The following is a 54,608-nucleotide window of genomic DNA, read 5'->3' on the forward strand; positions in this document are numbered from 1 at the left end:
GGTGGCGGTGGCAGTCATTGTCTGTCTCTTTCGGTGTGGTCGTTACTTGCCGGATGCCAGGGCATCGGCGCCGCCGACGATCTCGGCGATCTGCTGAGTGATCTCGGCCTGACGCGCGTTGTTGCGCAGGCGGGTGTAGTCGGTGATGAGCTTGTCGGCGTTGTCGCTCGCGCTCTTCATCGCCTTCTGTGTCGCGGCGTGCTTGGCAGCCGACGACTGCAGCAGTGCGTTGAACACGCGGCTCTGCACGTACGTCGGCAGCAGTGCGTCGAGGACGACCTCGGGGCTCGGCTCGAACTCGTACAGGGGGTACACCTGCGTCGCGGCCGTCTCGTCGGTGCCTTCTTCGGCTTCAACGACCTCGAGGGGCAGCAGACGCACGGTCTGCGGCTCCTGGGTCATCATGCTGACGAAGCGGTTGAACACGAGGTGGATCTCGTCGACGCCACCCGCCTCTTCGCCGCCCAGGTCGTAGGCGTCCAGAAGGGCGCCGGCGATCTGCTCGGCCGTGTTGAAGTGCGGCGTGTCGGTGTCGCCGATCCACTCCCCGGCCGACGGCAGGCGCCGGAACTGGAAGTAGCCGACGGCCTTGCGACCGACGAGGTAGTACTGCACGTCCTTGCCCTGCGACCGCAGCAGTTCGCCCAGCTGCATGCCCTCGCGGAGGATCTGCGAGTTGAATGCGCCGGCGAGTCCGCGGTCGGAGGCGAAGATGACCACCGCGCTGCGGCGGATCACTTCACGCTCGGTCGTGAGCGGGTGCTGCGTGTTGGAGTGCGTCGCCACGGCGGAGACGGCGCGCGTCACGGCCCGCGAGAAGGGTGAGGACGCGCGCACGCGCGCCATCGCCTTCTGAATGCGCGAAGCCGCGATGAGTTCCATCGCCTTCGTGATCTTCTTGGTCGTCTGAGCAGAAGAGATCTTCTGCTTGTAGACCCGGAGTTGTGCGCCCATGGCTCAGTCTCAGTCGCCGGGCCTCAGCCGCGGCGGCCCTTGACGATCTGCGCCTGGTTCACGTCCTCCTCGTGCGCGGCAGCGACCTCTTCGTGGCCCGGCTTGTTGATGGCCTGGCCCTTGCCACCCTGGAACTCCAGGATGAAGGCATCCGTCACCTTGTCGAGCTCGGCGAGCGTGGCGTCATCGAGGACGTTGGTCTCGCGCAGCGTGTCGAGGATCGTCGTGTTGCGCTTGAGGTAGTCGAGCAGGTCGCGCTCGAAGCGGAGCACGTCCTCGACCTCGATCGAGTCGAGCTTACCGTTGGTGCCGGCCCAGATCGAGACGACCTGCTCTTCGACGGGGTACGGGTCGTACTGCGGCTGCTTGAGCAGCTCGGTCAGACGCGCACCACGGTCGAGCTGACGACGCGAGGCTGCGTCGAGGTCGGACGCGAACATCGCGAACGCCTCGAGCGAGCGGTACTGGGCAAGCTCGAGCTTGAGCGTTCCCGAGACCTTCTTGATCGACTTGACCTGAGCGTCACCACCGACACGCGAGACCGAGATACCCACGTCGACAGCGGGGCGCTGGTTGGCGTTGAACAGGTCGGACTGCAGGAAGATCTGGCCGTCGGTGATCGAGATCACGTTGGTCGGGATGTACGCCGACACGTCGTTGGCCTTCGTCTCGATGATCGGCAGGCCCGTCATCGAACCCGCGCCCAGCTCGTCCGACAGCTTCGCGCAACGCTCGAGCAGACGCGAGTGCAGGTAGAAGACGTCGCCGGGGTATGCCTCGCGGCCCGGCGGGCGGCGCAGCAGCAGCGACACGGCTCGGTAGGCCTCGGCCTGCTTCGACAGGTCATCGAAGATGATCAGGACGTGCTTGCCGCCGTACATCCAGTGCTGGCCGATGGCCGAACCGGTGTAAGGGGCGAGGTACTTGAAGCCGGCGGGGTCGGATGCGGGAGCGGCGACGATCGTCGTGTACTCCATGGCTCCGGCGTCCTCGAGCGCACCCTTGACGGAGGCGATCGTCGAGCCCTTCTGGCCGATGGCGACGTAGATGCAGCGGACCTGCTTGTTGACATCGCCCGAGTCCCAGTTGGACTTCTGGTTGATGATCGTGTCGATCGCGATGGCCGTCTTGCCGGTCTGGCGGTCGCCGATGATGAGCTGGCGCTGGCCGCGGCCGACGGGGATCATGGCGTCGATAGCCTTGATGCCGGTCTGCATGGGCTCGTGCACGCTCTTGCGCTGCATGACGCCGGGCGCCTGCAGCTCGAGGGCACGACGACCCTCGGTCGCGATGTCGCCGAGACCGTCGATCGGGTTGCCGAGCGGGTCGACGACACGGCCGAGGTAGCCGTCGCCGACGGCGACCGACAGGACCTCACCGGTGCGGGTGACCTTCTGGCCCGCCTCGATGCCGGAGAAGTCGCCGAGAACGACGACACCGATCTCGTTCTCGTCGAGGTTCAGCGCGAGGCCCTCGATGCCGTTCTCGAAGCGGACGAGCTCGTTCGCCATGACGCCGGGAAGACCCTCGACGTGGGCGATGCCGTCGGCCGCGTCGACGACCGTGCCGACCTCGGTCGCACTCGCGGACGCCGGCTCGTAGGCGGCGACGAAGTCCTTCAGCGCATCCCGGATGGCATCGGGGCTGATGGTGAGATCTGCCATGGTGTTCCTTCTGTTTCAGCCAGCGAGGCGCTGGCGCAAGTCGTTGATTCGGGAAGAGACAGTGCCGTCGATGACGTCGTCGCCGATCTCCACACGCATGCCGCCGAGGACCTCGGGGTCCACGATGACGTTGACGGTGACGTCGCTGCCGTAGCGCGTGCTGAGCGCCTGCGCGAGGCGCTGCTGCTGCGCGGCATCCAGCGCCGTGGCGACACGCACCGTCGCGACCGTTCGGCCACGCTCGTCGGCGACGAGGCGCAGCGCACGATTCAGCAGGGCGCGCACACGCCGCTCACGCGGCTGCTGCACGAGCTGCGACGCGATGAGCGTCGTCGCCGCACTCGCCTGACCGGAGAACAGCTTCTCGATGAGTGCACCCTTGGCGGATGCCTCACCGAGGCGGCTGCCGAGGGCGAGCTCGAGCTCGGGGTTCGCCGCGACGGTGCGGGCGACCTGGAACAGCTCCCCCTCGACGTCGGCGTCCGGTGCTCCGATGGCGGCGGCGCGGATCGCGAGTTCCTCGATGCCGGCGATGAGGTCCTCGACCGAGGACCACCGCTGCGACACCGCAGATGCCACGAGCTGCACCGACGTCGCGCCGAAACCGGCGAACACGGTGCGGGCGACCTGAGCGCGCGCCGCTGCCGGCGCGCCCCACGACGAGAGCGCGCCGCTCAGCTGCGCCGACTCGGCGATCTCGCGCGCGGCCGCGAACAGCTCGCGGGCGACCGTGAGGTCGCTCACCTTCGCTGCCTTCAGCTCGGCGGTGGTCGTCGCCAGTGCCTGAGTGGTCGCGCTACCCATTACTTCGTCTTCTCGAGGTCGGCGAGGAAGCGGTCCACGACACCCTTGGCCTTCGCGTCGTCGGAGAGGGACTCACCGATGACGCCGCCGGCCAGGTCGAGCGCGAGCGTACCGACCTCGCTGCGCAGCGAGACGAGCGCCGTCTGACGCTCGGCCTCGATCTGCGAGTGCGCGGCGGCCGTCAGGCGGGATGCCTCGGCAGACGCGTTCTCACGCGCCTCGGTGACGATCTTCTTGCCGTCCTCACGGGCGGCGTCGCGGATCTCACCGGCCTCCTTGCGAGCGTCGGCCAGCTGCGCGGTGTACTCCTCCAGCGCGGCCTCGGCCTTGCGCTGTGCCTCATCGGCCTTCGCGATGTTGCCTTCGATGGCGGCAGCGCGCTGGTCGAGCAGGTCCTTCATCTTGGGCAGAGCGACCCGCCAGAAGATGAAGAGGATGATGACGAAGCAGACCGCCGACCAGAGAATGTCGTACGGAGCCGGCAGAAGCGGGTTGTGCGCTTCGGTCTCGGCGGCGTACGCGACAAGATTCGACATCCTGTCTCCTTAACTGGTGGGAGCGATCAGAAGCCGAAGATGAAGGCGGTCGCGATGCCGATGAAGGCGAGCGCCTCGGTGAAGGCGATACCGATCCACATCAGGACCTGCAGGCGACCGGCCAGCTCGGGCTGACGGGCGACACCCTCGATCGTCTTGCCGACGACGACGCCCACGCCGATGGCGGGGCCGATGGCGGCGAGGCCGTAGCCGACCGTCGCGATCGAGCCGGACAGTCCAGCAGCAACCGTGGTTGCGTCCATGGGGGTTTTCCTTTCGGGGTTGGGTGGGAGAACCGGGAGGTTCGCCCGCTCAGTGCTCTTCTGCCACCGCGAGCTGAATGTAGACCGCGGTGAGGATGGTGAAGACGTATGCCTGGAGGACGGCCACCAGGAGTTCGAACAGGGTGAAGACGAAGCCGAAGGCGAGCGAGCCCGCCGCCAGTGCCGACCACCAGCCGCCCAGCGTGAAGAGGAAGAACTGGGTCGCGGCGAAGAACAGGACCAGCAACAGGTGGCCGACCATCATGTTCATCAGGAGTCGGAGCGTCAGCGTGACGGGACGGATGATGAAGGTCGAGATCAGCTCGATCGGAGTCACGATGATGTAGATCGGCCACGGCACGCCCGAGGGGAACAGCGAGTTCTTGAAGAAGTTCTTCGGGCTCTTCTTGATGCCGGCGTAGATGAAGGTCACGTAGCTGACGACGGCCAGCAGCAACGGCACGGCGATGATCGCGGTGCCGGCGATGTTCAGGCCGGGGATGACACCGGTCAGGTTCATGAACAGGATCATGAAGAAGATCGTCGTCAGGATCGGCAGGAAGCGCTGCCCGTCCTTCTTGCCGAGCAGGTCTTCCGCGATGCCGGTGCGGACGAAGTCGAGGCCCATCTCGACGAGGCTCTGGAAGCGCCCCGGAACGACGCGCATGTTGCGCGTGCCGAGCCAGAAGATCACGACGAGTGCGATCGTCGCGATGAACTGGATCAGGTGGATCCGGGTGACCGGGACGCCGAGGATGTCGAAGAGGACTTCGGGGAAGAACTCATCGATCGACGGTCCGTGGAACTCGCCGCCGTCAGTGGCGGTCTTGGCGATCAGGCTCGCAAGTTGGGTAAACAGCGCTGGCTCCAGCTTCGGGGTACCGGCAGGAACCGGTGCGACGATGGTCGGTGTGAGCGTCACTGCGCACGCGTTGCGCGGGGCGCGACGGGCGCAGAGACAGCCTATCAGTCTCGAGAGGCGTTCTTGTCCGCAGACGGACCCTCCCCTTCTTCCGGCAGGTCGGCTTCTTCCGACACGTCAGCCAGGGTCGGCAGCGGAGTGTCGACGACCGGCACGCGCATCCTCAGCATGACGAGCACGTCGATCACGAGGGAGACGACGACACTGGCCACGAGCGCGACGAAGAACACCGTGTTGTTGAGCCACGGTGCACCCCGCAGGGCGAGCAGGACGACGATGAACACGACGAACTTGACGATCCACCCACCCATTACTGAGCCGAAGAAGATCGGCACGTAGAGCGGATCGCCGTGCCAGCGGTTCGCGATCAGGATCGTCGCGGCGGTGAATCCCAGGAACACCGCAGCCAGCAGGATCGCGACGAGCGCGCTCCACAGGCCCGACGTGCCGGCCACGGCGTAGCCGACGATGGCGCCCACGACGGCGAGCACGCCGGTCGCGACCGCCGACCAGATCAAGGTGCGGCGCAGCAGCGGGTTGCTCGTGACTTCGCGGTCGTTCGGGGCGGATGCCTCGGTCATGGGGTCCTCAGTTCGATGATGCCGGCGCATCGGCGGCGGCGCGGGAGATGACAGGGGTGGCGGGCTTCGACGGCAGCAGGGTCACGGCGACGCAGGCGATGGCACCCAGCAGCAGGTACGTGACGCCGCCCCAGTAGCCGCCCGGCCAGGCCTGGGTCGTGCCGATGTACATCAGCAGCACGCCGATCGAGACGATGGCCGTCCACGAGTAGAAGACGAGGACGGCGGCGCGGTCGCTGTGCCCCATGTCGAGCATGCGGTGGTGCAGGTGCTTGCGGTCGGGTGAGAACGGCGACTGTCCCTTGCCCATCCGGCGCACGATCGCCATGCCGAAGTCGAGCAAGGGCAGCAGGACGACCACGACGGGCAGCAGGATCGGCAGGAACGCGCCGAGCAGCTGTGAGCGACCGAACACGTCGTTGTCGCCGAGCACATGCGGATCGAGCGTCCCGGTGACATAGATGGCCGAGGTCGCCATGAGCAGCCCGATGAGCAGGGCTCCCGAGTCGCCCATGAACAGCTTCGACGGGTTCCAGTTCAGCGGGAGGAACCCGATGCAGATGCCGATGATGACGACGGCGAGCAGTGTGGCGAGGTTCGCGTAGCTGGCGACGCCCTGGTCGCGCGCGACGAGGTACGTGTAGACGAAGAAGACGAGGTTGGCGATCAGCGCGACGCCGGCGACGAGGCCGTCGAGTCCGTCGACGAAGTTGACGGCGTTCATCACGATGACGATCGCGAACACCGACAGCGCGAAGCTCACCCAGCTCGACACGACGATCTGGCCGCCGAAGGGAATCGCGAAGATCTGGATGCCTCCGAGCCCCACGATGATCCCCGCCGCGACGAATTGCGCGCCGAGCTTGATCATCCAGTCGAGGTCCCACAGGTCATCCGCCACCCCGACGATCACGATGAGGGTCGCCGCGCCCAGGATCGACCAGACGGCCGCGGGGTCTGACCAGATGACATCGAAGTACTGGATCTGCGACGAGAGGGCGAAGGCGGCCAGCACGCCGAGGTACATCGCGACCCCGCCGATGCGGGGTTTGGGCGTCGTGTGCACGTCGCGCTCGCGGATTGCCGGATACAGCTTGAAGCGCAATCCGAATCGCCACACCGCCGCGGTGAACCCGAGGGTCGCCACCGCCGTCACGATGGCGACGAGGATGTAGAGCTTCACGCCGGGCCGTCCGCCGGCCGTGCACCGCCGTCGCCGGGCAACGGGGCATCCGGATCGACGGGCTCGAGCAGGTCGCCGAGGATCTCGTGCACCTGCTCGCGACTGATGGCCCCGTCACGCAGCACACGCACGCGCCGGTCGCCGGTGACCAGACCCGTCGCATCGATGATCGTGGATGCCACACCCGTGGTCGACGGGCCGCCGTCGAGGTAGACCGAGACCGAGTCCCCCAGCATGTCGATTGCGCCGTGCACGTCGATCGCGGCGGCGCGGCCGGTCAGGTTGGCGCTCGAGACGGCGAGCGGGCCGCATTCTTCGAGCAGTTCCAGGGCGAAGCGCTCGGCAGGCATCCGCAGCGCGACCGTGCCGCGGGTCTCGCCGAGGTCCCATGACAGCGACGGCTGCGCGGGCAACACGATCGTGAGACCGCCCGGCCAGAACGCCTCAACGAGGCGTTCGACCGGCTCGGGAACCTCGGCGACGAGCGCCCGCATCGTGGCGACGCCGGCCACCAGGACCGGCGGCGGCGACTGGCGCCCGCGGCCCTTCGCGGCCAGCAGCCGCGCAACGGCGTCGGGGCTGAACGCATCGGCGCCGATCCCGTAGACGGTGTCGGTCGGCAGCACGACAAGCTCACCACGACCGATCGCTTGGCGTGCCCGGCGCATCGCGGGCAGCAGCTGCTCGGCATCGCGGCAATCGAAGACCTCAGACATATCCCACCCAGTCTACGTTTCGACGCGTTGCGCGTTCAGCCCAGCGGATGCCCATGTCGCCGTCACCGATGCGGGTCGCGTCACGGCCGCAGCGCCGTCGTCGCGCGATCGCGCAGCGTCAGGTCGGGATGCGTCGCGGCGGCGCGCCACCCTGCGGCGGTCAGCAGCCCGCGGATCGGCGCACCCTGCCACTCGCCGTGCTCGAGGACGAGCGTGCCGCCCGGCCGCAGCAGTCGCAGGCCGACGTCGGAGAGCGTGCGGACGACATCGAGTCCGTCCTCGCCCCCGTACAGAGCCGACGGCGGGTCCCAATGCCGCACTTCGGGCTCGCGCGGAATCGCGGCATCCGGCACGTATGGCGGATTCGAGACGAGCACCGCGACCTGTCCGTCCAACTCGGGGAAGGCCGATGCCAGGTCGATGAACGCCAGGTGCGCCGCCGGGGCGAGGGCGGCGAAGTTCTCCTTCGCCCAGATGAACGCGTCGACGGCGTTCTCGGCGGCGTGCACGCGCGCGTTGGGCACCTCGGTCGCCATCGCGAGCGCCAGCGCGCCCGATCCGGTGCCCAGATCGACGGCGACCGGCTCGGCGTCGGGCACGGCTCGCAATGCGTCGATCGCGAGCTGCGCGACCATCTCGGTCTCGGGCCGCGGCACGAACACACCGGGGCCGACGCGCAGTTCGAGGTGCCGGAAGGGCGCGAGCCCCGTCAGATGCTGCAGCGGCTCGCGGGCGGCGCGGCGCGCGACGAGATCGGCGAAGCCGGCGGTCTCGGCCGGAGCATCCGCCCCGCGCAGCGCCGCGGCGGCCAGCTCGCCCCGACTGAGGCCGAACACGTGCGCCGCGAGCAGCTCGGCGTCGACATCGGGCGTCGGCACACCGGCGGATGCCAGCGTCACGGCAGCGTCGCGCAGCAGGTCGCTCAGCGATGCCGGCTTCCGGTCGCCCAGCGACGCGGGCGCGCCGGATTCTCGCTCGGTATTCATGGGTCATCCCAGCCTATCGGCGCCGTGCGCGGCGTGATGATTCGTCACATTCGACCGCCCGAGAACACGATCCGCCTAGGCTGAAAGTCACCTAGCCCTCGAGTCCACCACCCGAGGTGATCTCTCTCTTTGCCAGAAAGGCAGGCCATGTCCGGCATCCACTCCGACATCACGAGTTCGTTCGGCAACACCCCGCTCGTGAAGCTCAACCGCGTCGCCGAGGGGCTGCCCGGCACCGTGCTCGCGAAGCTCGAGTACTTCAACCCCGGCTCGAGCGTCAAGGACCGCATCGGCATCGCGATCATCGACGCCGCTGAGGCGGCCGGCGCGCTGCAGCCCGGTGGCACGATCGTCGAGGGCACGAGCGGCAACACGGGCATCGCCCTCGCCCTCGTCGGCGCGGCGCGCGGCTACAAGGTCATCCTCACGATGCCCTCCTCGATGTCGATCGAGCGTCGCCAGCTGCTGAAGCGCTTCGGCGCGGAGCTCGTCCTCACCGACCCCGCGGGCGGCATGAAGGCGGCCGTCGCGAAGGCGCAGGAGATCGTCGCCGAGACGCCCGGTGCGATCCTCGCCAGCCAGTTCGAGAACGCCGCCAACCCCGAGATCCACCGCAAGACGACCGCCGAGGAGATCTGGCGCGACACCGACGGTGCCGTCGACGTGTTCGTCGCGGGCATCGGCACGGGCGGCACCATCACGGGTGTCGGTCAGGTGCTCAAGGAGCGCAAGAGCGACGTCACCGTCGTCGCGGTCGAGCCGACCGCCTCGCCGCTGCTGTCGACCGGCACCGCCGGACCGGCGAAGATCCAGGGCATCGGCCCGAACTTCGTGCCGCCGATCCTCGACACGACCGTCTACGACGAGATCGTCACCGCCGAGTTCGACGACGCAATCGCCACCTCGCGTGCCCTCGCCGCTCAGGAAGGCATCCTCGCGGGCATCTCGTCGGGCGCAGCTGTCTGGGCCGCGCTGCAGATCGCCGCACGCCCCGAGTCGGCCGGTAAGAACATCGTCGTGATCGTCCCCGACACCGGTGAGCGCTACCTGTCCACCGCGCTGTTCGACGATCTGCGCGAAGACTGACCCCGACCCGTATCCGGGGCACGTATCATCGGCCACGGGCCTCGGTTGCACCGGGGTCCGTGGCCGTATCCGTCGCCCCACTCCCCTGCTGACCCCGCACTGACTCGAGAGGCTCCCGTGCCCGGCATCCACTCCGACATCACCACCGCGTTCGGTCAGACCCCGCTCGTGCGCCTGAACGCGCTCACCGAGGGGCTGCACGCGGAGGTGCTCGCCAAGCTCGAATTCTACAACCCGGGGTCATCGGTCAAAGACCGCCTCGGGTTCGCGCTCGTCGAGGCCGCGGAAGCCTCAGGAGAGCTGCAGCCCGGCGGCACGATCGTCGAGTCGACGAGCGGCAACACGGGCATCTCGCTCGCGCTGATCGGAGCGGCGCGCGGCTACAAGGTGATCTTGACGATGCCGGCATCGATGTCGAAGGAGCGCCGCACGCTGCTGAAGGCCTACGGCGCCGAACTCGTGCTCACCGACCCGTACAAGGGCATGACCGAGGCCGTCGAGACCGCCCAGCGCATCGCCGCCGAGACGCCGGGAGCCGTGCTCGCGCGCCAGTTCGAAAGTGCCGCGAACGCCGCGATCCACCGCCGCACGACCGCGGAGGAGATCCTGCGCGACACCGACGGGCAGCTCGACTGGTTCGTCGCAGGCTCGGGCACGGGCGGCACCGTGACGGGCGTCGGCCAGGTGCTGCACGAGCGGCTGCCGGGTGTGAAAGTTGCGCTCGTCGAGCCCAAGGACTCCCCCGTGCTCACCGAAGGACGCGCGGGCGGGCACCGCATCCAGGGCATCGGCCCCAACTTCGTCCCCGACGTGCTCGACCGCTCGGTCGTCGACGAGATCTTCGACGTCGAGTTCGACGACGCGATCCGCGTCGCCCGCGAGTTGGCGGCGCGCGAAGGCATCCTCGCCGGAATGTCGGCGGGAGCCGCCGTCTGGGCCGCCCTGCAGATCGCCGCGCGGCCGGAATCGGCCGGGCAGCGCATCGTCGTGATCGTGCCCGACAGCGGCGAACGGTATCTGTCGACCGCCCTGTACGCGCACCTGCAGGAAGAGCCCGCGAAGTGAAGCGCGCGTTCGCACGTGTGCGCGAAGACCTCGCCGCGGCGATGCTGCGCGACCCCGCCGCGCGCAGCAAGGTGGAGATCGCGGTGCTCTACTCGGGGCTGCACGCGATCTGGTCGTACCGCCTCGCGCACGCACTGTGGACGCGGGGCTTCCGCTTCCTCGCGCGGGCCCTGTCGCAGTTGACGCGGTGGCTGACCGGCATCGAGATCCACCCCGGCGCGACGATCGGGCGGCGCTTCTTCATCGACCACGGCATGGGCGTCGTGATCGGCGAGACCGCCGAGATCGGCGACGACGTCATGCTCTACCACGGCGTGACCCTCGGCGGTCAGACGCACGATCGCGGCAAGCGGCATCCGACGCTCGGCGACGGGGTCGCCGTCGGCGCGGGCGCGAAGATCCTCGGCCCGATCACGATCGGCGCGCGTTCCGCCGTCGGCGCGAATGCCGTCGTGACGAAGGATGCCCCGGAGGACTCGGTGCTCGTCGGCGTCCCCGCCAAGCCGCGCAAGCGCGCCGCCGGTGAGGACACCCGCGCCCTGCTCACCGCGCCGGAGTACTTTATCTGAGGTCAGGCCGTCGCGGCGCGAGAACAGGCAACCGCGCATGAACAGGCGAATCCGCGTGGCATCCGCCTGTTTTGGTGCATCTGCCTGTTTTCGGCAGTGGATGCCCCGGGTCAGGCCGTCGCGTCGCGGCGGTCGTCGACCTTCTTCTTGATGAACAGCGCCGGCAGCAGCCAGGTCGCGAGCGCCGTCGCGAGCCACACGATGACGGGTGCGATGAGCCACGTCCACCAGGGCGCGCCGATCGTGAGTCCGGCGCCGGGGATGATCACGGTGATCAGCAGCGCCGCGAAGGTCGAGACGATGCCGATGCCGCCGAGCAGCGCGGGCGCGTTGCGCCGCGCCACCGTGGCGAGCCACGGCGCGAGGATCGACTGCAGCACCGCGAAGATGACGATCGCGAGGATGAATCCGAGCGGGTTGCCCCAGTCGATCGTGAAGCCGTCCAGGACGAGGTCGGCCACGATGAGGCCGATCGCTGCGGACAGCAAGAAGATGAGCGCGCGCAGCAGGAACATGATCATGCGCTCACTGTATCGACCTACGCGTCGCCTCCGCCGAGGGCGGCCAGCCGCGCCTCTTCGTCGGCCGTGATCGCCGACTCGATGATCGGCTCGAGCGCCCCGTCCATCACCTGATCGAGGTTGTACGCCTTGTACCCCGTGCGATGGTCGGCGATGCGGTTCTCGGGGAAGTTGTATGTGCGGATGCGCTCCGAGCGGTCCATGCCGCGGATCTGCGAACGACGGGCGTCGGATGCCGCGGCATCCAACTCCTCCTGCTGCTTGGCGAGCAGGCGCGCACGCAGCACGCGCATGCCGGCCTCGCGGTTCTGCAGCTGGCTCTTCTCGTTCTGCATCGAGACGACGATCCCGGTCGGGATGTGCGTGATGCGCACCGCCGAATCGGTCGTGTTGACCGACTGCCCACCCGGGCCCGACGAGCGGTACACATCAATGCGGAGGTCGTTCTGGTCGATCTGCACCTCTTCGGGCTCGTCGACCTCGGGGAAGACCAGCACGCCCGTCGTCGAGGTGTGGATGCGCCCCTGCGACTCGGTCGCGGGCACCCGCTGCACGCGGTGCACACCGCCCTCGTACTTCAGATGCGCCCACACGCCCTGCGCGGGGTCGGAGCTCGAGCCCTTGATCGCGACCTGCACGTCTTTGTAGCCGCCCAGGTCGGACTCGTTGCGCTCGAGCAGCTCGGTCTTCCAGCCCTTCGAGGCGGCGTACTGCAGGTACATGCGCAGCAGATCGGCGGCGAACAGCGCCGACTCGGCGCCGCCCTCCCCCGCCTTGATCTCCATGATCACGTCGCGCGCGTCGTCGGGATCGCGCGGGATCAGCAGGCGCCGCAGCTTCTCGGCGGATGCCGCGACCTGCTCCTCGAGCCCGGGGACCTCGGCCGCGAAGGCCTCGTCCTCGCCGGCGAGCTCGCGCGCGGCATCCAGATCGTCGGATGCCGCGACCCACGCATCGTGCGCCGCGACGATCCGGCTCAGCTCGGCATAGCGCCGGTTGACCCGCTTCGCGCGTGCGGCGTCAGCGTGCACGGCGGGATCGGAGAGTTCCTCCTGAACCGCCTTGTGCTCCGCGATCAGCCCGGCGACGGACTCGAACACGATCAGCGGATGCTGTTCTCGTGCCCGTGGCTGTGGCCGCCGGCGGCAGGAGCCGGGATCGACTTCTGCATCTGCACGAGGAACTCGACGTTGCTCGAGGTCTCCTTGAGCTTGCCGAGCACGACCTCGAGCGCCTGCTGCGGGTCGAGGCCCGCGAGGGCGCGACGCAGCTTCCAGGTGATCTTGACCTCGTCGGGGCTCAGCAGCATCTCTTCGCGACGCGTGGACGACGCGTTGACGTCGACCGCCGGGAAGATGCGCTTGTCGGCCAGCTGGCGGCTCAGACGCAGCTCGCTGTTGCCGGTGCCCTTGAACTCCTCGAAGATGACATCGTCCATCTTCGAGCCGGTCTCGACGAGCGCCGTCGCGAGGATCGTGAGCGATCCGCCGTTCTCGATGTTGCGCGCGGCACCGAAGAAGCGCTTGGGCGGGTACAGCGCCGACGCGTCGACGCCGCCGGACAGCACGCGGCCGCTCGTCGGGGCCGAGACGTTGTAGGCGCGACCGAGGCGCGTGATCGAGTCGAGCAGCACGACGACGTCGCGGCCCAGCTCGACGAGACGCTTGGCGCGCTCGATCGCGAGCTCGGCGACCGTCGTGTGGTCTTCGGCGGGGCGGTCGAAGGTCGAGGCGATGACCTCGCCCTTGACGGTGCGCTGCATGTCGGTGACCTCTTCGGGCCGTTCGTCGACGAGCACGACCATGAGGTGGACCTCGGGGTTGTTCGTCGCGATCGCGTTCGCGATCTGCTGCAGCACGATCGTCTTGCCGGCCTTGGGCGGCGCGACGATGAGGCCGCGCTGGCCCTTGCCGATGGGGGCGACGAGGTCGATGATGCGCTGGGTCAGCTTTTCGGGCGCGGTCTCCAGGCGCAGGCGGTCCTGCGGGTAGAGCGGCGTCAGCTTGCCGAACTCGACGCGGTTCGCGGCGTCGTCGACCGACAGGCCGTTGATCGCGTCGACCTTGACCAGCGCGTTGTACTTCTGGCGGCTGGACTGCTCACCCTCGCGCGGCTGCTTGATGGCACCGACGACGGCGTCACCCTTGCGCAGGTTGTACTTCTTGACCTGACCGAGCGAGACGTAGACGTCGCTTGTGCCGGGCAGGTACCCGGTAGTGCGGACGAACGCGTAGTTGTCGAGCACGTCGAGGATGCCCGCGATCGGGATGAGGATGTCGTCCTCGCCGATCTCGGTCTCGAACTCGTCGCCGCCCTGGCCCTGCGGACGGCGCTTGTTGCGCTGCCGGCCGCGGCCCTGGGCCTGCTCGTCGTCGGAGTCGGACTTGGCCTCGTCGGCGGCCGGCGCGTTCTGCCCGCCCTGGCCGTTCTGGGTGTTGTTCTGGCCGCCGTCCGTCTTCTGACCGCGGCTGCGGCTGCGGCTGCGCGACCGGCTGCGGCTGCGCGTCGGCGTCTCGCTCTCGGCGGGCGCCTCGGCGCCTTCAGCGGCGGCCTCGGCACTTTCGGCGGGGGTCTCAGCGCCCTCGGCGACGGGCGCGGCGGCGTCACCGTCGACGGGCGCGGCGGCTGCGTCACCCTCAGCTGGCGCGTCGGATGCCTCGACAGCGGATGCCTCGGCGGCCGGTTCCTCGGCGGGAACGGCGGCCTCAGCCTCGGCGGGTGCATCCACGGGAGCAGCGTCGGCCGCGGGAGCCTCGGCGGCGAGCACGTCGGTGCTCTTCGCGCGGCGCGGCGCGCGCTTGCGCGGCGCCTTCACGGGCGGGGCCTCGAGGACCTCCGCGGCGGGCTCGACAGCGGCCTCGGGCGCAGACTCAGCAGCAACCTCGGGCTCGACAACAGCCTCGGGCGCGGCCTCCGCCACGACCTCGGCGGCAGGCTGCTCGGCCGGCGCCTCGACAGCCGCCTCTTCAGCAGCAGCCTCTTCAGCGGCGGGCTCCTCGACGGGTGCCTCCGCCTCGGCGGCGGGCTCGACGACAGCCTCGGCGGCCTCCGTCACGACCTCCGCGACAGGGCTCTCGGTGTTCACGACCTCCTGCGCCGCGGCATCCTCGCGCGGGGCTTCGTCGGTCTCGGACTGGATCTCGGAGAGGGACTCCACGAGTTCTCCTTCAATAGATGTGTGGACAGACAGATCCGCACAGACGCCGTCCACGGCAGGCGCTGACCCGGGACGCATCGACATCCGGCTGGACGTCAGATGGTGCAAGGGTGACTATGCGGGGGTTCGCAGAATTGCGACGGAGGCCAGACTCACGGGTATTCCGTGGAACCCTCCGTATAGTCCCTCACTGTACCACCCCTCACATCGACGGCGAGCATGAGGGGCTCCCACGGTGTGTCCGAGGCGGATGCCGCGACGCGCGCCGCGTCTTGCCGGCGACCCGGCCCGTCGGCGAGCACGAGCACGCTCGGGCCCGCCCCCGAGACGACCGCCGCGAAGCCCTCGGCGCGCAGCGCGCGCACGAGCGCGTCGGTCGCAGGCATCGCCTGCGCGCGGTACGACTGGTGCAGTTTGTCTTCCGTCGCCGCCATCAGCAGCTCGGGGCTCTGCATGAGTGCCGCGATCAGCAGCGCCGAGCGCGAGACGTTGAAGACGGCGTCCTCGCGCGGCACCTGCAGCGGCGCGAGGCCGCGCGCGACCGAGGTCGACATCGTGAACTCGGGCACGAACACGAGCGGCGAGACACCGCGGTGCACGAGCAGCTTCTTGTGCTGCGGGCCGTCCTGGTCCATCCACGCGATCGTGAGCCCGCCGAACAGCGCCGGCGCGACGTTGTCGGGGTGCCCCTCGAGTTCGGTCGCGAGCCGCAGCAGCGTGTCGGCGCTGAACTCGATGTCGCCCGCGAGCAGTCCCTTCGCGGCGAGCAGTCCCGCCACGACGGCGGCGCCCGACGAGCCCATGCCGCGCCCGTGCGGGATCGTGTTGTGCGCGGTCAGATGGATGCCGGGCATCCGCCGCCCGACCGACTCGTACGCGTAGGCCATCGCGCGCACGACCAGGTGCGAGGCATCCGTGGGCACGTCGCCCGCACCCTCGCCGGTGACCTCGATCTGAAGCCCCGGCTGCGGCAGCGCTGACACGACCAGCTCGTCGTACACGCTCAGCGCGAGGCCGAGCGTGTCGAAGCCGGGGCCGAGGTTCGCGCTCGTCGCGGGCACGCGCACCGCGACGGTGCGCGTCGCGTCGGAGGGAACGGAGACCACCTGCGTCATGCCAGGTTCAGGACCGAGGCGACCTCGCTCGTCGTCGCGTCGACGACGGTCGGGGTGACCTCGCTGCCGTCGGCGTTGCGCAGAGCCCACTGGGGGTCCTTCAGGCCGTGGCCGGTGACGGTGAGCACGACCTTGGCACCCGCCGGGATGACCCCCGCCTCAGCGCGGTCGAGCAGGCCCGCGACGCTGATCGCCGAACCGGGCTCGACGAAGACGCCGACGGTGGATGCCAGCAGCTTCTGCGCCGCGAGGATGCGCTCGTCGGTGATCGCGCCGAACCAGCCGTCGGTCGCGTCGCGCGCCTCGAGGGCGAGATCCCACGATGCCGGGTTGCCGATGCGGATGGCGGAGGCCACCGTCTCGGGGTTCTTGACGACCTCACCGCGCACGAGCGGAGCCGAGCCCTCGGCCTGGAAGCCGAACATGCGCGGCACGCGCGTCGCGACGCCGCGGGCGGCCTCTTCGCGGTAGCCGCGCGTGTATGCCGTGTAGTTGCCGGCGTTGCCGACCGGGATGAAGTGGAAGTCGGGGGCATCCCCGAGCTGCGACACGACCTCGTAGGCCGCCGTCTTCTGGCCCTCGATGCGGTCGGGGTTGACCGAGTTGACGAGGTGCACGGGGTAGTTGTCGGCGAGCTCGCGCGCGATCTCGAGGCAGTCGTCGAAGTTGCCGCGGATCTGGATCAGCTGCCCACCGTGGATGACCGCCTGGCTGAGCTTGCCCATCGCGATCTTGCCCTCGGGCACGAGGACGGCCGCGGTGATGCCGGCGTGCGCCGCGTAGGCGGCGGCGGATGCCGAGGTGTTGCCGGTCGAGGCGCAGATGACCGCCTTCGCACCGTGCTCCACCGCGCGCGAGAGCGCGACGGTCATGCCACGGTCCTTGAACGAGCCCGTCGGGTTCATCCCCTCGAACTTCACGTACACATCGGCACCGGTCATCGCCGACAGCGACGCCGCCGGGATCAGGGGCGTGCCACCCTCGCCGAGCGTGACGACGGTCGAGGCGTCGGTGACGCCCAACCGGTCGGCGAACTCGCGCAGGACACCCTGCCACACGTGGACGGTCTTCGTGTTCTCGGCCATCTTCTCGTCTCCTTGGTTCAGCTTGTCCGCGAGGCCGTCGGCCTCAGTCGCCCTCGACCCGCAGCACCGACACGACCCGCGTGACGACGCCGCTCGCGGCGAGCCGCTCGACCGTCTCGCTGAGGTCCTGCTCAAGTGCCCGGTGGGTCCCAATGATGATCCGGGCCAGCCCCGGCTGTCCTGTGGTCCCTGAGCTTGTCGAAGGGCCCTGCGTCAGCACCGTCTGCTCGACCGTCGCGATCGACACGCGTCCGTCGCTGAGGATGCCCGCGACGGTCGCCAGCACACCCGGCGTGTCCGACACCTCGAGGGTGATCTGGTAGCGGGTCGTCACGCGGCCGACCGGCAGCACCGGCAGGTTCGCGCGCGTCGACTCGCCCACGCCGACGCCGCCGGCGATGTGGCGGCGGGCGGCCGACACGACATCGCCGAGCACGGCCGAGGCGGTCTGCACGCCGCCGGCGCCCGCGCCGTAGAACATGAGGTTGCCGGCGGCTTCGGCCTGCACGAAGACGGCGTTGTTGGCGCCGTGCACGCTCGCGAGCGGGTGCTCGCGCGGGATCAGGGCCGGGTACACGCGCACCGAGATCGCCTCACCGCTGGGCGAGGCATCCGTGCCGCTGAGGCGCTCGCACACAGCGAGCAGCTTGATGACGTAGCCGGCCTTGCGCGCGGCATCCATCATCTGCGTGTCGATCTGCGTGATGCCTTCGCGGTGCACGGCATCCAGCGGCACGGCCGTGTGGAAGGCGAGGGATGCCAGGATCGCCGCCTTCTGCGCGGCGTCGAAGCCCTCGACGTCGGCGGTCGGGTCAGCCTCCGCATAGCCCAGGGCCTGCGCATCGGCGAGCACGTCGGCGAAGTCGGAGCCCTCGCGGTCCATGCGGTCGAGGATGTAGTTCGTCGTGCCGTTGACGATGCCCATGATCCGCTGCACGCGGTCACCGGCGAGCGAGTCGCGCAGCGGGCGGATGATCGGGATAGCACCGGCGGCGGCGGCTTCGTAGTAGACCGACGCGCCCACCTGGTCGGCGGCGTCGAAGATCTCGGGGCCGTGCGTGGCCAGCAGCGCCTTGTTGGCAGTGACGACGTCGGCGCCCGAGCTGAGCGCGAGCAGGATGTTGCTGCGCGCGGGCTCGATGCCGCCCATCAGCTCGATGACGATGTCGGCGCCGGTGATGAGCTCGTCGGCATCCGTCGTGAACAGCTCGCGGGGAAGCTCGACGTCGCGCGTCGCGTCGGGGTTGCGGACGGCGATGCCCACCAGATCAAGCGCGGCGCCGGCACGGTCGGCGAGTTCATCGCCGTGCTTGCGCAGCAGCGCGGCAACCTGGGAGCCGACGGCTCCGGCCCCGAGCAGGGCCACACGCAGGCGTCGGTAGTCGGTCACATTTCCTCCTGGGGGCGGGCGGACGCGGCGATGCCGGCGTCACGCGCCAGCAGGTCGTCGATCGTCTCGCCCCTGACGATGACGCGCGCCGCGCCGCTGCTGACAGCGACGACGGGCGGTCGGGGCACGTAGTTGTAGTTGCTCGCGAGCGAGAAGCAGTAGGCGCCCGTCGCGGGCACGGCGACGAGGTCGCCCTCGGTCACGTCGCCGGGCAGATACTCGGCATCCACGACGATGTCGCCCGATTCGCAGTGCCGCCCGACGACGCGCGCGAGCGCGGGTTCGGCATCCGAGACGCGCGAGGCGATGCGTGCCGAGTACTGCGCGCCGTAGAGCGCGGGGCGGGCGTTGTCGCTCATGCCGCCGTCGACGCTGACGTACAGGCGGGTGAGGTCGTCGGCGACGCGGACGGGCTTGACCGTCCCGACCTCGTAGAGGGTGACACCCGCGCGGCCGACGATCGACCGGCCAGGCTCGAACGCGAGGTTCGGCAGCGGCACGCCACGGGCCTCGCACTCGCGCGCGACGGCGTCGACGATGCCGTCGGCGAGCTCTTCGATCGGGGTCGGGGTGTCGGCCGAGGTGTAGGCGATGCCGAAGCCGCCGCCGAGGTTCAGCACGGCGATCTCACCGCCCTGACGAAGGTCGGCGTACAGGTCGACGAGGCGCGCGGCCGACTCGGCGAACCCCGCGGTGCCGAAGATCTGCGAGCCGATGTGGCAGTGCACGCCGACCAGGTGCAGCGACGGCAACTCGCGGATGCGGGCGACGACGGCCGGGGCATCCGCCAGCGCGAAACCGAACTTCTGGTCTTCGTGCGCCGTCGCGAGGAAGTCATGCGTCTCGGCGTGCACGCCCGTGTTCACGCGGATGAGCACGTTCTGCGCCGTCTCGCCCGTGCGTCCGAGCCGCTCGGCGATCGCGGCGAGGCGTTCGACCTCGGTCAGCGAATCTATGACGATCGACCCGACGCCCAGCTGCACAGCGCGCTCGAGTTCTGCGACCGACTTGTTGTTGCCGTGCACGCCGATGCGCGGCGGTTCCGCACCACCCGCGAGCGCGACGGCGAGCTCACCGCCGGTCGCGACGTCGACGGCGAGACCCTCTTCGGTGACCCAGCGGACGACCTCGGTCGACAGGAATGCCTTGCCGGCGTAGTACACGCGCGCCTGGATGCCGTGCCGCGCGGTGGCATCCTCGAACGCCGCACGGACGCGACGGGCGCGCGCGCGGACCTCGTCCTCATCGAGGACGTACAGCGGCGTGCCGAACCGCTCACGCAGCTCGGCGACCGAGACCCCGGCCACCTGCAGCACGCCCGCATCGTCGCGGCCGGCGGAGGGCGGCCAGACGGCGGCGACGAGGTCGTTGGCATCGCTTGGCACGCCGAGCCACTCCGGCACGAGAGGACGGTCGGGAGCGGCTGACACGGAGAGCACCAATCGGGGTGGGAAGCGGGACGCGGGCGGAATGATCACGCCCGATTCGTCGTCGCGGACAGTCCTTGCATTCTAGGGCACCCCGGCATTACGCCCCGCGCATGCGCGACCTCGCTCGGCGCCGGTGCTCGTCGTCGGGGGTCGCCGGCGGGGTCAGGCGCACGTGCCGGGCTCGCGCGCGGCTGGGTCGTGCAGGATCGCGCTGCTGATCTCGAGGTCGGCCACGACGCCGGTGCGCTCGACGGTCACACCGGTCAGGTCGATCGCCGCCGGGTAGTACTGCGCGAGGCACACGTCCCAGTCGCGGATGACGGTCGTCGCGATCGCGCCGAACTGGGCGACGAGCGCATCGGCGGAGATCTCGGCCCCCGCGACTCTCAGCGTCGTCGGCGTCAGCACGAGCTGCCCGTTCTCGGCGCGCGCCGCGAGATCGACGCCGACCGGCACCGTGAGAGCCAGCACCTGCAGGTCCATCGAGATGCCGACCTCGGGCGGGTCGAGCGTGACCGTATCGGCGGGGAACCCGTCGATCGTTCCGAGCAGCGCCTCGAGCTGCGCCTCATCGAGCGTCACCGTCGCGGTCGCGCTGCTCCAGTCGCCGTCGCCGCGGATGTGGACGTCATCGGCGGTCACCACCACGTCCGCGACGAGCGCGGGCGTCGCCGTGTCACCGCCGAGCGGCAGGTCGTCGGACGAGATCGTGACCTTGGCGAAGCTGCCGATGATGAGCTGCGGCAGGATCGGCCCGGGGATATCGATGTCGATCGGCTGATCGGCCGGCACGGCGAGCTCGGTCGTGATCTGGTCGCGAATCGTGCGGTCGACGATGCCGCGGGCGATGTACTCCCCCGCGAACCACGCCGCGACGACCAGGCCCACGATCACAAGGACCGCGATCAGCCACGGCCAGCGGCGAGGCTTGGCGGATGCCGGGGCATCCGTCTGCAGCACCCATCGCGCCGTCGGGTCGGGCAGCGGCTGCGTCGGGTGCTCGTCACTCATCGTCACATGCGCTCGGGGGCGCTGACGCCGAGCAGGTCGAGGCCGTTGCGCAGCACCTGACCAGTCGCGTCGTTGAGCCACAGGCGGGTGCGGTGCAGGTCGGTGACCTCTTCATCGCCGAGCGGTGTGACGCGGCAGTTGTCGTACCAGCGGTGGTAGAGGCTCGCGAGCTCTTCGAGGTAGCGCGCGATGCGGTGCGGCTCGCGCAGCTCGGCGCCGAACGCGACGATGCGCGGGAACTCCTGCAGCGCACCCAGCAGCGCCGACTCGGTCTCGTGATCGAGCAGTTCGGGTGCGAACGCGTCGCGCGTGACTCCGGATGCCTCGGCGTTGCGCGCCACGTTGTGCGTGCGGGCGTGCGCGTACTGCACGTAGAAGACGGGGTTGTCGTTCGTGCGCTTCGTGAGGATCTCGGGGTCGAGCGTCAGCGGCGAGTCGGCGGGGTACCGCGCCAGCGAGTAGCGCAGGGCGTCAGTGCCGAGCCAGTCGCGCAGGTCGTCGAGCTCGATGATGTTGCCGGCGCGCTTCGACAGGCGCGCGCCGTTGACCGACACGAGCTGGCCGATGAGCACCTCGATGTCCTTCTCGGGGTCATCCCCCGCCGACCCCGCGAGTGCCTTGAGGCGGTGGACGTAGCCGTGGTGGTCGGCGCCGAGCAGGTAGATCTTGTGCTGGTAGCCGCGGTCGCCCTTGTTCAGGTAGTACGCGGCATCGGCGGCGAAATAGGTGTACTCACCGTTGGACCGACGGATGACCCGGTCTTTGTCGTCGCCGAAGTCGGTCGTGCGCACCCACACGGCACCCTCGGCGTCGAACACGTGCCCCTGCCGGCGCAAGCGGTCGACAGCCTCGTCGACGAGGCTCGGCTCGCCGTTCGCGCCCTTCGCGTGCAGGATGCGCTCGCTGAAGAACACGTCGAAGTGCACGTTGAACTTGACGAGCGACTCCTGCAGATCAGCGAGCTGCAGTTCGTAGGCCAGGTCGCGCGCGACGGTGACCTGCTCGTCGGCGTCCAGGGCCAGCAGGTCGGGTCGGCGCGCGAGCACGCGCTGGGCGAGGTCGTCGATGTAGGAGCCGGGGTAGCCGTCTTCAGGGGTCGGCTCGCCCTTGGCCGCCGCGAGCACCGAGCGGCCGAAGCGCTCCATCTGGGCGCCGGCGTCGTTGATGTAGAACTCACGCACGAGCGTCGCGCCACTCGCGAGCAGTACACGCGCCATCGAGTCGCCGAGTGCTGCCCACCGCGTGTGGCCGATGTGCATCGGGCCGGTGGGGTTCGCGCTGACGAACTCGAGGTTGATGCTCTGGCCGCGCTGGGTCTCGTTCGTGCCGAACGCGGCGCCCGCCTCGACGATCGCCTTGGCGAGTGCGCCGGCGGCCGCGGCATCCAACCGGATGTTGATGAACCCGGGGCCGGCCACCTCGACACTCGCGACGCCGTCCACCTCGGCGAGTCCCGCCGCGATCTCGGCGGCGAACTCGCGCGGGTTCGCGCCGACGGCCTTGCCGAGCTTGAGCGCGGCGTTGGATGCCCAGTCGCCGTGGTCGCGGTTGCGCGGACGCTCCAGCGGCAGGTCGGCCGCCGTCAGGCCCGCGCTCGCGCCGGGGCGTCGCGCCTCGGCGAGGGGCACGATGACGGCGAGCAGGGCTTCAGCGAGGGCATCAGGATTCATAGCCCATCAATTCTACGGGCGCCCGCCGCCCCGGCCTGTGCGCGCGGTGCGCGCGGGCGGTGCGCGGCGTGCGCGCGGGCGGTGCGCGCTCCCCCTACCCTGACCGCGAGACTTCAGTGGTGCACCGAGACTGCAGCGCACGGGTGCTGTCTCGGTGCACCAGTGCTGTCTCGCGGGTGGGGCGGGTGCGCGGGTGACGCGGGGCGCGCCGCTCTCCCCCGCCCGCCCCGGGGTCCCACCCATCCGCGAGACTGCGACTGTGCGACGAGACTGCGCGCGCGGCGCGCTGTCTCGTCGCGAGAACGCAGTCTCGCCGGGCGAGCGGGCGACGCGCGGCGGGCGCGCGACGGTCAGGCGAGCTGGATGGGGTCGGCGAAGTCGTCGAGAGCGGGGTCGGATGCCGCGGCGACGGCAGCGGCGACGTCCACGTCGGCGGTGTCGTCGGGCACGACGCAGGCATCCACCCGCATGCGCTGCAGCCCGACGTAGCCGCCGTGGTAGCTGAGGAACGCGCAATCCGCGGCATCCCGGCCGGTGGCGATGCGCACGAGCGAGCGGCGATTCGCGAGCCGCGTGGCGTCGATGACGTACCAGCTGCCGTCGAGGTAGGCCTCGGCGACGGCGTGGAAGTCCATCGGGTCAAGTCCCGGGGCGTAACAGGCGGCGTAGCGGGCGGGCATGTCCATCGCGCGCAGCAGCGCGATGACGACGTGCGCGTAGTCACGGCAGACGCCCTGGCCGGTCATCAGCGTCGTGACGGCCGAGTCGGTGCCCTGGCTCAGACCCGGCGTGTATGTCGTGCTCGTCGCGACGAACTCGCTGACGGCCGTGATGAGGTCCATGCCGGAAAGACCCCGGAACTGACGGCGCGCCTGCGTGAACACCTCGTCGGACTGGCAGTACCTGCTCGGGCGCAGGTAGGTGATGGCTTCGAGGTCGCTCGTCGAGCGCTGCGCGACGTGCCCGTCGATGAGGGCTTCGTAGCGGACCTCGAGGCGGCCGGAGTCGCCCTGCAGGCGGTGCAGACGGCTGCCCGACTGGTCGATGATCTCGGTCGGCGTGTACACGCGGTCGCCCTGCGTGAAGGTGAGTTCCTCGCGCAGAACGGGCGCCGGCTGGGCCGCCGCGATCTGGAAGATGAGGTCGACGGACGCCCCCAACTGCAGGTCGAGTTCGGCGGTCACAATGCGTTGCACCGGGATATCCTCGCATGCCCACGGGGGTGGTTTGTACACCCCTTGAACGGATTGCTTTCGCGATCGTCCGCACCGTGTTCTAACCTCGTCGCATGCACGCCTCCAGCCCCCTGCCCCGGCGGGGTCGCGCCTGGGTCCTGCCGTTGCTCGCGCTGGCCGTCGCGGGGGTTGTCGGCCTCGCCGTCTGGCGGCCCTGGTCGACACCGGAAGCAATCGTCGCGGCGGGCGACGGAACCGTCGCCGTCCCCACCGAACCCGAGGCGCTCGAGCTTCCCGAAGACCCCACGGTGCTCGTGTTCGGCGACTCGTGGACGTACGGCTCCGCCGCCTCGACGCCCACGCTCGGCTACGCGTACGTCATCGCCGAGATCGCGGGCTGGACGACGATCGTCGATGGCATCCGCGGATCCGGCTACCTCAAGGCGGGCATCGACGGCCCGGACTACGGCACCCGCATCGCCGAACTCGATCCCACGCTCGATCCCGATCTCATCATCGTGCAGGGTTCGATCAACGATCGGCGTCTGCCCGCGGCGGGGTACCGTGCCGCCGTGGATGCCGCATGGGATGCCCTCAGCCAGACCTACCCGCGCGCGCAGATCGTGATCCTCGGACCCGCGCCGCAGGTGCTGCCCGTCGAGTCGGCGACGGCGCGCATCGACCGCGACCTCGCCGCCGCAGCCGCGGAGCGCGGCTGGTGGTACATCTCCCCGCTCAAGGAGGAGTGGATCACCTCGGACAACTACCTCGACATCATCGACACCGGGGCCGGCAACAACCACCCCTCCACCGCGGGTCATCGCTACCTCGCCGAGCGGCTCACAGAGGCGGTCGCAGCCATCACGCGGTGATACCCTCGATCGGTACGCCTCCGTAGCTCAGGGGATAGAGCGTTGGTTTCCGGTACCAAAGGTCGCAGGTTCGATTCCTGTCGGGGGCACAGTCGCGAAAGGGCCGTCCGCAAGGGCGGCCCTTTCGCATGAATGCGGCCGGATCATCCTCGCGGCTGATGCGGAGTCAACCTGCGGACCGATGTCGCCGGACGCGGGCATCCGTAGCGTCGAAGCATGGTCACCGCGAGCATCTCGTTTCCCGCTGCAGCACGCCCGACTGCGCGGCGCACTCCGCTGCGTGAGCGCGTGTCGGCGGGCGGTGCGGCGGTGCTGTCGATCGGCGGGACGATCGTCGCGATCGGGATCGCATTGCTCGGCCTGCTGGTCGTACCGATCGCGGCGGCGATCGTGTTCGGCCCGGCGCTGCTCGCGCAGTTCTGACCGATGGGGTGCTCCGACCCGGCTGGGGGCGTCAGTGCTCGCCGACGAGCTTGAGCCCCACGACGCAGCCGACGAGGCCTAGGATCAGCAGCATCTTCACGATCGAGAACTGCTCGTCGCCGGTGATCATCGCGTAGGCGACCGTCAGCGCCGCGCCGATGCCGACCCAGACCGCGTAGGCGGTGCCGGTGGAGATGTCGCGCATCGCCCAGGCGAGACCGCCCATGCTGGCGACGAGCGCGACACCGAACACGATCGTCGGCGCGACCTTCGTGAAGCCCTCGGAACGACCGAGCGCGGTGGCCCACACAGCTTCGAGCATGCCGGAAATGATGAGGATGACCCACGACATGGCGTGACCTTTCGGCCAGTCTTGTCGCTCACCGGGTACTGAACCGTCGTCCGGGGACCGGTTGGGGTCCGAGCGCAAGTGTAGCCGGGGTAGCTGGTCACCGGCTGGGTAGGCGGCGGCGAGGCTGGCGGCCCCTCGACAAGCTCGGGGGCCAGGGGCGCGTCAGCGGGCGGCGCGGCGGTAGGTGAGATCGCGGATGTCGCGGCCCTTCGCGAGACCCTTCCGCTCGAACGCCGTCATCGTGCGCCCCGTGAAGCGCGGCGCCCACTCGCCGTCGAAGGCGGGTGCGAAGTCCGCGGCATCCGCCATCACGTCACGCATCTGGAGGGCGTAGTCCTCCCAGTCGGTCGCAAGCCGCAGGACTCCGCCGTCGCGCAGCGCACGCGCCGCGAGCGGCGGGAACGCCGGTGCGACGAGCCGGCGCTTGTTGTGCTTCGCCTTGTGCCACGGGTCGGGGAAGAACACCCACAGCTCGTCGACGCTGGCCTCAGGCAGCAGGTGCTCGAGCACCTCGGGCGCGTTCGCCTCGACGAGGCGCAGGTTCCGGATGCCGGCACGATCGGCGTCGAGCATCGTGCGGGCCAGACCCGCGCGGAACACCTCGACGGCGAGGAAGTCGGTGTCGGGGGCCTCCCCCGCCGCGTGCACGATCGCGTGACCCTGGCCCGACCCGATCTCGACGACGAGCGGCGCTTCGCGTCCGTAGACGGCGACCGGGTCGATTGCTGTGCCGGGCAGGATGCTCGTGGCCGCGGCATCCCGCTCGACCTCGATCGCGTAGGACGGCGCGAGTTCGGTCCAGGCGCGCTCTTGCGCGTCGCTCATGCGGCCACTGCGCCGGACGAACGAGACCGGCTCGGTGCGAAAGCGCTTCTCGGCCGGGACGTCGGCGGGTTCGGCGGCGTCGGAGTGAGGCATCCCTCCAGGGTAGCGGCGCATAACTCAGGCAGAATCGCGCCGGCGGGTGGTATCGGGGCCTGGACGCCCGTTCTGCCTGAGTTATGCGCCGGCGGGGGCCAGGGTGGGCGCTGCGGCCCCTCGACAAGCTCGGCGGCCAGGGGCCAGGCCGGGGCCGGTGGCCAGCGCGGGCCAGGGCGGGGGTCAGTCGACGGTGACGAAGTCGATGAGCTCTTCGACGCGGCCGAGCAGGGCCGGGTCGAGGTCGCGATAGCTGTGCACGGCGCCGAGGATGCGCTGCCACGTGCGGGCGAGGTCGGCCTGGTCGCGCGCCGGCCAACCCAGCGCCCGGCTGACGCCGACCTTCCATTCGATGCCGCGCGGCACGTCGGGCCACGCCGCGATCCCGAGCGACGAGGGCAGCACGCACTGCCAGACATCGATGTGCGGATGCCCGACGATGCGCAGATGCGGCCCGTGCGGTCCGCGCAGCACCGCCTCGGCGATGCGCGACTCCTTCGACCCCGGCACGAGGTGGTCGACCAGCACGCCGTAGCGGCGGCCCGGCCCGGGCGGCTCATCGCGCAGCATGTCATCCAGAAGGTCGACACCCTGCAGGTACTCGACGACGACGCCCTCGGCGCGCAAGTCGTCGCCCCACACCTTCTCGACGAGCTCGGCGTCGTGCCGCCCCTCGACGAGGATGCGCGAGGCCCGCGCGACGCGAGCGCGCGCCTGCGGCGCGGCGAACGAGCCGGATGCCGTGCGCGCGGGCGCCGCCGCGGCGGCCTTCGGCGCGACAAGCTGCACGGCCCCGCCGTCGATCAGGAACCCGCCGCCGAGCGGGAACACGCGCCGCTTGCCGACGCGGTCTTCGAGTTCGACGGTGCCCGACTGCACGCGGGTCACGGCGCCACAGAAACTGTCGCCCGCGACCTCGACCACCAGGTCGCGCTCCGCCGCGACCTCGGGCACCGGGCGGCGCCCGGCGTCACGCCATCCCGCCGCCAGCACATCCCCGCCGTAGCGGTCGAATCCGTCGTTCATCGTCCCTCCGAAGCCGCGAGCCTAACCGGACGACCCCCGCAAGCCCCGCAGCGACGCTCGCTGCGACCGGACTCGGCAGATCCACAGGGCATGCCTTCCCCCTCGCCTATCGCCGCATACGCCGCGGGGCATAGACTCGCGAAGGGGGCGGATCGGCACCCCGAACGAGGAGGATCCACCGATGCGATTGCGATGGGCGCTGGCGCTCACGGCCACCGTTTCTCTCGTGCTCGCGCCGGTGTTGCCCGCCACCGCGTCGCTCCCCGCAACAGCGCCGGTGCCGCTCGGCAGCTCACGTGTCGTCGACCAGTCCGGAGTCCTCAGCACCGCCGACGAGCAGACGGTGCAGGATCGCTCCGTAGCGCTGTCGTCGTCGTCGAACGTCGACCTGTGGGTCGTCTACGTCGACGATTTCACCGATCCGGCCAGCGCCGCGGACTGGGCCAACGAGACGGCGACCGTCAACAACCTCGGCCCCAATCAGTACCTCCTCGCGATCGCGACCGAGGGGCGCGCGTACTACCTGTCCGGCGACTCGTCCGGCCCCGTCAGCGACGACCAGCTCACGGCGATCGAACAGCAGCGGATCGCACCGCAGCTGTCCGAGGAGAACTGGGTGGGCGCCGCCACCGCGGCCGCGGACGGGCTCGCGAGCGCCGTCGGCGGCGGCACCGGCGGTACCAGCGACGGTGGCGGCGGATTCGGAGGCATCCTGATCGTCGTCCTGATCCTCGCGGTCATCGGCGTCGTCATCTGGCTCATCATCCGCGCCCGCCGCAAGAAGGCGACGACGGCCGGCGGCACGACCACCCCGGTCGAGCAGATCCCGACCGCCGAACTCGCCCGCCGCGCGGCATCGGCGCTCGTCGCGACCGACGACGCCATCAAGACGAGCGAGCAGGAACTCGGCTTCGCGAAGGCGCAGTTCGGCGACGCCGCGGCGGCCGAGTTCGAGGCGACGCTTACGCAGGCCAAGGCCGATCTCGACAAGGCGTTCTCGCTGCAGCAGCAGCTCGACGACTCGACGCCCGACACCGAGCAGGACGTCCGCGCCTGGAACACCCAGATCCTCGAGCTGTGCACGCACGCCAACGAAGAGCTCGACGCGAAGGCCGCCGCATTCGACGAGCTGCGCAAGCTCGAGCAGAACGCCCCCGAGGCGCTCGCCCGCGTGCAAGAGCTCGCGACCACGGTCACCGCGGCGCAGGATGCCTCCGTGGCGAGGTTGACCACCCTGCAGTCGGGCTACGCGCCCGAGGCGCTCGTGACGGTCGCCGACAATCCACGCCAGGCGCAGGAGTTGCTCTCCTTCGCCGCCGAGCACCTGACCTCGGCCCAGCAGGCGATCGGCGCCGGTGACGGTTCGACGGCCGCCGTCGAGATCCGTGCGGGCGAAGACGCGGTGGGTCAGGCGAAGCTGTTGCAGGAGGCGATAGGGCGGCTCGCCGGCGAGCTCTCCGCCGCCGAGCAGCAGGCCGCCGCCCTCGTCGCCGACATCGAGAGCGACATCGCCGGCGCCAGCGCGCTGCCCGACAGTGACGGGCGGCTGGCGGGCGTCGTCGCGTCGACGCGTCAGCAGGTGGATGCCGCGAAGGCGCTGCTCGGCGCGACCGGCAAGCGCCCCGTCGTCGCCCTGCAGACGCTCGAGAAGGCCAACCACGAGATCGACACGCTCGTCGCGGGCGTCCGTGACGCACAGCAGCAGGCGGCGCGCGCAGCGCAGCAGCTGAACGCCGTCATCGTACAGGCGCAGGGCCAGGTCTCCGCCGCGGAGGACTTCATCACGTCGCGCCGCGGCGCGATCGGCGCCGACGCCCGCACCCGGCTCGCCGAGGCGGGATCCGCACTCGTGCAGGCAAGGCAGCTCGCCGCGGCCGATCCGGCGCAGGCACTGCACTACGCGCAGCGCGCCAACCAACTGGCATCCCAAGCCATCCAGTACGCCCAGAACGACGTCGGCGCCTTCACCGGCGGCGGCCTGTTCGGCGGCGGGAGTAACAGCGGCGGAGGCGGCAACGTCATGGGCGCCGTGCTCGGCGGCATCGTCATCAACTCGCTGCTGAACGGCGGCGGAGGTCGTGGCGGCGGCAGCCGCGGCGGTGGGTTCGGTGGCGGGTTCGGTGGCGGCGGCCGGTCCAGCGGCGGCGGCTTCGGCGGCGGTTCCCGTCCCGGCCCCGGCAGCTTCGGCGGAGGCGGCACCCGTTCTCGACGCGGCGGCGGCCGGTTCTGACTCCCGGGCATCCCTTCATCTTCAACTCATACGACGCAGAAACCTCCCGCTAGGAAAGGAAAGACCGATGGCAAAGCAGTCCATCTTCGGCCGTATCTCGACGCTCATGAAGGCGAACATCAACGCACTTCTGGACTCTGCCGAAGACCCGCAGAAGATGCTCGACCAGCTCGTCCGCGACTTCACCAACAACATCGCCGACGCCGAGTCGGCCGTCGCCGAGACGATCGGCAACCTGCGCCTGCTCGAGCGCGACCACGAGGAGGACGTGAAGGCTGCGGCCGAGTGGGGCAACAAGGCCCTCGCGGCGAGCCGCAAGGCCGACGAGCTGCGCACGGCCGGCAACACGACGGATGCCGACAAGTTCGACAACCTCGCCAAGATCGCGCTGCAGCGTCAGATCGGCGAAGAGAACGAGGCGAAGGCCATCGCTCCGTCGATCGAGGCGCAGACCGAGGTCGTCGACAAGCTCAAGGACGGCCTCAACGGCATGAAGCAGAAGCTCGAGCAGCTGAAGTCGAAGCGCGCCGAGCTGCTTGCCCGTTCGAAGTCGGCCGAGGCGCAGAACAAGGTGCACGACGCCGTCAAGTCGATCGACGTGCTCGACCCGACGAGCGAGCTCGGCCGGTTCGAGGACAAGGTCCGCCGCCAGGAGGCCCTTGCCGCCGGCAAGGCCGAGATCGCCGCTTCGTCGCTGGACGCGCAGTTCAACCAGCTCGAGGACGTCGGTGAGCTCACCGAGGTCGAGGCGCGTCTGGCTGCGCTGAAGACCGGCGGCATGCCCGCCGCCCCCGCCCTGGAGCAGTAACCCGCCCGGTTGCGACGTTTCGTCTCGCTTCGCTCGCTCAACGGCCGGGGGTCTCTTCTCCCCCCGGTCGTTGAGCGAGGGCGCGCCGCGCCCGAGACGAAACGCGCCGGCGCGACGCACCCCTGGTCGCCCCGCCCCGCAGGGCGCGCAAGGCCCGAGACGAAACGCGCCGCGCCGCGCGGTGAGAGAATGAACCATGACGCGCTTTTTCGTGGTGCCGCAGTGGCAGGGATCCCCCGCCGCGCGGGCGATGCACCTGATCGACGGCGCCGAGGCGATCGCGGGAGACCTCCCGCGCGCCGCGACGGTCCGCATCGACGTTCCCGTGGAGGCGGGTGAATCGCTCGACACGGGCATCCGTCGCTTCAGCGCCCTCACCCGCGTGCGCGATGCGCTGACGGATGCCCTGCAGGCAGGCGTCGCGGCGCACGGCACCGATGACCATTCGGTCGTGATCGGCGGCGACTGCGGCGTGGCCGTGCCCGCGATCGCGCACGCGGCAACCCATCACGAGACGCTCGCCGTCGTCTGGTTCGACGCGCACGGCGACCTCAACACTCCCGGCGGCTCGCCGTCCGGCGCGTTCTCGGGCATGGCGCTGCGCGCGGTGTTCGACGATCTGCCCCTCGCCGGCAGCGGCGCCGTGCCCGCAGAGCGCGTCGTCCTCGCCGGCGTGCGCGAGCTCGACACCCCCGAGCAGCAGCTCATCGACGAGGCAGAGCTCACGACCGTCGACGTCGACGTGCTGGCAGATCCCGCGGCGCTCGTCGAGGCCGTCGCCGCAACGGGCGCGACCGCCGTCTACCTGCACGTCGACCTCGACGTGCTCGACCCCGCCGCGATCACCGGCGTCGCCCTGCCCGTGCCGTTCGGGCTGTCGCTGGACGAACTGATCGCCGCGGTCAAGGCGGTGCGGGCACAGTTCCCGTTGGCGGGCGCCTCGATCGCGGGCTTCGCGCCGGCATCCCCTGTCGCCGCCGTCGATGACCTCGGAACGATCCTGCGCATCGTCGGGGCGCTCGCGTGATCGCACGCCCACCCGCCGGATGGCGGACGCGGGCGCAGCGCGCCGTCGCGCGCGGCGCGCAGCTCGACGCGTGGATCCCGGGCATCCTGCTCGATTCGCCCATCAGCCTCGTCGGGTACTGGTGGGGCACGACGATCGGCTGGGTCTGGGGCGGCCTGATGTCGACGGGGCGCGTGCAGCGCCGCGAGGGCCTGTGGGTGTTCACCGGCATGCCCGAGTGGGCCTTCGGCCGCGGCGGCGTGTGCGTGGGTGGTTGCTACCTGACCGGAACGGCCCTCGTCACCGCGGCGGTGCTGCGCCACGAAGCCGTGCACGCGCGCCAGTGGCGGCGCTACGGCTTCCTCATGCCGGTGCTGTACCTGCTCGCGGGGCGCAATCCGCTCACGAACCGGTTCGAGATCCTCGCCGGGCTCGAAGACGGCAACTACGTGCCGCGCCGCAGCTGACGCCGCGCGTTCGTGCTCAGGCAGCGGCCTCAGGCGGTGGCGAGTCCGAACCGCTCGGGCGTGTGCACGGCGGCCCCGTCGATGCCCAGCTTCTCGGTCAGGTGGTCGAAGATGTCGGCCGTGCCGAGGTAGCCGCCGAGCAGGTGGATGCGCGTCGCGCACGCCGCCGTGCCGTCGGTGCAGAGCATCTCGTCCGCCCACGCCGTGACGGCACGCGTGAGGGCCAGGCCCGGCGTGCAGGCGCGGCCGGTGCCGGGGTCACCGGTGCGCTGCGAGCGGTCGAGCCACGTGACGACCATGCGCGCGGGAACGCGCAGGTCGAAGACCCACGAGGCATCCGGCACTTCGATGAACACGCGACCGGTCGAGCAGATCGGCAGCGTCGCGACGAGCGTCTCGAGGTCGATCATCGAGGTCTCGTCGGCGGTGATGAGCTGCTGCACCCGCGCGTGCCGCGACGCCTTGCAGGCGATCGCGTCGTGTGCAACGGTGTGCTCGGTCAGCGCGGTCATGATGCGTCCAGTATACGCACCCATTAGGGGAGCCTTACCTACGTACTGCCTGACAGAACCCTCAGAAGGGTCACGGGCCGACGATCACGCGGCGCAGTTCGGTGAGCTCGTCGTCGGCGATGCCGTGGGCGCGCAGGTAGTCGGCGGGCGACCCGAACCGCGTCGCGAGGTCATCCAGCAGTCCCGTCATCACCGGTGCGGGCGAGCGCGTCGCGAGCTCTTCGAGATGCCGCGCCTCAGGGTGCAGGTGCCGCAGCCCCGCGACGACGCGGGCGGTGTGCGCGGCCGGCAGCAGCGTCTCGGTGCGGGCATAGTCGGCGACGACGGCCGAGCGGTCGACACCCGCCGCGGCGAGCATGATCGCCACCGTGACCCCCGTGCGGTCCTTGCCGACCGTGCAGTGCACGAGCACAGGCTGGTCGCCCAGCACGGCCCGCACGACCTCGGTGATCCGCGCCGACGAGTCGTCGACGAGGGCCCGATACATGGCCTCGAGCGAGATGTCCTCGGTGAAGAACGACGCGACCGAACCGAGGAACAGCGGAGCGCGCCGCACCTCGATGTCGAGGCCCTCGATCAGGCTCGGCTCGCGGACGACCTCGTCGTCGTCGCGCAGATCGACGATGCGACGGATGCCGAGCTCACGCAGGCCAGCCCTGCCCTCGTCGCCGAGGCGGGCGAGATTTCCCGAGCGGAACAGCACGCCGCTGCGCGTCACGCGGTCACCGGCGGGCAGTCCCCCGATGTCGCGGAAGTTCATCGCGCCGGGAACACCCGGCATCCCACTCATGCCTGATCGCCGGCGGCGCGCTCTCCGCGCCGCGGCAGCACAGGGTACCTCCCCGCGATCGTGATGCGGTTGAAGGCGTTGATCGAGACGAGCAACCAGCTCAGGGCGACATACTCCTGTTCAGTGAGGATGCCACCGACGTGGTCGTACACCTCGTCGGAGATGCCCTCTTCGTGGATGAAGACGTAGCTCTCGGCGAGTTCCAGCGCCGCGCGCTCGCGCGCCGTGAAGACGCCCGACTCACGCCACGTCGCGATCTGGGCGATCTCGTCGGCGGTCAGCCCGGCCGTGACCGCCCGGTCGACGTGGACGCGCACGCAGTACGCGCAGCCGTTGAGCTGCGAGGCGTGGATGAGGGCGATCTCCTTGAGACGGTCATCGATGCCGGCTTCGGCCGCGATTGTGCCGACGATCTGCGAGAAGTTCTCGAGCGCGTCGTAGGCCGGGCGAGCCGAGCGGGACAGGTGGACACGACGTTCGGCAGTCATGCCCTCAGCCTACGGCCGCGGGGCGCGGGTGGGCCTCCCCGCGCGGCGTGGGTGGGCCGCCCCGCGCGGCGCGGGTGGGCCGCGCGCGAAGTTGGCGCGAGTCGCGGGTATGGCGGCGGGGTAACCGCGTGTCGCGCCAACTTCAGGCATCCGCTCGCTCGCGCCCGCGCGCACCAGGGAAGCCCGCGCGCACCAGGGAAGAAGTGGGCGCGAGTCGCGGGTATCGCGGCGGGGTAGCCGCGTGTCGCGCCAACTTCAGGCATCCACCCGGGAGCGCTCGGTAGCGCACCGGTGCGAAGTTGGCGCGAGTCGCGGGTATGCCCGCGGGGTAACCGCGTGTTGCGCCAACTTCGCGACAGCGGGCAGCGCACCCGCGAGCCTGCGCGCCCGCACACGCCCGCGCAGCGCTCACTCCATGGGTGACAATGGCGGGATGGATGAGTTCTCCTTCCTCGCCGCGCAGGCCGCCGAGATCGGCGTTGCCGTGCCGCCCGTCCGCCGCCTGAACCACACGCTCGCGGATGGCCGCGTCGTCAGCGCGCTCGAGTACGGTGACGCCGCAACGGGTGCGTTCGGCGCGCCGGTCGTGACGCTCCTGCACGGTGCGGGCCTGAACGCCCACACGTGGGACACGACGATCCTCGCGCTCGGGCTGCCCGCGCTCAGCCTCGACCTGCCCGGCCACGGCGACTCGTCCTGGCGCGACGACGCGGCCTACGTCGGGCGCACCCTCGCCGCCGACATCGCAGACCCGATCACCGCATGGACGGATGCCTCACAGGTGCTCGTCGGGCAGTCGCTGGGCGGACTCACCGCGGCCGCGCTCGCGGCATCCCACCCCGAACTCGTGCGGGCACTGGTCATCGTCGACATCACTCCCGGGATCGACCCCGACGGCGACGCCGCGCAGATCGGCGCCTTCTTCGCGGGGCCCACCGACTGGGCATCCCGCGACGAACTCGTCGACCGTGCGCTGGCCTTCGGCCTCGGCGGAACGCGCGAGGCCGCGACCCGCGGCGTCTTCCTCAACTCGCGCGTGCGCGAGGACGGTCGCGTCGAGTGGAAGCACCATTTCGCTCACCTCGCGAACGCGCTCGCTGCGGATCCCGCCGCGGCGGGTGCCGCCCAGCAGCAGCGCAGCGCGGTGCGCGGCGCGCTGTCCGCGTCGGGATGGGACGACCTGGCTGCTGTCACCGCGCCGATCACCCTCGTCCGCGGCGATCGCGGCTTCGTCACCACCGCAGATGCGGATCTCTTCCGCGATCGCGTTCCCGACGCCACCCTCGTCGAGGTCTCGTCCGGGCACAACGTGCAGGAGGAGCAACCGGTCGCCCTCGCCGCGCTCGTCGCCGACATCGCCCGCTGACAGCCGCCCGACAGCCCGCTGATCGCCCGCTGATCGCCCGCTGACAGCCCACTGACAGTCCGCCCGACAGCCCGCCCGACGCCCGCCGACGCCCCGTAGCAGCCGTAACAATGATGACCGCCACATGACACAGGATGCCCGCCGCCGCACGGGGTGCACCTAGGCTGTTACGCGCACCCGAGTTCGCGGACGTGCGCGACAGCAACGATGCACGCCCGCCCTTGCGAGAGGACCATCCCCATATGCTTCGCCGCTCCACAGCTGTCGCCGCGATCCTCGCGGCCGGCGCTCTTCTGCTCAGCGCCTGCGGCAGCAGCGCTACGCCGTCGCCGACATCGACGGGCGGCGCAGCCGACCCCGACGCCTCGGTCGCCGTACGCCTCGTGCTCGAGCCGGGCAACCTCGACATCCGAGAGACGGCCGGCGCCTCGCTCGACCAGATCCTGATCGACAACATCTACCAGGGCCTCGTCTCGCGCACGCCCCAGCAAGACATCGTCGACGAGCTCGCCTCGAGCCACGAGATCTCCTCCGACGGCCTCACCTATACCTTCACCTTGCGCGAGGGCGTCACCTTCCACGACGGGCAGGAGCTCACGCCGGAAGACGTCGTCTGGTCGCTGACCCAGCTGAAGGAGAACGCCGGCTACGCCGAGTCGAACCGGCTCGCGAACGTCTCGTCCATCACCGCCGATGGCCAAGACATCATCCTGACGCTCAGCGCACCCGACTCGACGCTGCTGTGGAACCTGACCGGCCGCGCCGGACTCGTCTTCAAGGAAGGCGACACGATCGACCGCAAGACCGCCGCCAACGGCACGGGCCCCTTCCGTCTCACCGACTGGAAGAAGGGCGCCTCGATCACGTTCGAGCGCAACGACGATTACTGGGGCGATGCCCCCAAGGTCGCCGAGGTCGTCTTCGATTACATCCCCGAGACCCAGGCCGCCCTCAACGGCGCGCTGGCCGGTGAGCTCGATGTCGTCACCGGCTTCGACGCGAACCTGAAGGACCAGCTGGAGGCGAACGGCGACTTCGCGCTCGTGCTCGGCCAGTCCACCGACAAGGGCACGCTCGCGATGAACTCCACGAAGGGCGCGCTGGCCGACAAGCGCGTGCGCCAGGCGATCCGCCAGGCGATCGACAAGCAGTCGATCGTCGAGGCGCTCGGCGCCGGTCAGACCCAGTTCGGCCCGATCCCCGAGCTCGACCCCGGATACGAAGACCTCGAGTCGACGGCTCCGTATGATCCGGATGCCGCCAAGCAGCTCCTCGCCGACGCGGGCGTCAGCGACCTGACGCTCACGCTGACGCTCTACAGCGGCTACGGCACGACGGTTTCGCAGATCCTCGTCTCCAATCTCAACGACGTCGGCATCACACTGAAGGTCAACGCGGTGGAGTTCCCGACCTGGCTCAGCGACGTCTACACGAACAAGAACCCGGACGAGAACCCGACGGTCTACATGAACGACGGCTGGGACCTCAGCTTCGTGCTGCACACTGAGGCGCGCGACTTCGAGAACTGGGCGAACCCCAACTACTACTTCACGTACAACAATGCCGAAGTGCAGGACCTGTACGCGCAGTCGGTCGCCGCGACCGACCCGAGCACCGCAGCCGACCTGCTGGCTCAGGCGGCCCGCATCGTCGCCGAGGATCAGGCTGCCGACTGGCTGTACAACGGGGCATCCGTCGTCGGCGTCGCCACGAACGTCACCGGATTCCCGTCGATCAACGTGAACGAGCGCATCAACCTCGCCGATCTGGCCAAGAGCCAGTAGCCCGGTGCTCCGCTACGCACTGACCCGACTCGCCCTGCTGGTGCTGGGCCTGTTCGTCGCCAGTGCGCTCATCTTCCTCACCCTGCGGGTTCTTCCCGGCGATGTGGCACAGCTCATCGCCGGGATGAACTCGACCCCCGCACAGCTCGCGGCGATCCGCGAACGGCTGGGTCTGAACGAGCCGCTGCTCGTGCAGTACGGTGCGTGGCTCGGAGGCATCCTGCACGGCGACCTCGGCACCTCGCTGCTGACCGGAGCGCCTGTCGTCGACGAGCTCGTGCAGAAGGGCGAGGTCACGATCCCGCTCGGGATCATGGCGATGATCGTCGCGATGCTCATCGCCCTGCCGTTCGGCGTGATCTCGGCCATGCGCCGCGGGCGCGCCGACGGCACGGCGCTCAACGTCGGCGCCCAGGCGATCGCCGCCGTGCCCGTCGTGTGGGCGGGCATGATGCTCGTGCTCGTGTTCGCCGTGTGGCTCGGCTGGCTGCCCGCGCAGGGCTTCCCGCGCGGCGGGTGGTCTGACCCGGGCGCCGCCGTGCGCGCCCTGCTGCTGCCCGCCATCACGATCGGCGTGATCGAGGGTGCCATGCTGATGCGTTTCGTGCGATCGGCGACGCTGCAGGCGACCGGCGAGGACTTCGTCCGCACGGCCGCCGCGAAGGGGCTGACGCGCGATCAGGCGCTCGTGCGGCACGGGCTGCCGACCGTGGGACTGTCGATCATCACCGTGCTGGGCCTGCAGGTGGCAGGCATCATCGTCGGCGCCGTCGTCATCGAGCAGCTGTTCAGCCTGCCCGGCATCGGGCGCATGCTCGTCGCCGACGTCGGCAACCGCGACCTGCCGAAGGTGCAGGGCGAGCTGCTTGTGCTCACCGGCTTCGTGCTGCTGGTCGGCTTCGTCGTCGACCTCGTGCACCGGGCGATCGACCCGCGGCTGAGGGAGGCGGAATGACCCACCCCGAGCAGGCCCCGACCCCGTCACGGCTCGCCTGGCTGCACCGACTGTGGAGCCTGTCGACCGGCCGCTTCGGCGTCATCGTCGTCCTCGCCGTCGGCGTGACCGCGCTCATCGCCCGGTTCTGGACGCCGTTCGACCCGCAGCGCGTCGACGTCGCGAACCGGTGGGCGAGCCCCGGCATCCCACATCTGCTGGGTACCGACGGGTCGGGTCGCGACATCCTGAGCCTGCTGATGGCGGGCGCCCGCACGACCGTCTGGGTGGCGCTCGGCGCGGGCCTGGTCGCGACGCTGCTCGGACTCGCACTCGCGGCGCTTGGTGCGCTGACGGCGCGGTGGGTGCGCGAGAGCGTCGCGGTGCTCGTCGACATCCTGGTCGCCTTCCCCGTGCTGCTGATCGCCATGATGATCTCGTCGGTGTGGGGCGGGTCGCTGTGGGTCGTCATCGTGTCGGTCGGCATCGGCTTCGGCGTCAACATCGCCCGGGTGACCAGGCCTGAACTGCGCCGTGTGCTGCGCAGCGATTTCGTGCTGGCGGGCCGGGCGGCGGGCCTCACGACCTTCCAAAACCTGTGGCGGCATCTGCTGCCCAACGTCGCGCCGGTGTTCATCGTGCAGCTGTCGTGGGGCATGGCCGTCGCCGTGCTCGCCGAGGCGGGCCTGAGCTACCTCGGCTTCGGTGCGCCGCTGACCGAACCCAGCTGGGGACTGCTGCTGAAAGACCTGCAGACCTACATCTCGGTGCATCCGCTCACCGTCATCTGGCCGGGGCTCGCGATCACCTTCACCGTACTGGGACTGAACCTGCTCGGTGACGCCCTGCGTGAAGCGACCGACCCGACCCTCGCGCGGCGGCGCAGCGGCGCCGAATCGCACACGCCGGCGGTGATCGCATGAGCCTCGACGTCCAGGGCCTCGAAGTCCAAGATCTCAGGGTGCTGCTCGATGGCCGCCCCGTCGTCGACGGTGTGTCGTTCGATGTTCCGGACGGCGCACGCGTAGGCCTGATCGGCGAGTCGGGCTCGGGAAAGTCGCTGACCGCGCTGGCTCTGCTGGGACTGTTGCCCGAAGGCGCGACGGTCAGCGGTAGCGTGCGCTGGCACGGGCAGGAACTGATCGGGATGCCCGACCGTGCGCTCGCCGAGCTGCGCGGTGACGAGATCGGGATCGTGTTCCAAGAGCCCCGCACGGCCCTCAACCCGATCCGAACCGTCGGGCGGCAGATTGCCGAGTCGATCCGGATCCACGAGCGCATCGGTCGCCGCGAGGCCGCCGCCCGCGCGATCGAGGAGGCGGCTCGCGTGCACCTGCCCGACCCCGAGCAGATCGTGCGGCGCTACCCGCACCAACTCTCCGGCGGGCAGCGCCAGCGCGTCGCGATCGCGATGGCGCTCGCGTGCCGCCCGCGGCTGCTGATCGCCGACGAGCCGACGACGGCCCTCGACGTGACGATCCAGGCCGACATCCTCGAGCTGCTGAACGGCCTCGTCGAGCGCGACGGGATGTCACTCATCTTCATCACGCACGACCTCGCCGTGCTGTCGCAGGTTGCGACCGACGCCGTCGTGCTCGAGGACGGTCACGTCGTCGAGCAGGGGCCGCTGTCGCGTCTGCTCACGGCACCGGCATCCCCTGTCACACGGGGTCTGCTGCGTGACGCGACCGCGACGCTGTGGAAGCCGGGAGGACGCGCATGACGGATCACCCGGTCGGTGTCGACGACACGCTGCTGCGCGGCCGCGGGCTGACCCGGCGCTTTCCGCAGGCGGCGCGGGCGGCGTTCCAGCGGACGCGCTGGACGACCGCGCTCGACGACGCCGACGTCGACATCCGCGCCGGTTCCGCCGTCGGGATCATCGGCGAGTCGGGCTCGGGCAAGTCGACGCTCATCCGCATCCTGTTGGGGCTGGATGCCCCGACCGCCGGCACCGTCGAGTTCGACGGACACCCGGTCGACGCCCGCGCGGGCGCACGGTCGCTGCACTGGTTGCGGCGGGCGACGGGCATCGTCTTCCAGGACCCGTACGCCTCGCTCGACCCCCGGATGAGCGTCGGCCGAATCGTCGCCGAGCCGCTCTGGGCGCTCGGCATCGCGGGCGACCGCCGCGCACGCGTCCGCGAGGTGCTCGAAGATGTCGGCCTCGAGGCCGAGATGGCGAGCCGCTACCCGCACGAGTTCTCGGGCGGGCAGCGCCAGCGCATCGCCCTGGCGCGCGCGATCGCGCACCGGCCGCGCCTGCTCGTCGGCGACGAGCCGCTGTCGGCGCTCGATGTCACCGTCCGCGCGCAGATCCTCGAGCTGCTGCGCGAGCTGCGGGTCACGCAGAGCCTCACCCTCGTGATGGTCTCGCACGACATCGGCGTCGTGCAGAGCCTGTGCGACGAGGTCATCGTCATGAAGGACGGCCGCATCGTCGAAGAGGGGCCGACCGAGAAGGTGCTGCTGGCGCCGCAGGTCGCCTACACGCGCCGACTGCTGGCCTCGATCCCCGTCATCGCGACGCCGCACGGCTGAACCACGCTGCGGCTCTGCTGGGCTTCATCGCGGGTTCACCGGGTCGTCCCAGGCCCGGAGTAGGGTGACCGGCATGCACGCGATCATCCCGCCGTACCTGCTCGCGCGGCTCGCCAGCACCGAGGCTCCGCACCTCGCGCGCGCCGCCGAGGCAGCCCGCGCGACGCTCGCGCTCCCCCGCGTGCACCACGAGGCGCGCGCGAACCTCGACGTGTCGGTCGAGGGCGACGCGCTCGTCGTGACGGGCTCTCCCGCGCCGGACCGGGTGATCTCCGACGCGCAGCACCACGAGCGACTGCCGGGTGTGCGCGTGCGCGGCGAGGACGACGCAGCGACGGGCGATGTCGCCGCCGACGAGGCGTTCGACGGCCTCGGCGAGACGTTCGACTTCCTGTGGGGCGCCTTCCACCGGGCATCCCTCGATGGCTCCGGCGGCACGCTTGCGGCCACGGTCCACTACGGCGACCGGTACGACAACGCGTTCTGGAACGGCGAGCGCATGGTGTTCGGCGACGGCGACGGTGAGGTGTTCACGGGGTTCACCGGGTCGATCAGCGTCATCGCGCACGAGCTCGGGCACGGCGTCGTCGAGTTCTCCGGCGGCCTCGAGTACAGCGGCCAGCCCGGCGCCCTCAACGAGTCGATCGCCGACGTGTTCGGCGCGCTCACCGAGCAGCACCTGCACGGGCAGACCGCGGCCGAGGCATCCTGGCTGATCGGTGCGGGCATCTTCACGGATGCCGTGCAGGGTGTCGCCCTGCGATCGATGAGCGCACCGGGCACCGCGTACGACGATGACGTGCTCGGCCGCGACCCGCAGCCGTCGCACATGCGTGATTTCGTCGTCACGACGAGCGACAACGGCGGCGTGCACATCAACTCGGGCATCCCCAACAAGGCGTTCCACCTGGTCGCGACCGCTCTCGGCGGTCACGCGTGGGAGCGCGCCGGGCGCATCTGGTACCTCACCGCGACGGGCGGATCACTCAGCCACACCGCCGATTTCGCCGCGTTCGCGTCCGCGACGGCGGCGACCGCCGCGGCGGAGTACGGTGAGGACTCGGAGGAGGCCGCCGCCGTCCGCACCGCGTGGGACGCGGTCGGCGTGATCACGAGTGACGCACGATCCTGAGTCCGAGAACGACGAGCAGCTCGTCGCGGTGACCGTCGTGCGCTCGGGCGGGTTCGCCGGGGTCACGCGGCGGTGGGCCGTCACGGCGGCGCCGCCCGAGGCCGAGCACTGGGTCATCCTCGTCGAGGACTGCCCGTGGGACGACTGCGGGCGCGCCGCGACGGCGCCCGGGGCTGAGGCCGCGCGCACGGCCGGGGCCGACAGGTTCTCGTGGGAGCTGCACGCCGTGCTGCCCGATGTCGACCGGCGCGCCGAGCTGAGCGAGACCGAGGCATCCGGCCCCTGGCGCACGCTCATCGACGCCGTGCGCGAAGCGTCCGCGGCCACGCCTGCGCCTGGCACCACGGCGCCGCCCGCCGCTCCACCGGCCGCGCCCGCCCCCGAAGCCACAGCCCACCCGCAGTCGGAGAAGTAGCGCGTCAGCCGCGCGAGAAGAGCGAGCGCTTCTTCTTGACCGGCTTGAGCTGCTTCTGCAGGTAGATCGTGCCGAGCCATCGGCCGAACTTGAAGCCGACGCGCCCCATGCGCCCGACCTCGACGAAGCCGAGCTTCTCGTGCAGGGCGACGGATGCCTCGGCCCCCTTGTCGCTGATGACGGCGACCATCTGGTGGATGCCGGCCTGCTCGCTCGCCTCGATCAGCGCCACCAGCAGCGCACGCCCGAGACCCTTGCCGGTCGCGGCGTGCCCGAGGTAGATCGAGTTCTCCACGCTGTAGCGGTACGCCGACTTCGCCGACATCGGCTGCACGAGCGCGTACCCGAGCACCTGCCCGGTCGGCGAGACCGCCACCAAGAACGGCATCTGCAGCTGTTGCAGATGCGCGGCCTTCTGCCGCCACTGCGCGAGCGACCACTTCTTCTCATCGAAGGTGACGACCGAATTGGTGACGTAGTAGTTGTAGATCTCGCGGATGTCGGGGATGTCCTCGTTCTGCACGGGACGGATCTCGTACGAGAACGGTCGCTCGACCTCGACGCGCCGCAGATGCGCAGGCAGCCGCCGACGCGACTTCTCGTACTCCTCCTCCAGCATGCGCGACAGCCTACGCGCCTGCTGTTACGCGGGCATCACCGCGGGAAGACGCCAGTCCACCGGCGTGGCGCCCTGCTGCGCGAGCAGGTCGTTCGCGCGTGAGAACGGTCGCGAGCCGAAGAACCCCCGCGACGCCGACAGCGGCGACGGGTGCGCCGACTCGATGACGGGGGTCGCTCCCAGCAGCGGTGTGAGGTTCGCGGCGTCGCGCCCCCACAGGATCGCGACCAGCGGCGCGTCACGGTCGGCGAGCGTGCGGATCGCGTGCTCGGTGACTCTCTCCCAGCCCCAGCCGCGGTGCGACGCGGGCGCGCCCGGCGCGACCGTCAGCACTCTGTTCAGCAGCATGACGCCCTGATCGCTCCACGCGGACAGGTCGCCGTGCGCCGCGGGCTCGATGCCCAGATCGCTCTGCAGCTCTTTGTAGATGTTGCCGAGGCTGCGCGGCAACGGTCGCACGTGCGCGTCGACGGCGAACGACAGGCCGATCGGGTGCCCCGGTGTCGGGTACGGGTCCTGCCCGACGATGAGCACCTTGACCTCTGCCAAGGGTCGCGCGAACGCGCGCAGCACCCGGTCGCCCGCCGGCAGGTAGTGGCGGCCCGCCGCCGTCTCGGCCCGCAGCCGCTCGCCGAGGGCGGCGATGTCAGGCGCGACAGGCGCGAGGGCTGCGGCCCAGCCCGAGTCGAGGAGCCCCGCGGCGGCGAGCTCGTCGAGGCTCATCGCCATCAGGCGCTCGCGGCGTCGCCCGTCGCGCCGGCATCCTCTTCGGTGACCGTGCCGCGCGCCGACCAGGGGAAATCGATCCAACGGTCGGTCTTGCGCCACGAGTAGTCGGGCGTCGCGACCGAGCCGGGCTTCGTGTAGATGCACACGGAGCGCACGTCCGCCCCGGCATCCTTCAGCATCTGCACGGCGAGCGCGAGCGTGCGGCCGCTGTCGGCGACGTCGTCGACGAGCAGCACGCGCTTGCCGGGCAGGTACCCCATGTCGAGGTCGGGCGGCAGCAGCGCGGGCGCGTCGAGCACCGTGCCGATGCCGGTGTAGAACTCGACGTTCAGGGCGCCGCAGCTCTTGACGCCGAGGCCGTACGCGACGGCTCCGGCGGGCAACAGTCCGCCGCGGGCGATCGCGACGACGACTTCGGGGATGAATCCGTCGGCGACGATCGCGCGAGACAGCGCGCGGGTCGCCTCACCGAAGCCTTCCCAGGTCAGGATTTCGCGGGCTGTGGCGGTGTCGTCGTGAGTCACGCTTCCAACCTAGACTGATCGCCGTGCCCCCGACTCCGACACCGAGCACCCCAGATACCGCGACTGCGCGCCTGAAGTCATCGGCGGTGGGCGTCACGGCGGGGCTCATCGGGTGGTTCATCCTCGTCGAGCTGGTCTCCGGCATCCTGCAGGGGTACTACGTGCCGCTGTTCAGCGACATCGTCGTGAGCCTGGGCATCCACGACTCCGACGTCAACTGGTTCGAGGCCGCGCAGCTGCTGCTGTCAGCGCTCGTCGTCCCCGTCATGGCCAAGCTCGGCGACATGTACGGGCACAAGCGCATCCTGCTGATCGCAGCGGTTCTCACCGCGGGGGCCTCGTGGTGGGTCGCCTTCGCCGGAACGTTCTGGTCATTCCTCGCCGCGTGGGCCCTGCAGGGCTTCTACGTCGTGTGGTTGCCGCTCGAGATCGCGCTCATCTTCGAGCGCGGCCGGCGCCAGCAGCGCGGCGTCTCGACGACCCGGCGCGCGGCGGGTCTGCTCGTCGTGGGTCTGCAGGCCGGTGCGATCATCGGCGCGCTCGCGGCGGGTCGCATCTTCGCGGCGACCGCCGATCTGACCACGACGCTGATCGTCCCCGCCGTCGCGGTGACCCTCATCGCGCTCGTCATCTGGATCGCCGTGCCCGAGTCGACGCCCGAACCGGGTCGCAGCCTCGACACGTGGGGCTTCGTGATCCTCGCGTGGGGCCTGCTGCTGGTCACCGGCGGACTCGCGTGGATGCGCATGATCGGCGAACTGAGCCTCGGTGCGGATGCCTGGGGGTGGGTCATCGGCCTCGTTGTGGCCGGGATCGCGGTCTTCGTGTGGTTCGTCTTCTACGAGCTGCGCCAGACAGACCCCGCTATCGACATCCGCGTGCTGCGCCGTCCCGAGATGTGGCCCGTGCAGGCGACGGCATTCCTCGTCGGCATCAGCCTGCTCGGCGCGCAGGGCCCGCTGTCGACGTACGCCGGCACCGACAGTGCGCTCGGCTACGGACTGGGGCTGGATGCCACGGAGCGCTCGAACCTCATCGGCGTGTACCTCGTCTCGCTCATCATCGGCGCCGTGCTGTTCGCCGTGACCTCACGCAAGGCGAGCCCGCGCATCGTGCTGATCGTCGCGGCGCTGCTGGTCGGCGTCGGGTACGCCCTGTTCCTGCCGTTCCACCTGGAGCTGTGGCAGGTGCTGCTGAACCTGTCGATCGCGGGCCTCGGCTGTGGCGCGCTCGTGGGCGCGATGCCCGCGGCGGCCGCAGCGGCGGCACCCGCCGGACAGACCGGCATCGCCTCGGCGCTGACGAACACGACCAAGACCATCGGCGGGACGTTCTCGTCGGCCGTGTTCGGCGTCGTGCTGGCGGCGGGCGTCGGTGTGGCGGCGAGTCAGACCGCGGCATCCCTCGGCGGATACATGACGGTGTGGGCGATCTGCGCCGCCGGCGGATTCCTCGCCGCAGCCCTGCTGCTGTTCGTCCCCAAGGTCGCCTTCGCCGACGCTCCCCCCGCCTGACCATGTCCCACTTGCGGTAGACCATGTCCCAAAAATGGTTGCTTCAGGCGCGCGCAGACAGCATTTATTGGGACATGGTTCTGCAGGGTGCTACAGCCGCGGGCGCAGGTATCTACAGCCGCGGGCGCAAGGGCCCACGCGCGAGCAGGTGCTGCGCCGACTGCGCGACGGGGCGCATCGTGACGAGGTCGAGGTTGACGTGCCCGGGAGCGTTCAGCGCGTATGCGATGACGCCGGCGACGTCGGATGCCACGAGCGGCTCCGCCACGCCGTCATAGACCTTCTCGGCGGCAGACTGGTCGCCGCCCAGACGGTTGAGGGTGAACTCGGGCGTGTAGACCATGCCGGGCGCGATCTCGGTGACGCGGATCGGCTCGCCGTTCAGCTCGAGCCGCAGCGCGTGCGCGAGCATCGCCTCGCCGGCCTTGGCCGCGTTGTACCCGCCACCGCCCGGGTAGGCCACCTGCGCCGCTGTCGAGGTGACGTACAGCGTGTCGGCGTACGCGTCGGATGCCGCGGCCTGCCGCAGCAGCGGCAGCAGCGCCGCCGTCACGAGCTGGGCCGACAAGACGTTGACCTCGAACATCCAGCGCCAGTCGGCCGGGTCGCCGTCCTCGATCCGGTCGGTGCCGCGCGCACCACCCGCGATGTGCACGAGCGCGTGCACCGGGCCGGATGCCTGAAGGTGCGCGACCAGCGCGTCGACGTCGGCTTCCTGCGTGAGGTCAGCCGCGAACGAGACCGAGCCCACCTCGGCATCCAACTCGGCCAGTCGTTCGGCGCGGCGCGCGACGCCCACGACATCCCACCCGGTCGCGCGCAGCGCGCGCACCGTCGCCTCGCCGATTCCCGAGCTGGCACCGGTCACCACTGCACGTCTGGTCGTCATGGCTCCACGCTACCTCCCCTTCATTACGTCACATTTCCCGGTCGTTGTTGACAAGACGGCCGATCCGTAGTGTCGGTCTGGTCGACGGCATCCGTCGCACCACTTCCCGAAACCGATCTTCCTTCAGGAGCACGACATGTCCGCTGCCGAGCACTGGCGCTTCGAGACCAAGCAGATTCACTCCGGCGCAGCCCCCGACCCGGTCACGAAGGCGCGCGCGACGCCGATCTACCAGACGACCTCGTACGTCTTCGACAACGCCGACCACGCCGCGAACCTGTTCGCGCTGGCCGAGTTCGGCAACATCTACACGCGCATCCAGAACCCGACGCAGGATGTCCTCGAGCAGCGTCTCGCGGCCCTCGAAGGCGGCACGGGCGCGCTCGTGCTCTCGAGCGGCCAGGCCGCGTCGACGTTCTCGGTGCTCAACATCGCCGAGGCGGGCGACCACATCGTCTCGTCCAGCTCGATCTACGGCGGCACGTACAACCTGTTCAAGTACACGCTCGCCAAGCTCGGCATCGAGGTCACGTTCGTCGAGAACCAGGACGACCTCGACGAGTGGCGCCGCGCCGTGCGCCCGAACACGAAGCTGTTCTTCGCCGAGACGATCGGCAACCCGAAGATCAACATCCTCGACATCCGCGCCGTCGCCGACGCCGCGCACGAGGCGGGCGTTCCGCTCATCGTCGACAACACGATCGCGACGCCGTACCTGATCCGTCCGTTCGAGCACGGCGCCGACATCGTCGTGCACTCGGTGACGAAGTTCCTCGGCGGCCACGGCACCACGATCGGCGGCGTCATCATCGACGGCGGCAAGTTCGCCTGGTCGCAGAACGTCGAGAAGTTCCCGGGGCTGACCGTGCCCGACCCGTCGTACCACGGCGCGTCATACACGGCCGCCGTCGGCGACGGCCTGGCCTACATCATCAAGGCGCGCGTGCAGCTGCTGCGCGACCTGGGTTCGGCCATCGCGCCGCAGAGCGCGTGGAACCTCATCCAGGGTGTCGAGACGCTGTCGCTGCGCGTCGAGCGTCACGTGCAGAACGCGCAGGAGATCGCCGAGTGGCTCGAGAACCACGACGACGTCGCCTCGGTCAACTACTCGGGTCTGCCTACGTCGCCCTGGTACTCGGCCGCGAACACCTACGCACCGAAGGGCGTCGGAGCCGTGCTGTCGTTCGAGCTCAAGGGTGGCGTCGACGCGGGCCGCGAGTTCGTCAACTCGCTGAGCCTGTTCAGCCACCTCGCCAACATCGGCGACGTGCGCTCGCTGGTCATCCACCCCGCCTCCACGACGCACTCGCAGCTCACCCCCGAGCAGCAGCTGACCTCCGGCGTCACGCCGGGTCTCGTGCGCCTGTCGGTGGGCCTCGAGAACATCGACGACCTCAAGGCCGACCTCGAGCAGGCACTCGCCGCCGCGCGCAAGGTCTCGGAAGCCGCCCGCGCCTGACCTCGCCTGGTCTGGGGCCCGCGACTGATCTTGCGTGACCCGGCCTGCCCCAAAAGCAGGCTGAACCGTACTCAACCGGCCCGTGGCACCCGCCACGGGCCGGTTGAGCCTGTTTTCGGGCAGTCGCGCGCCCGTAACACGGTCCGGCCGCGCGCCGCGAACGGCCAGAATGGATGCCATGGACTGGCAGGCCTCCGCAGACACGGTGCCGTCGGCGCCGATCTCCGAGGCCGACGCCCGGTTGCTGCGCGCGCGGCCGCCCTCCAGCGGCGCGTGGCGTGACGGCGACCCGGCCGGCGGGCGCCGGTTCGCGGCGCTGGGCGCTTTCCAGACCGAGAACGGCGAGCTACTGCCGGGCGCCCGCCTCGCTTACGAATCCTGGGGGCAGCTGAACCCCGCGGCCGACAACGCGGTGCTCGTCCTCCACGCGCTCACAGGCGACAGCCACGTCCGCGGACCGGCGGGTCCGGGGCATCCGACCGCCGGCTGGTGGGAGGAGATCGTCGGTCCCGGAGCGGCGATCGACACCGACCGCTGGTTCGTCGTGGCCCCGAATATGCTCGGCGGATGCCAGGGGTCAACCGGACCGGCATCCATCGGCCCCGACGGCGCGGAATGGGGCCCGCGCTTTCCGTACCTGACGATCCGCGACCAGGTCGCCGCGCAGGTCGCGCTCGCCGATGCCCTCGGTATCGGCCGCTGGGCCGCCGTCGTCGGCGGATCGATGGGCGGCATGCAGGCGCTGGAGTGGGGCGTCGGGCACCCCGATCGTGTCGAGCGCCTCGCGGTCATCGCGGCGCCGCCGACGACGACCGCCGACCAGATCGCCCTCAACTCGGCGCAGCTGGAGGCCATCCGCATCGACCCCGGGTTCGACGCCGGCGAGTACTACGACGCCGCCGACGGCGAAGGGCCGCACCGCGGCCTCGCCCTCGCGCGGCGCATGGCGCTGCTGAACTACCGCAGCCCGATGGAGCTCAATCTGCGCTTCCAGCGGTCGTGGCAGTCCGATGTCAGCCCGCTCGGCGGCGGCGGCCGCTTCGCGGTCGAGAGCTACCTCGATTTCCACGGCAACAAGTTCACGCGCCGTTTCGACGCGAACAGCTACCTGACCCTCGTCGAGGCGATGAACTCGCACGACGTCGGCCGGGGCCGCGGCGGCGTCGAGGATGCCCTGCGCCTCGTCACCGCGCGCACGCTCGTGCTCGGCATCGACAGCGACCGCCTGTTCCCCGTTGACGGGCAGGAGCGCATCTTCCGCGGCATCCGCCCGACGATCGACGACGCGACGGTCGTGCTCTCGAGCGACTTCGGCCACGACGGCTTCCTCATCGAGATCGAGGCGGTCACCCCGCACCTGCGGCGCCTGCTCGCGTCCTGACGGGGTTGCGCGCACCCCCGCGGCTCAGGAGACGATGACGACCCGGCGCTGGTCCTCGATCGCGTAGCTCACGAGCGCGAGGATGAAGCCGGCGACCGCGAGCACGAGGCCCACCCAGATGGGGGCGACGAAGCCGAAGCCGTGGGCGATGACGAGGCCGCCGAGGAACGCTCCGAGGGCGTTGCCGATGTTGAGCGCCGAATGGTTCAGGGCCGCCGCGATCGACTGGTTGTCACCCGCGACGCTCATCAGGCGCGACTGGATCGTCGGCCCGAGCGCCGAGGTGACGGCGCCGACCGCGAAGATGAAGACGGCGAGCGTGATGATCCACCCGGCGGTCAGCGCCAACAGAAGCTGGATGACGATGAAGACGACGAACCCGCCCAGCAGCGTGCGCTTGAGGTCGATGTCGGCGAGATGCCCACCGATCAGGTTGCCGACGGTCATGCCGACGCCCATCACGACGAGCACGATCGGCACGGCCCACTCCGGTGCACCGGCGACGTGGGTGACGATCGGCGCGATGTAGCTGTACGCGGCGAAGAACCCGCCGAACCCGACCGCGCCGATACCGATCGCGAACCAGACCTGCGGAATGCGGAACGCGCTCAACTCGGCCCGCAGCGTGCGGGCGGGGTCTCCCGCGTGCGCGGGCACGAACAGCGCCACCAGGACGGTCGTCAGCGCGAAGATGCCGGCGACGATCGCGAATGCGATGCGCCAGCCCAGCTGCTGGCCGAGGAAGGTCCCCAGCGGCACCCCAACGATGTTGGCGACGGTCAGGCCGCTGAGGATGAACGCAGCGCCGCGGGCACGCGAACCGGGGCCGAGGACGTCCGAGGCGACGAGCGCGCCGATGCCGAAGTAGGCGCCGTGCGGCAGCCCGGCGAGGAACCGCGAGACCGCGATGAGCTCGAAGTTCGGCATGAGGAACGTCAGCGCGTTGAACAGCGTCAGCGCGGCGGCGAGCGCGAGCATGACGCGATGACGGGGGTACTTGGCGACGGATGCCGCGATCGTCGGCGCCCCGACGACGACGCCCAGCGCATACAGCGAGATGAGCCAGCCGGCCTGGGCGATGGCTGCTTCAGCGTCGGTGGCCGACAGCCCGGGCAGCACGTCAGCGGCGATCTGCGGCAGCAGTCCCATGACGACGAACTCGGTCATGCCGATGCCGAATGAGCCTATGGCGAGGGAAAGGAGCGCCCTCGTCGCCGCCCCCCTCGTGATTGTCGAGGAGGTCACCCGGCAATGCTACCGGCCGTCAGAGGCACCGGGCTCCGATCTCTGAATCGATTCGACAGCCGCTTCGAGGCGCTCGATCTTCCCGTCGATCTCGCCCGTGTGGCCGGGCCGGATGTCGGCCTTGAGCACGAGCGACACGCGCGATCCGAACGGCAGCACCGCGTCGGTCGCCGCCTTCACGACGGCGAAGACCTCGTCCCACTCCCCCTCGACCTCGGTGAACATCGAGGTCGTGCGGTGCGGCAGACCCGATGCGCGCACGACGGCGACGGCCGCCGCGACGGCGTCATGCACCGAGCCGTCGGGGTTGACGGCACCGTTGGCAGGTGCGCCGCTCGGGGCAACGGAGAAGGCGATCAACATGGGTCCTCCAAGGGGCAAAAAACGGGCGAATGACCGAAGAAGCGGGTGAGACGTGATCAGGCGGATGCCACGGCGGCGCCCACCTCGGCATCCTGCCGGGGCGCGACAGGCAGTCGCACGAGGCGCACGACCATCCAGACGAACATCGCGACGAGCGCGAGGTTGCGCAGCGTCAGGACCGTGACGGCGATTGATTCCGGATACAGGATGCCGTTGTAGAGCACCGGGTACACGAGCTGGGTGAGCAGTGCCATGGCCAGGGCAGCGGCCGCGGGCAGCGCCCACGCACCCCGCGAGATGACGAGCCCCAGCACGATCGAGGGGATGAGCCACGCGAGGTACTGCGGCGAGCCGACCTTGTTGAAGACGATGAACCCGAGCACGAACGCGAGCGACAGTGCCGGGAACAGCGAGGCGAATCGCGCGCCGCGCCACGCCTGAACCGCACCCAGCACGGCGACGCCGACCATCGCGACAGCGAGGATCGGCGTCATGGCCGCGATGACGGGGTCGATGTCGGCGCCGGTGATCTGGAACGTGCGGATCTCGGGCGAGTAGTAGACCTGGAACCCCGGGATGCCCAGCAGCGCGCCCCACAGGTACCAGGTCGCCACCGGCGCTTCGACCTGCAGTCCGCGCGTGGTCTGCTCGCCGACGAAGCCGAGCAGGTGAGATCCCCCGCCGGCTGCGACGACGACGATCACCGTGCACGCTGTGACGGCGAGGGCGCCGCCGATGATCGCGCCGCGTCGGCGCACGGCGAAGACGGCCGCGGCCAGCAGCGCCGCAGGCCACACCTTGATCCACGTCGCGACGGCCAGCACGACCGACGCGGCCCACGGGCGGCCGACGAGCCACAGGCATCCGATGATGCCCAGCGGCACGGTGAAGCCGTCCAGGCGGTAGAGACCGACCGGCCCGAGCAGAGCGATGTATGCGAGCCAGAACCAGGCGGCGGTGCAGCGCCCCGTCGAGCGGGCGCGGCCGACGAGCATGGCGAACGCGACGGCATCCATCAGGCTGACCAGGATCGCCCACCCGATCGTGTACCCGGCGATCGGCGAGAACGCGTGGGCGAGCACGATCGGGATGATCGCGAGCTGCGGGTAGACCCAGTCCGAGTCGATGCCGACGATGCCGTCGCCGACGAGGGCTTGCGACGACCACGGCTCGTAGACGCCGTACACGTCACCCATCGGCTGATTCGGCAGCAGGAACCCGAGCCAGCCGACGCCGAGATGCACGATCACGAACGCGATCCACAACACAGCACGTCTCGACACCCTCCCCATCCTAGGGAGCGGGCGCGAGAGGATGCCTGAGAGGGTGTGCCGCCGCCGGATGCCGCCGCGTGCGGGCGAGCGCGGGCGCCCGCGGCGCCCGAGGCCGCAGATGGGCGATTCAGCGCGCGGCGACCCGGGCGTCGTACGCGTCGCGGGCCGCGGCGATGTCGGCCTGCGTGTCCACCGCCCAGTTCGCGAGGGCGGCAGCGGGCCCGATGAGCGTCCGCCCGAGCGGGGTCAGCTCGTACTCCACGCGCGGGGGGACCTCGGCGTGCAGCGTGCGGGTGACCAGCCCGTCGCGCTCGAGATTGCGCAGCGTCTGCGTCAGCATCCGCTGCGAGATGCCGGGGATGTGGCGCTGAAGTTCGCTGAAGCGGAGTACTCCCGAGCTCAGCGTCCCGATCACCAGCAGTGTCCACTTGTCGCCGACGCGGTCGAGCAGTTCGCGGATCGCGCGGCCCTGATCGGTCTGGAGGCACTGGTCCTCATATCCACTGCGCGGCACCCAGGCCAGGCCCTCGATGTCCTGCATTGTTCCTCCCGCCTGAGGCACTCGAAAGTGCCTTTTGTATCGCGTTTCGACTTGACGCACGATGGGGCGATTACCCATCGTAACCAAGTTCCTCTTTGTAAGGGAGTAACCATGCCCAGCATCGCCATCGTCGGAGCCGGCCCAGGTCTCGGCCGCTCGCTCGCCCACCTGTTCGGCAGCCACGGCTTCGACGTCGCACTCGTCTCGCGCAACCCCGACAAGCTCGCCGCCCTGCAGGGCGAGCTCGTCGCCGCGGGCATCAGGGCTGAGTCCTTCCCCGCCGATGCGGCGGATCCGAACGCGCTCGCCACAGCCCTCGCCGCTGCAGCCGAACGGTTCGGCGGCATCGACGTGCTCGAGTTCTCGCCCTACGCGGGGCTCGAGGTCGTCGCGCCCACAGACGCCACGGTCGAGAACCTCACCCCCGCGCTCGAGGTCACCCTGCTCGGCGGCGTCGCGGCGATCCACGCCGTACTGCCCGGGATGCTCGAGCGTGGTGCCGGCACGATCCTCGTGACGACCGGCGGCGGGGCGATCACCCCCTACCCGATGCTTGCGACGGTCAACGCGGCGCAGGCGGGCCTGCGCAACTACGTGCACAACCTGCACCAGACCGTCGCCGACCGGGGCATCCATGCCGCGACCGTCGCCATCAATGTGTTCATCGGCGCCGAGGCCCCTGAGGGCGTGCCGCACCTGCACCCCGACGAGATCGCGAAGGTCTACTGGGACCTGCACACCCGTCGCGACCGCGTCGAGCAGCTCGTCACGAGCCACCCCGACGGGGTCTGACGGGGGGCGGTCGGTCAGGCGGCCGGGGGTTAGCCCGCGGCGCCGGGCCCGGCCGGGCCGCTGGGTGCGTCCAGCCCGAGCAGCCCGCCCACGACGGATGCCACGGCATCAGCGACATCGAGCGCCGTGATCGGGCCGCCGCCGCGCGCCGCCGAAGCGGCCGCGGCGGCGTGCCCGTGCAGCAGCGCCGCCGTCGCCGCGAGGGGCCCGAGCGCATCGACGGCATCCGGCCCGGTCTGTCCCGAAAGCGGGTCGGATGCCGCGGCCACGAGCGCCCCGAGGATGCCACCCAGCACGTCGCCCGTCCCCGCGGTCGCGAGCCAGGTCGTGGGCGAGGCCACGACGAGAGTCTGTCCGCGCCGCGTCGCCACGATCGTGCGGGAACCCTTCAGAAGCACCGTCGCCCCGAGGGCGGCAGCCGTCTCGAGCGCCGCCGCGGCACGGGCCTCGTCGCCGACGAGCGCGTCTGCCGGCGCAAGCCCCGCCGCCGCGCGCAGGCGGGCGTGCTCACGATCGTGCGGCGTGACGACGACGGGCGCGCCACCGTGGCGACCCACGACCAGTTCGATCGCACCCGCGTCGACGACGACCGGCACGGGGCCACCCAGCACGGCGCGCAGCGCATCAGCATCCACCCCGGCATCCGCCGCCTCGACCCCGCCGTGCTGGGCCGACATCGCGGGCATCCCCGAGCCGATGAGCCACGCTTGCACCCGCCCGTCCTCGGTCACGGTCTCGGGACGGCGGGCCAGAACCAGCGCGGTCGGGCGTTCGGGCCCGAGGTAGCGCACCATGCCGACGCCCGTCCGGTGCGCGGCCTCGACGCCGAGGACGGCCGCACCGGGGTAGCGCTGCGAACCCGTGCGGACGCCGAGCACGCCTCGGGAATACTTGTCTTCGGTGGCGGTTGGCCTTCTCAGTACCCGTGCCGCGTCGCGCATCGTCCACTCGAGCGTCATGGCGTCACCCTACCCGCGTCACCGATCTGGAGCGTCTCCCGCATGAGCCTGCTGTTCTCCCCGATGGATCTCGCCGGCCGCACCGTGCGCAACCGCCTGTGGGTCGCGCCGATGTGCCAGTACTCGGCGACCGACGGTGTGCCCAACGACTGGCACCACGTGCACCTCGCGCAGTTCGCCTCGGGCGGCGCCGGCGTCGTGATCGCCGAAGCGACGGCCGTCGTGCCCGAGGGGCGCATCTCGCCCGAAGACGTCGGTCTGTGGAACGACGCGCAGCGGGATGCCTGGGCGCCCATCGTCGCCGCCATCCGGGCGCGCGGCGCGATGCCGGGCGTGCAGCTCGCGCACGCCGGACGCAAGGCATCCACCTGG

Annotated in this window: 57 protein-coding genes, 1 tRNA gene and 1 riboswitch (1 of these 59 running past the window's edge); of the genes, 23 read left to right on the plus strand and 35 right to left on the minus strand. The window is 70.3% G+C overall.

Annotated elements, in window-relative coordinates; genetic code table 11:
* Window positions 1–42: 42 nt before the first annotated feature.
* The 10 genes from BGO46_RS00520 to prmC all read right to left on the minus strand — a co-directional run bounded on the left by BGO46_RS00520 (window position 43) and on the right by prmC (window position 8,609).
* Window positions 43–954: a F0F1 ATP synthase subunit gamma gene (locus BGO46_RS00520; RefSeq protein ID WP_292897125.1), complete on the minus strand. Its 912-nt coding sequence runs from the start codon at window positions 952–954 to the stop codon at window positions 43–45.
* Window positions 955–977: 23 nt separating this feature from the next.
* On the minus strand, window positions 978–2,618 hold the full coding sequence (atpA, locus tag BGO46_RS00525; protein ID WP_292897123.1) for a F0F1 ATP synthase subunit alpha: 1,641 nt from the start codon (window positions 2,616–2,618) through the stop codon (window positions 978–980).
* Between the two features lie 15 nt (window positions 2,619–2,633).
* Window positions 2,634–3,422 (minus strand): F0F1 ATP synthase subunit delta, encoded by a 789-nt coding sequence (locus BGO46_RS00530; RefSeq protein ID WP_292674801.1) that lies wholly within the window; start codon window positions 3,420–3,422, stop codon window positions 2,634–2,636.
* Window positions 3,422–3,958, minus strand: a complete 537-nt coding sequence (locus tag BGO46_RS00535; protein WP_292674799.1) for a F0F1 ATP synthase subunit B — start codon at window positions 3,956–3,958, stop codon at window positions 3,422–3,424. The genes BGO46_RS00530 and BGO46_RS00535 overlap by 1 nt, the downstream gene beginning before the upstream one ends.
* Before the next feature lie 26 nt (window positions 3,959–3,984).
* Window positions 3,985–4,221 (minus strand): ATP synthase F0 subunit C, encoded by a 237-nt coding sequence (atpE, locus tag BGO46_RS00540; RefSeq protein WP_292674796.1) that lies wholly within the window; start codon window positions 4,219–4,221, stop codon window positions 3,985–3,987.
* Between the two features lie 49 nt (window positions 4,222–4,270).
* Entirely contained in the window at window positions 4,271–5,143 is an 873-nt protein-coding gene (atpB, locus tag BGO46_RS00545) for a F0F1 ATP synthase subunit A (RefSeq protein ID WP_292674794.1), read from the minus strand.
* A gap of 44 nt (window positions 5,144–5,187) precedes the next feature.
* Window positions 5,188–5,724, minus strand: a complete 537-nt coding sequence (locus tag BGO46_RS00550) for a hypothetical protein (RefSeq protein WP_292674791.1) — start codon at window positions 5,722–5,724, stop codon at window positions 5,188–5,190.
* 7 nt (window positions 5,725–5,731) lie between these two features.
* A complete protein-coding gene (locus BGO46_RS00555; RefSeq protein WP_292674789.1) occupies window positions 5,732–6,907 on the minus strand; it encodes an MraY family glycosyltransferase in 1,176 nt (391 codons plus the stop codon).
* Complete coding sequence (locus BGO46_RS00560) at window positions 6,904–7,623, minus strand: L-threonylcarbamoyladenylate synthase (RefSeq protein ID WP_292674786.1); 720 nt, start codon at window positions 7,621–7,623, stop codon at window positions 6,904–6,906. Before BGO46_RS00560 ends, BGO46_RS00555 begins: the two co-directional genes overlap by 4 nt.
* An 80-nt stretch (window positions 7,624–7,703) precedes the next feature.
* A complete protein-coding gene (gene prmC, locus BGO46_RS00565; protein WP_292674785.1) occupies window positions 7,704–8,609 on the minus strand; it encodes a peptide chain release factor N(5)-glutamine methyltransferase in 906 nt (301 codons plus the stop codon).
* Window positions 8,610–8,756: 147 nt separating this feature from the next.
* On the opposite strand from prmC, the gene cysK (BGO46_RS00570) reads away from it, so the two are divergent.
* The 3 genes from cysK (BGO46_RS00570) to epsC all read left to right on the plus strand — a co-directional run bounded on the left by cysK (BGO46_RS00570) (window position 8,757) and on the right by epsC (window position 11,329).
* Window positions 8,757–9,695, plus strand: a complete 939-nt coding sequence (gene cysK, locus BGO46_RS00570) for a cysteine synthase A (protein ID WP_292674782.1) — start codon at window positions 8,757–8,759, stop codon at window positions 9,693–9,695.
* 117 nt (window positions 9,696–9,812) lie between these two features.
* A complete protein-coding gene (gene cysK, locus BGO46_RS00575; protein ID WP_292674779.1) occupies window positions 9,813–10,760 on the plus strand; it encodes a cysteine synthase A in 948 nt (315 codons plus the stop codon).
* Window positions 10,757–11,329, plus strand: coding sequence for a serine O-acetyltransferase EpsC (epsC, locus tag BGO46_RS00580; RefSeq protein ID WP_292674776.1), 573 nt, complete (start codon window positions 10,757–10,759; stop codon window positions 11,327–11,329). The genes cysK (BGO46_RS00575) and epsC overlap by 4 nt, the downstream gene beginning before the upstream one ends.
* Before the next feature lie 110 nt (window positions 11,330–11,439).
* On the opposite strand, the gene BGO46_RS00585 is transcribed toward epsC, so the two are convergent.
* From BGO46_RS00585 to BGO46_RS00630, 10 genes are all read right to left on the minus strand, one after another.
* The gene (locus BGO46_RS00585) at window positions 11,440–11,850 is read right to left on the minus strand and encodes a hypothetical protein (protein ID WP_292674774.1); all 411 of its coding nucleotides are present in this window, start codon (window positions 11,848–11,850) and stop codon (window positions 11,440–11,442) included.
* A gap of 17 nt (window positions 11,851–11,867) precedes the next feature.
* Window positions 11,868–12,950 (minus strand): peptide chain release factor 1, encoded by a 1,083-nt coding sequence (gene prfA, locus BGO46_RS00590; protein ID WP_292674772.1) that lies wholly within the window; start codon window positions 12,948–12,950, stop codon window positions 11,868–11,870.
* Window positions 12,951–12,952: 2 nt separating this feature from the next.
* Entirely contained in the window at window positions 12,953–14,905 is a 1,953-nt protein-coding gene (gene rho / locus BGO46_RS00595; RefSeq protein WP_292674827.1) for a transcription termination factor Rho, read from the minus strand.
* Window positions 14,906–15,159: 254 nt separating this feature from the next.
* A complete protein-coding gene (gene thrB / locus BGO46_RS00600) occupies window positions 15,160–16,122 on the minus strand; it encodes a homoserine kinase (RefSeq protein WP_292674769.1) in 963 nt (320 codons plus the stop codon).
* The gene (gene thrC / locus BGO46_RS00605; protein WP_292674766.1) at window positions 16,119–17,207 is read right to left on the minus strand and encodes a threonine synthase; all 1,089 of its coding nucleotides are present in this window, start codon (window positions 17,205–17,207) and stop codon (window positions 16,119–16,121) included. Before thrC ends, thrB begins: the two co-directional genes overlap by 4 nt.
* 43 nt (window positions 17,208–17,250) lie before the next feature.
* Window positions 17,251–18,597 carry a homoserine dehydrogenase gene (locus BGO46_RS00610; protein WP_292674763.1) on the minus strand — a complete coding sequence of 449 codons (1,347 nt, stop codon included), beginning with the start codon at window positions 18,595–18,597 and terminating at the stop codon, window positions 17,251–17,253.
* On the minus strand, window positions 18,594–20,027 hold the full coding sequence (gene lysA / locus BGO46_RS00615) for a diaminopimelate decarboxylase (RefSeq protein ID WP_292674761.1): 1,434 nt from the start codon (window positions 20,025–20,027) through the stop codon (window positions 18,594–18,596). Before lysA ends, BGO46_RS00610 begins: the two co-directional genes overlap by 4 nt.
* 162 nt (window positions 20,028–20,189) lie before the next feature.
* Window positions 20,190–21,038, minus strand: a complete 849-nt coding sequence (locus BGO46_RS00620; RefSeq protein WP_292674759.1) for a DUF2993 domain-containing protein — start codon at window positions 21,036–21,038, stop codon at window positions 20,190–20,192.
* 2 nt (window positions 21,039–21,040) lie between these two features.
* The gene (locus BGO46_RS00625) at window positions 21,041–22,708 is read right to left on the minus strand and encodes an arginine--tRNA ligase (protein ID WP_292674756.1); all 1,668 of its coding nucleotides are present in this window, start codon (window positions 22,706–22,708) and stop codon (window positions 21,041–21,043) included.
* A 350-nt stretch (window positions 22,709–23,058) separates the two neighbouring features.
* A complete protein-coding gene (locus BGO46_RS00630) occupies window positions 23,059–23,904 on the minus strand; it encodes a transglutaminase family protein (protein ID WP_292674753.1) in 846 nt (281 codons plus the stop codon).
* 92 nt (window positions 23,905–23,996) lie between these two features.
* On the opposite strand from BGO46_RS00630, the gene BGO46_RS00635 reads away from it, so the two are divergent.
* From BGO46_RS00635 to BGO46_RS00645, 3 genes are all read left to right on the plus strand, one after another.
* Window positions 23,997–24,755, plus strand: a complete 759-nt coding sequence (locus BGO46_RS00635) for an SGNH/GDSL hydrolase family protein (RefSeq protein ID WP_292674750.1) — start codon at window positions 23,997–23,999, stop codon at window positions 24,753–24,755.
* Window positions 24,756–24,771: 16 nt separating this feature from the next.
* Window positions 24,772–24,844, plus strand: a tRNA-Arg gene (locus BGO46_RS00640).
* Between the two features lie 127 nt (window positions 24,845–24,971).
* The gene (locus BGO46_RS00645) at window positions 24,972–25,178 is read left to right on the plus strand and encodes a hypothetical protein (protein WP_292674748.1); all 207 of its coding nucleotides are present in this window, start codon (window positions 24,972–24,974) and stop codon (window positions 25,176–25,178) included.
* Window positions 25,179–25,209: 31 nt separating this feature from the next.
* On the opposite strand, the gene BGO46_RS00650 is transcribed toward BGO46_RS00645, so the two are convergent.
* The 3 genes from BGO46_RS00650 to BGO46_RS00660 form a co-directional block, all read right to left on the minus strand.
* Window positions 25,210–25,530 (minus strand): multidrug efflux SMR transporter, encoded by a 321-nt coding sequence (locus tag BGO46_RS00650; protein WP_292674745.1) that lies wholly within the window; start codon window positions 25,528–25,530, stop codon window positions 25,210–25,212.
* 10 nt (window positions 25,531–25,540) lie between these two features.
* Window positions 25,541–25,604, minus strand: a riboswitch (guanidine-III (ykkC-III) riboswitch).
* Between the two features lie 88 nt (window positions 25,605–25,692).
* Window positions 25,693–26,448, minus strand: coding sequence for a tRNA (guanosine(46)-N7)-methyltransferase TrmB (trmB, locus tag BGO46_RS00655; RefSeq protein ID WP_292674742.1), 756 nt, complete (start codon window positions 26,446–26,448; stop codon window positions 25,693–25,695).
* 183 nt (window positions 26,449–26,631) lie between these two features.
* Window positions 26,632–27,474 (minus strand): DUF3097 family protein, encoded by an 843-nt coding sequence (locus BGO46_RS00660; protein WP_292674741.1) that lies wholly within the window; start codon window positions 27,472–27,474, stop codon window positions 26,632–26,634.
* Between the two features lie 181 nt (window positions 27,475–27,655).
* On the opposite strand from BGO46_RS00660, the gene BGO46_RS00665 reads away from it, so the two are divergent.
* The 4 genes from BGO46_RS00665 (at window position 27,656) to BGO46_RS00680 (ending at window position 31,985) form a co-directional block, all read left to right on the plus strand.
* Window positions 27,656–29,704: a TPM domain-containing protein gene (locus BGO46_RS00665; RefSeq protein WP_292674738.1), complete on the plus strand. Its 2,049-nt coding sequence runs from the start codon at window positions 27,656–27,658 to the stop codon at window positions 29,702–29,704.
* 67 nt (window positions 29,705–29,771) lie between these two features.
* The gene (locus BGO46_RS00670; RefSeq protein ID WP_292674735.1) at window positions 29,772–30,512 is read left to right on the plus strand and encodes a PspA/IM30 family protein; all 741 of its coding nucleotides are present in this window, start codon (window positions 29,772–29,774) and stop codon (window positions 30,510–30,512) included.
* A 196-nt stretch (window positions 30,513–30,708) separates the two neighbouring features.
* Window positions 30,709–31,539: an arginase family protein gene (locus BGO46_RS00675; RefSeq protein WP_292674732.1), complete on the plus strand. Its 831-nt coding sequence runs from the start codon at window positions 30,709–30,711 to the stop codon at window positions 31,537–31,539.
* Window positions 31,536–31,985, plus strand: coding sequence for a Fe-S oxidoreductase (locus BGO46_RS00680; protein WP_292674729.1), 450 nt, complete (start codon window positions 31,536–31,538; stop codon window positions 31,983–31,985). Before BGO46_RS00675 ends, BGO46_RS00680 begins: the two co-directional genes overlap by 4 nt.
* A 29-nt stretch (window positions 31,986–32,014) precedes the next feature.
* Here the strand turns inward: BGO46_RS00680 and BGO46_RS00685 are convergent, their stop codons facing one another.
* The 3 genes from BGO46_RS00685 to BGO46_RS00695 all read right to left on the minus strand — a co-directional run bounded on the left by BGO46_RS00685 (window position 32,015) and on the right by BGO46_RS00695 (window position 33,775).
* Window positions 32,015–32,497, minus strand: a complete 483-nt coding sequence (locus BGO46_RS00685; protein WP_292674726.1) for an SIP domain-containing protein — start codon at window positions 32,495–32,497, stop codon at window positions 32,015–32,017.
* Between the two features lie 70 nt (window positions 32,498–32,567).
* On the minus strand, window positions 32,568–33,287 hold the full coding sequence (locus BGO46_RS00690) for a tyrosine-protein phosphatase (protein WP_366246771.1): 720 nt from the start codon (window positions 33,285–33,287) through the stop codon (window positions 32,568–32,570).
* Window positions 33,284–33,775 (minus strand): carboxymuconolactone decarboxylase family protein, encoded by a 492-nt coding sequence (locus BGO46_RS00695; RefSeq protein WP_292674724.1) that lies wholly within the window; start codon window positions 33,773–33,775, stop codon window positions 33,284–33,286. Before BGO46_RS00695 ends, BGO46_RS00690 begins: the two co-directional genes overlap by 4 nt.
* Window positions 33,776–34,208: 433 nt before the next feature.
* Here BGO46_RS00695 and BGO46_RS00700 point away from each other — a divergent pair, with 433 nt between their 5' ends.
* The 8 genes from BGO46_RS00700 to BGO46_RS00735 all read left to right on the plus strand — a co-directional run bounded on the left by BGO46_RS00700 (window position 34,209) and on the right by BGO46_RS00735 (window position 41,947).
* Complete coding sequence (locus BGO46_RS00700; RefSeq protein WP_292674721.1) at window positions 34,209–35,141, plus strand: alpha/beta hydrolase; 933 nt, start codon at window positions 34,209–34,211, stop codon at window positions 35,139–35,141.
* A 242-nt stretch (window positions 35,142–35,383) separates the two neighbouring features.
* Window positions 35,384–36,925, plus strand: a complete 1,542-nt coding sequence (locus BGO46_RS00705) for an ABC transporter substrate-binding protein (RefSeq protein WP_292674719.1) — start codon at window positions 35,384–35,386, stop codon at window positions 36,923–36,925.
* A 4-nt stretch (window positions 36,926–36,929) separates the two neighbouring features.
* Window positions 36,930–37,880 carry an ABC transporter permease gene (locus tag BGO46_RS00710; protein ID WP_292674716.1) on the plus strand — a complete coding sequence of 317 codons (951 nt, stop codon included), beginning with the start codon at window positions 36,930–36,932 and terminating at the stop codon, window positions 37,878–37,880.
* Window positions 37,877–38,782, plus strand: coding sequence for an ABC transporter permease (locus tag BGO46_RS00715; protein WP_292674713.1), 906 nt, complete (start codon window positions 37,877–37,879; stop codon window positions 38,780–38,782). Before BGO46_RS00710 ends, BGO46_RS00715 begins: the two co-directional genes overlap by 4 nt.
* The gene (locus tag BGO46_RS00720; protein WP_292674711.1) at window positions 38,779–39,582 is read left to right on the plus strand and encodes an ABC transporter ATP-binding protein; all 804 of its coding nucleotides are present in this window, start codon (window positions 38,779–38,781) and stop codon (window positions 39,580–39,582) included. The genes BGO46_RS00715 and BGO46_RS00720 overlap by 4 nt, the downstream gene beginning before the upstream one ends.
* Complete coding sequence (locus BGO46_RS00725; RefSeq protein ID WP_292674708.1) at window positions 39,579–40,400, plus strand: ATP-binding cassette domain-containing protein; 822 nt, start codon at window positions 39,579–39,581, stop codon at window positions 40,398–40,400. Before BGO46_RS00720 ends, BGO46_RS00725 begins: the two co-directional genes overlap by 4 nt.
* Window positions 40,401–40,473: 73 nt before the next feature.
* Window positions 40,474–41,532: a M4 family metallopeptidase gene (locus BGO46_RS00730; protein WP_292674704.1), complete on the plus strand. Its 1,059-nt coding sequence runs from the start codon at window positions 40,474–40,476 to the stop codon at window positions 41,530–41,532.
* Complete coding sequence (locus tag BGO46_RS00735) at window positions 41,516–41,947, plus strand: protealysin inhibitor emfourin (protein ID WP_292674702.1); 432 nt, start codon at window positions 41,516–41,518, stop codon at window positions 41,945–41,947. The genes BGO46_RS00730 and BGO46_RS00735 overlap by 17 nt, the downstream gene beginning before the upstream one ends.
* A gap of 4 nt (window positions 41,948–41,951) precedes the next feature.
* Here the strand turns inward: BGO46_RS00735 and BGO46_RS00740 are convergent, their stop codons facing one another.
* From BGO46_RS00740 to BGO46_RS00750, 3 genes are read right to left on the minus strand one after another with little or no spacing between them, the layout of a single operon-like run.
* The gene (locus tag BGO46_RS00740) at window positions 41,952–42,566 is read right to left on the minus strand and encodes a GNAT family N-acetyltransferase (RefSeq protein WP_292674699.1); all 615 of its coding nucleotides are present in this window, start codon (window positions 42,564–42,566) and stop codon (window positions 41,952–41,954) included.
* 24 nt (window positions 42,567–42,590) lie between these two features.
* Window positions 42,591–43,295, minus strand: a complete 705-nt coding sequence (locus BGO46_RS00745; RefSeq protein ID WP_292674696.1) for a uracil-DNA glycosylase — start codon at window positions 43,293–43,295, stop codon at window positions 42,591–42,593.
* Window positions 43,295–43,819 (minus strand): phosphoribosyltransferase, encoded by a 525-nt coding sequence (locus BGO46_RS00750; protein ID WP_292674693.1) that lies wholly within the window; start codon window positions 43,817–43,819, stop codon window positions 43,295–43,297. Before BGO46_RS00750 ends, BGO46_RS00745 begins: the two co-directional genes overlap by 1 nt.
* A gap of 71 nt (window positions 43,820–43,890) precedes the next feature.
* On the opposite strand from BGO46_RS00750, the gene BGO46_RS00755 reads away from it, so the two are divergent.
* A complete protein-coding gene (locus tag BGO46_RS00755) occupies window positions 43,891–45,333 on the plus strand; it encodes an MFS transporter (protein ID WP_292674820.1) in 1,443 nt (480 codons plus the stop codon).
* A 112-nt stretch (window positions 45,334–45,445) separates the two neighbouring features.
* Here the strand turns inward: BGO46_RS00755 and BGO46_RS00760 are convergent, their stop codons facing one another.
* Complete coding sequence (locus BGO46_RS00760; protein WP_292674690.1) at window positions 45,446–46,222, minus strand: SDR family oxidoreductase; 777 nt, start codon at window positions 46,220–46,222, stop codon at window positions 45,446–45,448.
* A gap of 136 nt (window positions 46,223–46,358) precedes the next feature.
* Here BGO46_RS00760 and BGO46_RS00765 point away from each other — a divergent pair, with 136 nt between their 5' ends.
* Window positions 46,359–47,681, plus strand: a complete 1,323-nt coding sequence (locus BGO46_RS00765) for a bifunctional o-acetylhomoserine/o-acetylserine sulfhydrylase (protein WP_292674687.1) — start codon at window positions 46,359–46,361, stop codon at window positions 47,679–47,681.
* Between the two features lie 178 nt (window positions 47,682–47,859).
* On the plus strand, window positions 47,860–49,062 hold the full coding sequence (locus BGO46_RS00770; RefSeq protein ID WP_292674685.1) for a homoserine O-acetyltransferase: 1,203 nt from the start codon (window positions 47,860–47,862) through the stop codon (window positions 49,060–49,062).
* 24 nt (window positions 49,063–49,086) lie between these two features.
* On the opposite strand, the gene BGO46_RS00775 is transcribed toward BGO46_RS00770, so the two are convergent.
* From BGO46_RS00775 to BGO46_RS00790, 4 genes are all read right to left on the minus strand, one after another.
* Entirely contained in the window at window positions 49,087–50,307 is a 1,221-nt protein-coding gene (locus BGO46_RS00775; RefSeq protein ID WP_292674682.1) for an MFS transporter, read from the minus strand.
* Window positions 50,308–50,316: 9 nt separating this feature from the next.
* Complete coding sequence (locus BGO46_RS00780) at window positions 50,317–50,670, minus strand: thiamine-binding protein (RefSeq protein ID WP_292674680.1); 354 nt, start codon at window positions 50,668–50,670, stop codon at window positions 50,317–50,319.
* A 56-nt stretch (window positions 50,671–50,726) separates the two neighbouring features.
* Window positions 50,727–51,953, minus strand: coding sequence for a hypothetical protein (locus tag BGO46_RS00785; RefSeq protein ID WP_292674677.1), 1,227 nt, complete (start codon window positions 51,951–51,953; stop codon window positions 50,727–50,729).
* A gap of 118 nt (window positions 51,954–52,071) precedes the next feature.
* Window positions 52,072–52,485: a helix-turn-helix domain-containing protein gene (locus tag BGO46_RS00790; protein WP_292674674.1), complete on the minus strand. Its 414-nt coding sequence runs from the start codon at window positions 52,483–52,485 to the stop codon at window positions 52,072–52,074.
* Between the two features lie 111 nt (window positions 52,486–52,596).
* Between BGO46_RS00790 and BGO46_RS00795 the strand changes: the two genes are divergently transcribed.
* Entirely contained in the window at window positions 52,597–53,277 is a 681-nt protein-coding gene (locus tag BGO46_RS00795) for an SDR family NAD(P)-dependent oxidoreductase (RefSeq protein ID WP_292674671.1), read from the plus strand.
* Between the two features lie 29 nt (window positions 53,278–53,306).
* Here the strand turns inward: BGO46_RS00795 and BGO46_RS00800 are convergent, their stop codons facing one another.
* Window positions 53,307–54,236 (minus strand): ADP/ATP-dependent (S)-NAD(P)H-hydrate dehydratase, encoded by a 930-nt coding sequence (locus tag BGO46_RS00800; RefSeq protein WP_292674668.1) that lies wholly within the window; start codon window positions 54,234–54,236, stop codon window positions 53,307–53,309.
* A gap of 42 nt (window positions 54,237–54,278) precedes the next feature.
* Here BGO46_RS00800 and BGO46_RS00805 point away from each other — a divergent pair, with 42 nt between their 5' ends.
* A protein-coding gene (locus tag BGO46_RS00805) for an NADH:flavin oxidoreductase/NADH oxidase (RefSeq protein ID WP_292674665.1) crosses the window boundary here: on the plus strand, window positions 54,279–54,608 show its beginning. Its footprint extends 744 nt past the window's final position; only the first 330 of its 1,074 coding nucleotides appear in the window; its start codon is at window positions 54,279–54,281; its stop codon lies off the right edge, out of view.

Source organism: Microbacterium sp. 70-16 (genome assembly GCF_001898315.1).
GTDB lineage: Bacteria > Actinomycetota > Actinomycetes > Actinomycetales > Microbacteriaceae > Microbacterium.

What these genes read in the sequence shown, in the direction of transcription:
- BGO46_RS00795 (WP_292674671.1), top strand. Translation starts at nt 52,597, where the DNA reads ATGCCCAGCATCGCCATCGTCGGAGCCGGCCCAGGTCTCGGCCGCTCG.
- thrB (WP_292674769.1), bottom strand. Translation starts at nt 16,122, where the DNA reads ATGACGCAGGTGGTCTCCGTTCCCTCCGACGCGACGCGCACCGTCGCG.
- BGO46_RS00770 (WP_292674685.1), top strand. Translation starts at nt 47,860, where the DNA reads ATGGACTGGCAGGCCTCCGCAGACACGGTGCCGTCGGCGCCGATCTCC.
- BGO46_RS00645 (WP_292674748.1), top strand. Translation starts at nt 24,972, where the DNA reads ATGGTCACCGCGAGCATCTCGTTTCCCGCTGCAGCACGCCCGACTGCG.
- BGO46_RS00720 (WP_292674711.1), top strand. Translation starts at nt 38,779, where the DNA reads ATGAGCCTCGACGTCCAGGGCCTCGAAGTCCAAGATCTCAGGGTGCTG.
- BGO46_RS00635 (WP_292674750.1), top strand. Translation starts at nt 23,997, where the DNA reads ATGCACGCCTCCAGCCCCCTGCCCCGGCGGGGTCGCGCCTGGGTCCTG.
- BGO46_RS00675 (WP_292674732.1), top strand. Translation starts at nt 30,709, where the DNA reads ATGACGCGCTTTTTCGTGGTGCCGCAGTGGCAGGGATCCCCCGCCGCG.
- BGO46_RS00520 (WP_292897125.1), bottom strand. Translation starts at nt 954, where the DNA reads ATGGGCGCACAACTCCGGGTCTACAAGCAGAAGATCTCTTCTGCTCAG.
- BGO46_RS00745 (WP_292674696.1), bottom strand. Translation starts at nt 43,295, where the DNA reads ATGGCGATGAGCCTCGACGAGCTCGCCGCCGCGGGGCTCCTCGACTCG.
- BGO46_RS00665 (WP_292674738.1), top strand. Translation starts at nt 27,656, where the DNA reads ATGCGATTGCGATGGGCGCTGGCGCTCACGGCCACCGTTTCTCTCGTG.
- BGO46_RS00695 (WP_292674724.1), bottom strand. Translation starts at nt 33,775, where the DNA reads ATGACTGCCGAACGTCGTGTCCACCTGTCCCGCTCGGCTCGCCCGGCC.
- BGO46_RS00715 (WP_292674713.1), top strand. Translation starts at nt 37,877, where the DNA reads ATGACCCACCCCGAGCAGGCCCCGACCCCGTCACGGCTCGCCTGGCTG.
- BGO46_RS00730 (WP_292674704.1), top strand. Translation starts at nt 40,474, where the DNA reads ATGCACGCGATCATCCCGCCGTACCTGCTCGCGCGGCTCGCCAGCACC.
- BGO46_RS00670 (WP_292674735.1), top strand. Translation starts at nt 29,772, where the DNA reads ATGGCAAAGCAGTCCATCTTCGGCCGTATCTCGACGCTCATGAAGGCG.
- BGO46_RS00700 (WP_292674721.1), top strand. Translation starts at nt 34,209, where the DNA reads ATGGATGAGTTCTCCTTCCTCGCCGCGCAGGCCGCCGAGATCGGCGTT.
- BGO46_RS00725 (WP_292674708.1), top strand. Translation starts at nt 39,579, where the DNA reads ATGACGGATCACCCGGTCGGTGTCGACGACACGCTGCTGCGCGGCCGC.
- BGO46_RS00550 (WP_292674791.1), bottom strand. Translation starts at nt 5,724, where the DNA reads ATGACCGAGGCATCCGCCCCGAACGACCGCGAAGTCACGAGCAACCCG.
- BGO46_RS00535 (WP_292674799.1), bottom strand. Translation starts at nt 3,958, where the DNA reads ATGTCGAATCTTGTCGCGTACGCCGCCGAGACCGAAGCGCACAACCCG.
- BGO46_RS00625 (WP_292674756.1), bottom strand. Translation starts at nt 22,708, where the DNA reads ATGAATCCTGATGCCCTCGCTGAAGCCCTGCTCGCCGTCATCGTGCCC.
- BGO46_RS00685 (WP_292674726.1), bottom strand. Translation starts at nt 32,497, where the DNA reads ATGACCGCGCTGACCGAGCACACCGTTGCACACGACGCGATCGCCTGC.
- BGO46_RS00690 (WP_366246771.1), bottom strand. Translation starts at nt 33,287, where the DNA reads ATGAGTGGGATGCCGGGTGTTCCCGGCGCGATGAACTTCCGCGACATC.
- BGO46_RS00740 (WP_292674699.1), bottom strand. Translation starts at nt 42,566, where the DNA reads ATGCTGGAGGAGGAGTACGAGAAGTCGCGTCGGCGGCTGCCTGCGCAT.
- thrC (WP_292674766.1), bottom strand. Translation starts at nt 17,207, where the DNA reads ATGGCCGAGAACACGAAGACCGTCCACGTGTGGCAGGGTGTCCTGCGC.
- BGO46_RS00800 (WP_292674668.1), bottom strand. Translation starts at nt 54,236, where the DNA reads ATGACGCTCGAGTGGACGATGCGCGACGCGGCACGGGTACTGAGAAGG.
- atpE (WP_292674796.1), bottom strand. Translation starts at nt 4,221, where the DNA reads ATGGACGCAACCACGGTTGCTGCTGGACTGTCCGGCTCGATCGCGACG.
- trmB (WP_292674742.1), bottom strand. Translation starts at nt 26,448, where the DNA reads ATGCCTCACTCCGACGCCGCCGAACCCGCCGACGTCCCGGCCGAGAAG.
- BGO46_RS00790 (WP_292674674.1), bottom strand. Translation starts at nt 52,485, where the DNA reads ATGCAGGACATCGAGGGCCTGGCCTGGGTGCCGCGCAGTGGATATGAG.
- BGO46_RS00780 (WP_292674680.1), bottom strand. Translation starts at nt 50,670, where the DNA reads ATGTTGATCGCCTTCTCCGTTGCCCCGAGCGGCGCACCTGCCAACGGT.
- BGO46_RS00560 (WP_292674786.1), bottom strand. Translation starts at nt 7,623, where the DNA reads ATGTCTGAGGTCTTCGATTGCCGCGATGCCGAGCAGCTGCTGCCCGCG.
- BGO46_RS00705 (WP_292674719.1), top strand. Translation starts at nt 35,384, where the DNA reads ATGCTTCGCCGCTCCACAGCTGTCGCCGCGATCCTCGCGGCCGGCGCT.
- cysK (WP_292674782.1), top strand. Translation starts at nt 8,757, where the DNA reads ATGTCCGGCATCCACTCCGACATCACGAGTTCGTTCGGCAACACCCCG.
- BGO46_RS00530 (WP_292674801.1), bottom strand. Translation starts at nt 3,422, where the DNA reads ATGGGTAGCGCGACCACTCAGGCACTGGCGACGACCACCGCCGAGCTG.
- BGO46_RS00585 (WP_292674774.1), bottom strand. Translation starts at nt 11,850, where the DNA reads ATGATCATGTTCCTGCTGCGCGCGCTCATCTTCTTGCTGTCCGCAGCG.
- BGO46_RS00650 (WP_292674745.1), bottom strand. Translation starts at nt 25,530, where the DNA reads ATGTCGTGGGTCATCCTCATCATTTCCGGCATGCTCGAAGCTGTGTGG.
- BGO46_RS00660 (WP_292674741.1), bottom strand. Translation starts at nt 27,474, where the DNA reads ATGAACGACGGATTCGACCGCTACGGCGGGGATGTGCTGGCGGCGGGA.
- BGO46_RS00760 (WP_292674690.1), bottom strand. Translation starts at nt 46,222, where the DNA reads ATGACGACCAGACGTGCAGTGGTGACCGGTGCCAGCTCGGGAATCGGC.
- BGO46_RS00765 (WP_292674687.1), top strand. Translation starts at nt 46,359, where the DNA reads ATGTCCGCTGCCGAGCACTGGCGCTTCGAGACCAAGCAGATTCACTCC.
- prmC (WP_292674785.1), bottom strand. Translation starts at nt 8,609, where the DNA reads ATGAATACCGAGCGAGAATCCGGCGCGCCCGCGTCGCTGGGCGACCGG.
- BGO46_RS00620 (WP_292674759.1), bottom strand. Translation starts at nt 21,038, where the DNA reads ATGAGTGACGAGCACCCGACGCAGCCGCTGCCCGACCCGACGGCGCGA.
- atpA (WP_292897123.1), bottom strand. Translation starts at nt 2,618, where the DNA reads ATGGCAGATCTCACCATCAGCCCCGATGCCATCCGGGATGCGCTGAAG.